The 57,671-nt window shown below is 42.1% G+C and carries 55 protein-coding genes (1 of these 55 only partly in view); 32 read left to right on the top strand and 23 right to left on the bottom strand.

Annotated elements, in window-relative coordinates:
- Positions 1-40 precede the first annotated feature (40 nt).
- The gene (locus V7K46_RS03585) at positions 41-583 is read left to right on the top strand and encodes a Uma2 family endonuclease (RefSeq protein WP_335111110.1); all 543 of its coding nucleotides are present in this window, start codon (positions 41-43) and stop codon (positions 581-583) included.
- Between the two features lie 55 nt (positions 584-638).
- Here the strand turns inward: V7K46_RS03585 and V7K46_RS03590 are convergent, their stop codons facing one another.
- On the bottom strand, positions 639-1,442 hold the full coding sequence (locus tag V7K46_RS03590) for a class I SAM-dependent methyltransferase (RefSeq protein WP_335111112.1): 804 nt from the start codon (positions 1,440-1,442) through the stop codon (positions 639-641).
- Positions 1,443-1,652: 210 nt separating this feature from the next.
- On the opposite strand from V7K46_RS03590, the gene V7K46_RS03595 reads away from it, so the two are divergent.
- The 3 genes from V7K46_RS03595 (at position 1,653) to V7K46_RS03605 (ending at position 2,974) form a co-directional block, all read left to right on the top strand.
- Positions 1,653-1,946, top strand: a complete 294-nt coding sequence (locus tag V7K46_RS03595) for a 4-Cys prefix domain-containing protein (RefSeq protein ID WP_335111114.1) — start codon at positions 1,653-1,655, stop codon at positions 1,944-1,946.
- A gap of 10 nt (positions 1,947-1,956) precedes the next feature.
- Positions 1,957-2,160, top strand: coding sequence for a WD40 repeat domain-containing protein (locus V7K46_RS03600; RefSeq protein WP_335111317.1), 204 nt, complete (start codon positions 1,957-1,959; stop codon positions 2,158-2,160).
- 70 nt (positions 2,161-2,230) lie between these two features.
- Entirely contained in the window at positions 2,231-2,974 is a 744-nt protein-coding gene (locus V7K46_RS03605) for a DUF561 domain-containing protein (protein WP_335111116.1), read from the top strand.
- A 106-nt stretch (positions 2,975-3,080) separates the two neighbouring features.
- Here the strand turns inward: V7K46_RS03605 and V7K46_RS03610 are convergent, their stop codons facing one another.
- Complete coding sequence (locus V7K46_RS03610) at positions 3,081-4,229, bottom strand: DegT/DnrJ/EryC1/StrS family aminotransferase (RefSeq protein WP_335111118.1); 1,149 nt, start codon at positions 4,227-4,229, stop codon at positions 3,081-3,083.
- A 327-nt stretch (positions 4,230-4,556) separates the two neighbouring features.
- On the opposite strand from V7K46_RS03610, the gene V7K46_RS03615 reads away from it, so the two are divergent.
- Entirely contained in the window at positions 4,557-5,333 is a 777-nt protein-coding gene (locus V7K46_RS03615; RefSeq protein WP_335111120.1) for an ABC transporter permease, read from the top strand.
- 373 nt (positions 5,334-5,706) lie between these two features.
- On the opposite strand, the gene V7K46_RS03620 is transcribed toward V7K46_RS03615, so the two are convergent.
- Positions 5,707-7,479, bottom strand: a complete 1,773-nt coding sequence (locus tag V7K46_RS03620; protein WP_335111122.1) for a hypothetical protein — start codon at positions 7,477-7,479, stop codon at positions 5,707-5,709.
- A gap of 646 nt (positions 7,480-8,125) precedes the next feature.
- Between V7K46_RS03620 and V7K46_RS03625 the strand changes: the two genes are divergently transcribed.
- The 3 genes from V7K46_RS03625 to V7K46_RS03635 all read left to right on the top strand — a co-directional run bounded on the left by V7K46_RS03625 (position 8,126) and on the right by V7K46_RS03635 (position 11,621).
- Positions 8,126-9,352: a succinate--CoA ligase subunit beta gene (locus V7K46_RS03625; RefSeq protein ID WP_335111124.1), complete on the top strand. Its 1,227-nt coding sequence runs from the start codon at positions 8,126-8,128 to the stop codon at positions 9,350-9,352.
- Between the two features lie 297 nt (positions 9,353-9,649).
- A complete protein-coding gene (locus V7K46_RS03630; protein ID WP_298907553.1) occupies positions 9,650-10,531 on the top strand; it encodes a succinate--CoA ligase subunit alpha in 882 nt (293 codons plus the stop codon).
- A 406-nt stretch (positions 10,532-10,937) separates the two neighbouring features.
- Positions 10,938-11,621: a RibD family protein gene (locus V7K46_RS03635; protein WP_335111126.1), complete on the top strand. Its 684-nt coding sequence runs from the start codon at positions 10,938-10,940 to the stop codon at positions 11,619-11,621.
- A 95-nt stretch (positions 11,622-11,716) separates the two neighbouring features.
- Here the strand turns inward: V7K46_RS03635 and psbA are convergent, their stop codons facing one another.
- The 4 genes from psbA to V7K46_RS03655 form a co-directional block, all read right to left on the bottom strand.
- Positions 11,717-12,799, bottom strand: a complete 1,083-nt coding sequence (gene psbA / locus V7K46_RS03640; protein ID WP_335111128.1) for a photosystem II q(b) protein — start codon at positions 12,797-12,799, stop codon at positions 11,717-11,719.
- Between the two features lie 221 nt (positions 12,800-13,020).
- The gene (locus V7K46_RS03645) at positions 13,021-13,692 is read right to left on the bottom strand and encodes a DUF2834 domain-containing protein (RefSeq protein ID WP_335111130.1); all 672 of its coding nucleotides are present in this window, start codon (positions 13,690-13,692) and stop codon (positions 13,021-13,023) included.
- Positions 13,693-13,805: 113 nt separating this feature from the next.
- The gene (gene hrcA, locus V7K46_RS03650) at positions 13,806-14,960 is read right to left on the bottom strand and encodes a heat-inducible transcriptional repressor HrcA (protein WP_335111132.1); all 1,155 of its coding nucleotides are present in this window, start codon (positions 14,958-14,960) and stop codon (positions 13,806-13,808) included.
- A gap of 437 nt (positions 14,961-15,397) precedes the next feature.
- A complete protein-coding gene (locus V7K46_RS03655) occupies positions 15,398-15,730 on the bottom strand; it encodes a rhodanese-like domain-containing protein (protein ID WP_335111134.1) in 333 nt (110 codons plus the stop codon).
- A 157-nt stretch (positions 15,731-15,887) separates the two neighbouring features.
- Here V7K46_RS03655 and V7K46_RS03660 point away from each other — a divergent pair, with 157 nt between their 5' ends.
- The 3 genes from V7K46_RS03660 (at position 15,888) to cysE (ending at position 19,502) form a co-directional block, all read left to right on the top strand.
- The gene (locus V7K46_RS03660) at positions 15,888-17,546 is read left to right on the top strand and encodes a DUF3352 domain-containing protein (RefSeq protein ID WP_335111136.1); all 1,659 of its coding nucleotides are present in this window, start codon (positions 15,888-15,890) and stop codon (positions 17,544-17,546) included.
- A 362-nt stretch (positions 17,547-17,908) separates the two neighbouring features.
- On the top strand, positions 17,909-18,397 hold the full coding sequence (locus tag V7K46_RS03665) for a hypothetical protein (protein WP_335111138.1): 489 nt from the start codon (positions 17,909-17,911) through the stop codon (positions 18,395-18,397).
- 340 nt (positions 18,398-18,737) lie between these two features.
- A complete protein-coding gene (gene cysE / locus V7K46_RS03670; RefSeq protein ID WP_335111140.1) occupies positions 18,738-19,502 on the top strand; it encodes a serine O-acetyltransferase in 765 nt (254 codons plus the stop codon).
- Between the two features lie 266 nt (positions 19,503-19,768).
- On the opposite strand, the gene V7K46_RS03680 is transcribed toward cysE, so the two are convergent.
- Positions 19,769-20,353 carry an Npun_F5749 family FMN-dependent PPOX-type flavoprotein gene (locus V7K46_RS03680; RefSeq protein ID WP_335111142.1) on the bottom strand — a complete coding sequence of 195 codons (585 nt, stop codon included), beginning with the start codon at positions 20,351-20,353 and terminating at the stop codon, positions 19,769-19,771.
- A gap of 149 nt (positions 20,354-20,502) precedes the next feature.
- Here V7K46_RS03680 and V7K46_RS03685 point away from each other — a divergent pair, with 149 nt between their 5' ends.
- Positions 20,503-21,045 carry an ATP-binding protein gene (locus V7K46_RS03685; RefSeq protein ID WP_335111144.1) on the top strand — a complete coding sequence of 181 codons (543 nt, stop codon included), beginning with the start codon at positions 20,503-20,505 and terminating at the stop codon, positions 21,043-21,045.
- A gap of 285 nt (positions 21,046-21,330) precedes the next feature.
- Positions 21,331-22,584, top strand: coding sequence for a tetratricopeptide repeat protein (locus V7K46_RS03690; protein WP_335111147.1), 1,254 nt, complete (start codon positions 21,331-21,333; stop codon positions 22,582-22,584).
- A gap of 369 nt (positions 22,585-22,953) precedes the next feature.
- Here the strand turns inward: V7K46_RS03690 and V7K46_RS03695 are convergent, their stop codons facing one another.
- Positions 22,954-23,610, bottom strand: coding sequence for a Uma2 family endonuclease (locus V7K46_RS03695; RefSeq protein ID WP_335111149.1), 657 nt, complete (start codon positions 23,608-23,610; stop codon positions 22,954-22,956).
- A gap of 126 nt (positions 23,611-23,736) precedes the next feature.
- On the opposite strand from V7K46_RS03695, the gene V7K46_RS03700 reads away from it, so the two are divergent.
- The 5 genes from V7K46_RS03700 to urtD all read left to right on the top strand — a co-directional run bounded on the left by V7K46_RS03700 (position 23,737) and on the right by urtD (position 29,598).
- The gene (locus V7K46_RS03700; protein WP_335111150.1) at positions 23,737-24,882 is read left to right on the top strand and encodes an NAD(P)/FAD-dependent oxidoreductase; all 1,146 of its coding nucleotides are present in this window, start codon (positions 23,737-23,739) and stop codon (positions 24,880-24,882) included.
- A gap of 193 nt (positions 24,883-25,075) precedes the next feature.
- Positions 25,076-26,392 carry an urea ABC transporter substrate-binding protein gene (gene urtA, locus V7K46_RS03705; protein WP_335111152.1) on the top strand — a complete coding sequence of 439 codons (1,317 nt, stop codon included), beginning with the start codon at positions 25,076-25,078 and terminating at the stop codon, positions 26,390-26,392.
- Positions 26,393-26,570: 178 nt separating this feature from the next.
- Positions 26,571-27,731: an ABC transporter permease subunit gene (locus V7K46_RS03710; RefSeq protein ID WP_335111154.1), complete on the top strand. Its 1,161-nt coding sequence runs from the start codon at positions 26,571-26,573 to the stop codon at positions 27,729-27,731.
- 27 nt (positions 27,732-27,758) lie between these two features.
- On the top strand, positions 27,759-28,877 hold the full coding sequence (urtC, locus tag V7K46_RS03715) for an urea ABC transporter permease subunit UrtC (RefSeq protein ID WP_335111156.1): 1,119 nt from the start codon (positions 27,759-27,761) through the stop codon (positions 28,875-28,877).
- Complete coding sequence (gene urtD / locus V7K46_RS03720) at positions 28,852-29,598, top strand: urea ABC transporter ATP-binding protein UrtD (protein ID WP_335111158.1); 747 nt, start codon at positions 28,852-28,854, stop codon at positions 29,596-29,598. Before urtC ends, urtD begins: the two co-directional genes overlap by 26 nt.
- A gap of 33 nt (positions 29,599-29,631) precedes the next feature.
- On the opposite strand, the gene V7K46_RS03725 is transcribed toward urtD, so the two are convergent.
- Positions 29,632-30,225 (bottom strand): Uma2 family endonuclease, encoded by a 594-nt coding sequence (locus V7K46_RS03725; protein ID WP_335111160.1) that lies wholly within the window; start codon positions 30,223-30,225, stop codon positions 29,632-29,634.
- 355 nt (positions 30,226-30,580) lie between these two features.
- On the opposite strand from V7K46_RS03725, the gene V7K46_RS03730 reads away from it, so the two are divergent.
- The 4 genes from V7K46_RS03730 (at position 30,581) to urtE (ending at position 32,975) form a co-directional block, all read left to right on the top strand.
- On the top strand, positions 30,581-30,835 hold the full coding sequence (locus V7K46_RS03730) for a hypothetical protein (RefSeq protein ID WP_335111162.1): 255 nt from the start codon (positions 30,581-30,583) through the stop codon (positions 30,833-30,835).
- Positions 30,836-31,091: 256 nt separating this feature from the next.
- The gene (locus V7K46_RS03735; RefSeq protein ID WP_335111164.1) at positions 31,092-31,373 is read left to right on the top strand and encodes a hypothetical protein; all 282 of its coding nucleotides are present in this window, start codon (positions 31,092-31,094) and stop codon (positions 31,371-31,373) included.
- A 17-nt stretch (positions 31,374-31,390) separates the two neighbouring features.
- The gene (locus tag V7K46_RS03740; protein WP_335111166.1) at positions 31,391-31,795 is read left to right on the top strand and encodes a type II toxin-antitoxin system VapC family toxin; all 405 of its coding nucleotides are present in this window, start codon (positions 31,391-31,393) and stop codon (positions 31,793-31,795) included.
- A 481-nt stretch (positions 31,796-32,276) separates the two neighbouring features.
- Positions 32,277-32,975: an urea ABC transporter ATP-binding subunit UrtE gene (urtE, locus tag V7K46_RS03745; protein ID WP_335111167.1), complete on the top strand. Its 699-nt coding sequence runs from the start codon at positions 32,277-32,279 to the stop codon at positions 32,973-32,975.
- Here urtE and V7K46_RS03750 read toward each other — a convergent pair.
- Both V7K46_RS03750 and V7K46_RS03755 read right to left on the bottom strand, forming a co-directional pair.
- Positions 32,938-33,675: a hypothetical protein gene (locus V7K46_RS03750; protein ID WP_335111169.1), complete on the bottom strand. Its 738-nt coding sequence runs from the start codon at positions 33,673-33,675 to the stop codon at positions 32,938-32,940. The two genes, urtE and V7K46_RS03750, sit on opposite strands and share 38 nt — an antisense overlap.
- A 74-nt stretch (positions 33,676-33,749) precedes the next feature.
- Entirely contained in the window at positions 33,750-34,532 is a 783-nt protein-coding gene (locus tag V7K46_RS03755; RefSeq protein WP_335111171.1) for an ABC transporter permease, read from the bottom strand.
- Between the two features lie 149 nt (positions 34,533-34,681).
- On the opposite strand from V7K46_RS03755, the gene V7K46_RS03760 reads away from it, so the two are divergent.
- On the top strand, positions 34,682-35,287 hold the full coding sequence (locus V7K46_RS03760; RefSeq protein WP_335111173.1) for a DedA family protein: 606 nt from the start codon (positions 34,682-34,684) through the stop codon (positions 35,285-35,287).
- A 187-nt stretch (positions 35,288-35,474) separates the two neighbouring features.
- Positions 35,475-36,917 (top strand): FAD-dependent oxidoreductase, encoded by a 1,443-nt coding sequence (locus tag V7K46_RS03765; protein WP_335111175.1) that lies wholly within the window; start codon positions 35,475-35,477, stop codon positions 36,915-36,917.
- Positions 36,918-37,070: 153 nt separating this feature from the next.
- On the opposite strand, the gene V7K46_RS03770 is transcribed toward V7K46_RS03765, so the two are convergent.
- Entirely contained in the window at positions 37,071-37,628 is a 558-nt protein-coding gene (locus V7K46_RS03770) for a hypothetical protein (protein WP_335111177.1), read from the bottom strand.
- 131 nt (positions 37,629-37,759) lie between these two features.
- Here V7K46_RS03770 and V7K46_RS03775 point away from each other — a divergent pair, with 131 nt between their 5' ends.
- Positions 37,760-38,350, top strand: a complete 591-nt coding sequence (locus V7K46_RS03775) for a thioredoxin family protein (RefSeq protein ID WP_335111179.1) — start codon at positions 37,760-37,762, stop codon at positions 38,348-38,350.
- 23 nt (positions 38,351-38,373) lie between these two features.
- Positions 38,374-38,628, top strand: a complete 255-nt coding sequence (locus V7K46_RS03780; RefSeq protein ID WP_335111181.1) for a hypothetical protein — start codon at positions 38,374-38,376, stop codon at positions 38,626-38,628.
- Here the strand turns inward: V7K46_RS03780 and V7K46_RS03785 are convergent.
- The 4 genes from V7K46_RS03785 to V7K46_RS03800 form a co-directional block, all read right to left on the bottom strand.
- On the bottom strand, positions 38,622-39,743 hold the full coding sequence (locus V7K46_RS03785; protein WP_335111183.1) for a sensor domain-containing diguanylate cyclase: 1,122 nt from the start codon (positions 39,741-39,743) through the stop codon (positions 38,622-38,624). The genes V7K46_RS03780 and V7K46_RS03785 overlap by 7 nt on opposite strands.
- 496 nt (positions 39,744-40,239) lie before the next feature.
- Entirely contained in the window at positions 40,240-40,470 is a 231-nt protein-coding gene (locus V7K46_RS03790) for a DUF6737 family protein (RefSeq protein WP_335111185.1), read from the bottom strand.
- Between the two features lie 445 nt (positions 40,471-40,915).
- Positions 40,916-42,952 (bottom strand): NAD-dependent DNA ligase LigA, encoded by a 2,037-nt coding sequence (gene ligA, locus V7K46_RS03795; RefSeq protein WP_335111187.1) that lies wholly within the window; start codon positions 42,950-42,952, stop codon positions 40,916-40,918.
- Between the two features lie 86 nt (positions 42,953-43,038).
- Positions 43,039-44,103, bottom strand: coding sequence for a vWA domain-containing protein (locus V7K46_RS03800; RefSeq protein ID WP_335111189.1), 1,065 nt, complete (start codon positions 44,101-44,103; stop codon positions 43,039-43,041).
- A gap of 68 nt (positions 44,104-44,171) precedes the next feature.
- On the opposite strand from V7K46_RS03800, the gene V7K46_RS03805 reads away from it, so the two are divergent.
- On the top strand, positions 44,172-45,194 hold the full coding sequence (locus V7K46_RS03805) for a glycerophosphodiester phosphodiesterase (protein WP_335111191.1): 1,023 nt from the start codon (positions 44,172-44,174) through the stop codon (positions 45,192-45,194).
- 77 nt (positions 45,195-45,271) lie between these two features.
- Positions 45,272-46,366 (top strand): DUF3466 family protein, encoded by a 1,095-nt coding sequence (locus V7K46_RS03810; RefSeq protein ID WP_335111193.1) that lies wholly within the window; start codon positions 45,272-45,274, stop codon positions 46,364-46,366.
- Positions 46,367-46,954: 588 nt separating this feature from the next.
- Here V7K46_RS03810 and V7K46_RS03815 read toward each other — a convergent pair.
- The 5 genes from V7K46_RS03815 to V7K46_RS03835 all read right to left on the bottom strand — a co-directional run bounded on the left by V7K46_RS03815 (position 46,955) and on the right by V7K46_RS03835 (position 52,529).
- Positions 46,955-47,650, bottom strand: coding sequence for an SAM-dependent methyltransferase (locus tag V7K46_RS03815; RefSeq protein ID WP_335111195.1), 696 nt, complete (start codon positions 47,648-47,650; stop codon positions 46,955-46,957).
- Between the two features lie 221 nt (positions 47,651-47,871).
- Positions 47,872-48,978, bottom strand: coding sequence for an iron-containing redox enzyme family protein (locus V7K46_RS03820; protein WP_335111197.1), 1,107 nt, complete (start codon positions 48,976-48,978; stop codon positions 47,872-47,874).
- Between the two features lie 494 nt (positions 48,979-49,472).
- On the bottom strand, positions 49,473-51,311 hold the full coding sequence (locus V7K46_RS03825; RefSeq protein ID WP_335111199.1) for a peptidoglycan D,D-transpeptidase FtsI family protein: 1,839 nt from the start codon (positions 51,309-51,311) through the stop codon (positions 49,473-49,475).
- 97 nt (positions 51,312-51,408) lie between these two features.
- Complete coding sequence (locus tag V7K46_RS03830; protein WP_335111201.1) at positions 51,409-51,603, bottom strand: hypothetical protein; 195 nt, start codon at positions 51,601-51,603, stop codon at positions 51,409-51,411.
- Positions 51,604-51,830: 227 nt separating this feature from the next.
- Positions 51,831-52,529, bottom strand: coding sequence for a hypothetical protein (locus V7K46_RS03835; RefSeq protein WP_335111203.1), 699 nt, complete (start codon positions 52,527-52,529; stop codon positions 51,831-51,833).
- 496 nt (positions 52,530-53,025) lie between these two features.
- Here V7K46_RS03835 and V7K46_RS03840 point away from each other — a divergent pair, with 496 nt between their 5' ends.
- The 4 genes from V7K46_RS03840 to glgB all read left to right on the top strand — a co-directional run bounded on the left by V7K46_RS03840 (position 53,026) and on the right by glgB (position 57,247).
- Positions 53,026-53,268: a hypothetical protein gene (locus V7K46_RS03840; RefSeq protein WP_335111205.1), complete on the top strand. Its 243-nt coding sequence runs from the start codon at positions 53,026-53,028 to the stop codon at positions 53,266-53,268.
- Positions 53,269-53,987: 719 nt separating this feature from the next.
- Positions 53,988-54,203 (top strand): hypothetical protein, encoded by a 216-nt coding sequence (locus V7K46_RS03845; RefSeq protein WP_335111207.1) that lies wholly within the window; start codon positions 53,988-53,990, stop codon positions 54,201-54,203.
- A gap of 129 nt (positions 54,204-54,332) precedes the next feature.
- Positions 54,333-54,665, top strand: coding sequence for a hypothetical protein (locus V7K46_RS03850; RefSeq protein ID WP_335111209.1), 333 nt, complete (start codon positions 54,333-54,335; stop codon positions 54,663-54,665).
- 290 nt (positions 54,666-54,955) lie between these two features.
- Positions 54,956-57,247 (top strand): 1,4-alpha-glucan branching enzyme, encoded by a 2,292-nt coding sequence (gene glgB / locus V7K46_RS03855; protein WP_335111211.1) that lies wholly within the window; start codon positions 54,956-54,958, stop codon positions 57,245-57,247.
- Between the two features lie 141 nt (positions 57,248-57,388).
- Here the strand turns inward: glgB and V7K46_RS03860 are convergent, their stop codons facing one another.
- Positions 57,389-57,671: the 3' portion of a hypothetical protein gene (locus V7K46_RS03860; protein ID WP_335111213.1), read on the bottom strand. Its footprint extends 65 nt past the window's final position; 283 of the gene's 348 nt are visible here — the last part of the coding sequence; its start codon lies beyond the right edge, outside the window; it ends in the stop codon at positions 57,389-57,391.

Here is a 57,671-nt window from a genome sequence, read left to right on the forward strand (position 1 = left end):
CCATAATATAAATACACGGCGTGTGATAATTAGAGGTTTTATGTCCCTAACGCTTGAAGACTTGGAAAAAATGCAGCAACAGCATCCTGACTATCGCATGGAACTAGTTAAGGGTAATATTATTGTCATGAGTCCATCAGGATACGAATCAGATGAAGTTGCCGCTGAAATGGTAGCCCAGTTACGTAACTGGGTTAGACCGCGCAAACTGGGACGTACAGCAGCTTCTAGCGCTGGTTTCAGATTGCCAAATTCAGATTTACGCGCACCTGATGCCTCATTTGTTTTAGCCGAACGCTTGCGTCGCAGTCCGAAGTCTTTTGCTCAATTGGCTCCCGATTTGACTGTAGAGGTGAAGTCCCCTAGTGATAATTTAGAGGATCTGAGAGTCAAGATTCAAGAATTTCTAAGTTTGGGAACTAAGGTAGGAATTTTGCTCAATCCAGATGAGCGAATTGTTGAAGTTTACAACTTTGGACAAGAGGTAATAATACTTCGTGATGGCGATATTTTAACAGTTCCCGAACTGCTTCCAGGATGGGAAGTACCAATTGCAGATTTGTGGCCTCCAGAGTTTGACTAGGATAGTGGTAAAAGACCCTACAGACTTAGATGGATGGAACTAGAAGTTTATCGGGTTAGCTATTATATAATCTTTTAACCTTCAGGAGTTTAAAAACTACCGAATAGGGACGTGTTTTGGAATTTAAAAGCTTGCGGTCGTTTTCTGCAAGATGATATCGCTCTGGGGTAAGTCTTGGTTCTTCAAATTCGTCCACAGAAAAACCTGCTGCCTTGAAGGCTTTCCAGTAGTCGGAAAGAGGACGGTGAAACCAGATAAATGGTGTTGTAAAATGGTTCCAAGGTTCGTCGTTGCGTTGTGTCCTTTCAAAGTAAGAAGAAGCCCAACCATAACAAACTGTCCCATACTCATTTACAGTCGTCGAGCTACCTTGGGGAAAGCAAGGATGTGAGAATACAAGGATTGCAATACCACTAGGCTTAAGAACACGATTGAATGCCCTTATTGCTCCTTCGAGATCAAGCAAATCCATGAGAACGTAATTCGAGATGATAATATCAAATTGCTCATCTGGAAGCGACTTGAGTTCAGTGCATGAATCCAAATAAAAATCTATATCTAGATTCTTTTGGCTAGCTCTGAATTGGGCAATTTCTATCATCTGAGGTGAAAAATCTATAGCAGTTACACAGGCCCCTTTAAGGCAAAGCTGGCGTGCCAGATATCCTGTGCCACAACCAGCATCAAGGACAGACAATCCTGCAACATTACCAGCAAAACTCCATAGTACCGGATCTGAATTTAGAATTCGATTGCTGTCGCCATCCTCGCCAACTTGAATATCCCAGTCTGTAGCTCTATTATCCCAAAGTTCAAGTATTTCTTTCTCGTCAAACTTTGCCGTTATTTCTTCAGTCATGTGTTCCTCCTGAAAGGCATAACTTAATTATTTTCGTATAGGCATTTACTGAACTTTATGAGGTATAGTGGCGCTATGCTGCATTTAATACCTAGCTGAATTAGGATAATAAGCTCCAAAAGCAAAATTTTACAACATAGCGATCAGAAATACTAAGGGATGCACAGGAAGTATTTATCATAGATTACAACGGGTGATAGATGCCTAACTATGAGCTACTGCCTCAATCTCAGTTGCATGAAGCCCCTCAACCCTAATGGCATAAATTTTTGTCAAAGTTGCGGGACAAGATTACTACCACGGCTACGAAACCGCTACTACATTATTCAACCACTGGGAGGCGGCGGATTTGGCAGAACTTTTTTGGCAGAGGATGAAGACAAGCTCAAAGAGCATTGTGTAGTTAAACAGCTAGCACCCCAAGTCCAAGGAAGTACTGCTTTGCATAAGGCAACAGAATTATTTCAAGAAGAAGCACGGCACCATTCCAGGGCATTTAGCTGATGTAAATGCGATCGCCTTCAGCCCAAATGGGGAATATATTGCTAGTGGTAGTGATGACAAGACTGTAAAAGTCTGGCAACTGAACACGGGAGAGTTAATACACACCTTTAATGGACATTCAGCCGAAGTTTATGCGATCGCTTTCAGTGCGGATGGTAAAACTTTGGTTAGTGGCGGTAAGGATAAAACTATCAAGATTTGGCAACTGCCATAGTAATTTAGGCTCTCGATCAACTGAGGGACGGTAGAATATACCTAATTTTCATAGCTTCAAAAGCCCAACCATGACGATGCATTCTCCACTCCAACGTGCATTTAATAACCGCCGCGTTCTGAAAGTGATCAGCGGCTTAAATAACTTCGACGCCGCTAGCGTCGCTGCGACTGTCAAAGCTGCTGAATTTGGCGGTGCTACTTTTGTCGATATTGCCGCCGATCCAGCCTTAGTCCAATTAGCTAAAAGTTTGACAAAATTACCAATTTGTGTTTCTACAGTAGAACCAGAGAAATTTGTGCAAGCTGTGGCAGCTGGTGCTGATTTAATTGAAATCGGGAATTTCGATTCCTTCTATGCTCAAGGACGCCGCTTTGAGGCTCCAGAAGTGCTAGCGCTGACTAAGCAAACCCGCGCTCTTTTCCCGGAAATCACCCTATCTGTTACCGTTCCCCACATTTTGGAACTAGATCAACAGGTACAGTTAGCAGAAGAACTGGTGAAAGCTGGAGCGGACATTATCCAAACCGAAGGCGGTACTAGCAGTAACCCAGTTCACCCTGGAACTTTAGGATTAATTGAAAAAGCTGCTCCCACCTTGGCAGCAGCTTTTGAGATTTCCCGTGTGGTGTCAGTGCCAGTATTGTGTGCTTCAGGCATTTCTAACGTTACTGCACCATTAGCGATCGCTGCTGGTGCTGCTGGTGTTGGTGTTGGTTCCGCCATCAACCAACTTAATAGCGAAGTCGCCATGATTGCCGCTGTGCGTGGCTTAGTAGAAGCCTTAGCGACTGCAAATGTAGTAATGAAATGAGTTAGGAGTGATGAGTTGAAGAAACTTATTCATTCAAAACTCCTGCACAGACGCGATTAATCGCGTCTCTACTCCTGTACAGACGCGATTAATCGCGTCTGTACTCCTAACTCATAACTTCTTTCAACGCATAAATCACCTGGTCTTGCTGCTGTTCTGTCAGTTCTGGGAACATAGGCAAGGATATGACTTCATGACAAGCTTGCTCTGCTATTGGTAAGTCGCCAATTTGATAGTCTAGACTTTGATAAACTGGCTGCAAATGTAAAGGGTGGGGATAGTAAATCATTGAACTCACGCCCTGCTCTTGCAATTGACTACGCACCCAATCTCGATATTTGGCACTAGAACCATTTCGTCCTTGACCTGATATGCGAACAGTGTATTGATTCCATACCCCAATACCCCCAGGTAATTCTTGGGGCGGGACGATCCCCGGAACTTGACTAAGGAACTGATAGTAATAATTGGCGATATCTCGGCGGCGATCATTCCAAATATCTAAATAACGCAGCTTAATTTGCAATATAGCTGCTTGGAGAGCATCTAAACGGCTATTTACACCTATTTCCTCGTGTAAATATCGAATTTTACTACCATGATCCCGTAATATTCGCAGTTTAGTAGCGATCGCTGGGTCATTAGTCGTTATTGCCCCGCCATCGCCGCAACCACCAAGATTTTTGGTAGGGTAGAAACTAAAGCAACCAATATGTCCAATACTTCCTACTTTTTGATCAGCCCAAATTGCGCCTGTAGACTGAGCGCAATCTTCAATTATTGACAAATTGTGAGACTGAGCAAGAGCCATCAATGATGTCATATCCACAGGTTGGCCAAATAGGTGAACCGGGATAATCGCTTTAGTTTTGGGTGTAATCGCCGCCGCTACTTGTTCTACATCCAAATTAAACGTAGTAGCGTCAATATCAATGAAAACAGGCTTTGCACCCACGGCGCTAATCACTTCAGATGTCGCAATAAAGGTGAAAGGCGTTGTAATCACTTCATCGCCTGCACCAATTTCCAAGACTCGTAATGCTAAGTAGAGCGCATCAGTACCAGAATTACAAGCCACACATTCAGTAACAGTATTATAAGTAGCAAACTGTTGCTCAAAGCCTTCGACTAGGGGGCCGCCAATATAGCGACCAGAAGCCAGAACCTCTAATACAGCTGCACTTACTTCTGCTTCGATGGTGGTGTATTGCTGCTTAATATCAAAGGCAGGGATGGGATTTACACTTTGGATCATGAGTTCTCATTTTATCGGGAGATACAAAGGATGCACTTCGACAGTCAATTTTTGCTGATTGAATTATTAATCAAAGGGGAGCTATTAAAAGACTATCGCCCAAGATACGCATCTATTAGGGTTTTTACTTAAATTCTGGGGCGGTAAACTACCGCACATTTAATTTACAGATAGTAGATATACTAGGTGTTTGCCATGTTTTGGTCGTACCATTTTGAATTTTGAATTGATGAAAGTGATATATATCAACCAAGATCCAACACATCGGATCAAAGTTCCAGGCATGTGGACTGCTTTGAAAAGAAAATACCAGGAGATAGAGAACCTATGCAGGATCTGATCAAGCTGGATTTCGTGGATTTAGCTATTGCTGTGGGATTGATGGCGATCGCCATTGGTTTATCTGCGTGGGAAAAATTAGGATTAGAGTTTAACTTAGCCCTTGCTACTGGAAGAACCATCTTACAACTACTTGTATTGGGATACATTTTAGATTTCATCTTGGCTTTAGACAATGCTTGGGCAGTTTTGGCGCTATTAGCAATAATGCTGACAATTACGGCGATTGTCGCACGAAATCGCATTACTCCAAAAATTCCTTATGTGTTGCCTTTGGTGTGGGGTGCAATTTTAATTAGTACCGCCCTGACAGTGCTTTACACCAACTTCTTGATCATTCAACCAGAAAGATGGTATGAACCACAGTATATAATTCCCCTAGCAGGGATAGTCTTAGGTAATGCTACCAATGCAGCTGCGTTAGCAGGCGATCGCCTTGTCAGCACCATTAATTCCAGCCATCTCGAAATAGAAACCTATTTGAGCTTAGGCGCAACTCCAGAGCAAGCAGTTAGCCAGTACCGCAAAGACGCCATCAGAGCCGGATTGATTCCCACTCTCAATCAAATGATCCTCATAGGTATGGTCGCAATACCAGGAATTACCACCGGACAGTTATTAGCTGGTGTAAAACCTCTGGACGCAGTATCTTACGAAATTTTGATTATGTTCATGGTTGCTTTCGCTAACTTGTTGACAACAGTTTTAGTCACGAAGGGGTTGTGTCGTCAATTTTTCAATTCCGCCGCGCAGTTAATAAGGTGAGGGAATTAATCTACATCCAAGAGTATTTTATCATCTTGCCCTGGCAGATCAAGAGCAATCAATAGCGCTCGGTTCAGTTGAGCGATCGCTTCTTCAGAAAGCCTTCCCCACAAACGCAATCAGCGCGATTTTGAGAGTACCCGAATCTGATCTGTGATTGCGATCAGAAGATGAAATTTCGTATTTAAGCACAATTGAACAGACAAGCTAAAAGTGAAAATTTACAAAAATGGTTCAGGGTGCGAAAAGTAATGGTTGTGGGGAGTGGGGCACGAGCAAAGAAACTTTGCTAAGTTAAATGTGGAACAGCTTAATATCCTTTTAGGGACTTCCAATTAAAAAACTTCTAACTCCTAACTCCTAACTTTTCTACTTACCCACCCAAAGTCCGCGTATAAATTACCTGACCTTGAGAATCGTAGAGGAAAAGGGACAAGTTTGCATTGTCACTAATTACAGCTAAAGCTTCCCGTAAGATTTGCAAGTGATTGGTAACATCAACAGCAGTATTAGAATTTTCAGAATAAGGATTAGCCAAATTATTTTGCCTTATTTGGTCATACTCAGGCGTTAACCGAACAATAATTCTTGTTTTGTCTATGCTAAATGTGCAAATCCGAATTCCATTAATACAGGTTTTATCCAAATCAGTGCGGGTTTGTTGCAAACTACTAACAACTTGTAGTTTGTCTTGTGCTTGTTTGAGGGCTGTTGAATAGGGTTCGATGAGAGACTGAGCCTGAGTGTAGTACAAGCTATCTTGGGAAACTTTTTTAGCAGTTTGCAAAGCCTGATCCCAGTATGTCGCCGCTGCTTGCCATTGGTTTTGTTGCTGATAAACTTTGGCTTGTTTGGCGGTGCTAACGGCTTGTTGGTAGGTTCTAGCAGCTAATTGTTCTTTAGTAGCGCGATCGCGTGCCGCTACTAGTTTAGGTTTATAATCTACCAACAGCTTTTCGGCTTCTTGGTATCCTGGGCTAGTTAAGGGAATGCTATTCAAGGCATTAATGGCTACCAGCCAAGTAGACTGAATCTTTTGCCAGTCATTCAAAGATTTAGCAGTAGCTTCCCGATTCTTGGCTGCATTAGCTACAGCTTTTGCTGCTGTTATTTTTTTCAGCCATTTTTCCTCAGTAAATATCTGCTGATTTACAGCCTGCAAACGCAGACGATAATCAAATAATTTCCCTTGCACTAGCCCATAAAGTTCATTATCGGAACTTATAGCTTCTAGTGGTGTTATAACCTGTTGCCATAAATGTTGCCTACTTTGTAATTCCTTTAGGCTATTTGCAGGAGTTTGAACTTTTTGTGTCGCTAAAGATGCAGTCTGTAAAGCCTTGACCACCTGGTTGATTTTTTCTGACTGTCCAGACAAACTTGCTTTTAGTTCTTCTGACACCTGGAAACGGGACGACCAACTAGGAATTGCATTCAGGGCTGCATTGGCTGTTGTAAGCTGCTGTTGTACAGCTACTAATTCTTTTTCAGACTTAGCGCGGCGCATCAGTTGCGGGGATCTTGTTTTTAATTGTTCGGCATTTTGTATTTCTTTACACTCAGACATTACACAAGGGCGAGTCAAAAAGTAAGTACCACCGCCTAAGACTACAATTCCTACCAAAGCTGCACCCAGTAAGATAGGTTTGATTTGAGATGCTGGCTTTAAAATCGGCAAATTCGGCGCATCTGCAAACGGGTCAAACGGTTTCTTTTCCTCAATCTCATCGAGTGATGAAGAATAGGTCAGAGATGATGAAATGGCAGAAAAGTATTGCCCCCCTGGTTCCCCTGGTTCCCCATCTCCCCCATCTCCCCCATCTTCCTCATCTCCCCATCCCTCCCTCTGCTTCAGGGGTAGAAAACATTTGGCATAAGGGAGTTGTTCACCAAAAACTCTGAGGAAACATTGCACTCGCTGCTCTGTGTTGGGTGCTATAGACTGAAGTCCTTGAGAAAGGACTGCAAAGATTATCTGAGCGTCAACTATTACATCTGATTCATGTTGCGTTAAAATCATTAGCCCGTCTTTATTGACAGCACACTTAACCTCGAAGACTTCAGCCGTTGAGACTTCTACAAGTAATTGTTCCTGCAAAGTTTTGGCTAAAAGCTGTAAATCTTCCTGCTGGACTGCTACTTTCATAGAGCTTTCCCGCTGAACTTCTATATTGTTTTGATTATCTTTAAGGAGATGAAATGAACTTTTTAGGTTTGTTGAATGCAAATGCACAGTTTAACCAACCACAGCCTGAAAATCTGAACGACCAACTTTCTAACATAAATTTTAACTTTTCACCAAAAATTCAAAGAGCAGTAATTGTTCATGTCGCTACATTTTCACAGTACTAGATGCAAAATTAAATAATCTGTCTTTAGATATAAATTGCAAATAAAAAATGGGAATAATAGAGTTTTTGAGTATTTTAACTGTATTATTTCGTGACAATTAAACTCACAGGAGCTACTGCTGTGCAAAATTCCAGTTGCACAGTTGTGACAAAATTATCCAAGGGTTAAGAAAACGATGCTATGTCAGAGGGTTTTGACAGAAATGGTAGTTATCTTCTATGCTGGAAAACTTACTGAGGAGATTAATTACGTGTTGTGGCTCTGGCACAAACAGGTTGGCTATCAAAATTAATGTACCTCATTTGCTGAATTCGATAAAATTGATCCGTGAAAAATAAATTTTTATAGCTAACAAAAGCTTAATTATGCAATAAAGGTGCTGCCAAATATTAAGACAGCACTAAATAAAGGCTTGGAAAGTGTCAATACAAGGTGTATCAATGGATTTATTAGAATATCAAGTTAAAGAATGGTTTGGGAAAATAGGCATTCCTGTATTGCCTTCGCAACGAATTGACCATCCTACAGATTTGAAACGTTTAAAAATTCGCTTTCCGATTGTACTGAAATCTCAAGTACATGGAGCAGAACGGGCAAAAGCAGGTGGAGTCAGGTTTGCCGAAACGACTATCGATGCGATCGCCGCTGCTCAAAATATCTTTAGTCTACCAATATGGGGCGAATTGCCAGAAGTTGTGCTAGCAGAATCTCAATACGACGCCAACCAGGAATTTTATCTAGCGGTGGTTTTAGACACTGCTGTTTGCCGACCGGTACTTTTAGGTTGCAAAGAAGCAAACATCGATTGGGAATCCGCTGGGGAAAAAATGCACTATGTTGTCGTGGAACAAGAATTCTCGCCATTTTATGCCCGACGATTGGCTTTGAAAATGGGTTTACAGGGGACGCTGATGCAGTCGGTAAGCAGCGTTGTAGAGAAAATGTACCAGTTATTTGTGCAAAAAGACCTGGATTTAGTCGAAATTAATCCCTTGGCAGTCAGTGCTACTAGTCAAGTTATGGCTCTTAATGGTAAAGTCAGGGTCAACGAACGGGCGATCAAGCGTCATCCCGATCTTGCCGAGATGGCGGCAAAAATTATCAGCCGTCATACCAGTACTGAAATCAATGGTATTTTGGGTGACTGGGATGGTGTGAAAATGCATGGAAAAATCGGTATTTTAGGTAATGGTACTGGTTCAGTGATGGCAACTTTGGATTTAGTCGCTAATGCTGGTGGTAATCCCGGTGTTTGTTTAAATCTACGTCATGTTTTCCTGACAGATACGACACCAACTACCTTCTGCGATCGCCTAGAGATGGGTCTGAAAATCCTGGAGGCTGACAAAAGCATTCAAGTAATACTAATTAACTTTCTGGGTAGCATTCCTCTAACTGAGGAAGTGGCTGAAGTTATAGCCAGAGTTGTGCAGCAAGACAACAGCGCACTTCAATCACAGGTTGTACATTCTAATGGTAGTAAAAGTCGGCGAGAGCGGAATTTTTCACCCTTAGTTGTTCGTCTTGCTGGTTCTGAATTCAATGCTGCTAGACAATATTTAGCAACACTAAAAACCCACAACGACGCGCTCCTTGTGGTAGAAAATTTAGATGAGGCAGTGGCGGCAGCAGTTCGTCTTGCTAAACCAACAGCTCATAGGAAATAGTGAGTGTCATTTTGTGACAATTCAAAAATCAGAAATTATTAATTTTTACCGCTGGGCATAAATTTTTGAATTTGATGCTGAAAACAAGTACAGCTTTGCTTCCTGGGACTAAATTATATAGTACATTCAAACTGAATATTCCTAGCTAGAGGCGGGTTTTCCGATTTTTTGAACACTTAGCCTCAAAACTAGTTTTTGTAATTTCAGTAAAAATTGAATCAATACGACACTGTAAACGTGTCGTTTTTATGCCCAGTAATTCAAGGCACTGGGTTGCCAAACTTAGAGTAATTTTTTATGAACCTAACGCCAGATAGCAAAGTGTTAATTCAAGGCTTTTGTGAATTTATATCAGGCACTCATGTTGCTCAAATGCAAGCTTATGGCACGAATTTAGTAGCAGGTGTCAATCCTGGATGTGGCGGACAGGAACTGCATGGACTGCCAGTATTTGACTTAGTAGAGGAGGTAATAGAACAATTTGGGGCAATTGACACGACAATTATCTGTGTAGATCCTTACGACGTGCTAGATGCGGCATTAGAGGCGATCGCATCTCATATTGGCCAGATCATTATTATTACCGCTGGCGTGCCGCCTTTGGATATGGTGCAATTACTCCGCAAAGCCGAGGCATGTGAAACTTTGGTAATCGGGCCCAACAGTCCTGGGATCATTGTGCCGGGAAAAATTCTTTTGGGTACTCAACCTAGCGAGTTTTATACTCCTGGAACAGTGGGGATCGTTAGTCGTAGCAGCACCCTCACCTACGAAGTTGCTTACGAATTAACAAAAGCCGGTTTGGGGCAGTCGATTAGTGTCAGTATTGGTAGTGATGCGATCGTCGGTTCTTCCTTTCTCCAATGGCTGCAAATTCTCGATGAGGATGAAACCACACAGGCGATAGTTTTAGTCGGTCAACCTGGTGGTGGTAGTGAAGAAGCAGCAGCCCGGTACATTGCTGAGGCAATTGATAAACCAGTAATTGCCTACATTGCAGGTAGACAAGCGCCACCAGGAAAGAGTTGGCGTCAAACTGGGACTTTAGCAACGGTTATCGGACGCGATCCTAATTTTGGCACAGCCCAAAGTAAATTAGCTGCTTTAAAAGAAGCGCAAGTTCCAGTAGCTGAACGTCCTTCTCAGATTCCAGAATTATTGCGAAAGGAGATTAAGTAATTACAAAAAGCGAAACAATAATCGAGCTTCGTCTGCCAGTTATAATGCATGAGTAATGGCGATCGCTCCATAAGTCCATCACCTGCTCGCCTCCATCTGTGGAAAATATCTCTTTTAGTAGTGGGTGCTGCCCGAGGGCAAGGGGGAAAGGTGAATTCAAACCGCAATCCCATTCCCTTTTTCCCCAAACCCCGAAATTAAAATTAAGACAACTACAATTGCAGATATGTGTTTGAGCATGACAGTCTCTTAGGTGTAAAAAGATTGACTCTTGCTAATCATCCAACGAGAATTCTTTTACCACCTTGAGCCATAGCTTGAAAAGTGATTTAAAGCACAATGCAACAACTATTCATGGCAAAGAATTCAAAAAGGTAAAATTATAAAGAACTGTCAGAACGTAATCATGTCAGCTATCCAAACAACTGTGGTTCTTGCCATGACCGTCGATGGAAAGATTAGCGCCGTAGATCTTAAAGCACCCCGTGATTCCGATGCCGCTGATCAAGCACACGTACAGTATCAAGTTTCCCTTGCTGATCTTATTCTGGTAGGAGCAGGAACGATTCGGGCTGAAGAAGAGGTAACTTTTACAATTTGCAATCCCGAATTGTTGACAGCACGTGAGGTTCGGGGTCAGTCTCCTCAGCCCATTATCTGCGTTGTCTCAGGTTCCCTTGACCTATCGCTGGACTTCGCTTTTTTAAGCGAGGACATTGAGCGATGGATATTTACGACACGGACTGGTTTAGAGCGCAGTTCTGATACAACAACCTTGCAAAAACTGGCTGAATTAATTGATTTGGGAGATACAGACCTAGACTGGGATCGAGCCTACAGCTTGATGGCAAAGCGGGGTATTCACAAGGTCGTTGCTTTGGGAGGCGGCTCTTTAACAGCTTCTCTAGTAAAGGCTGGGCGAATTGACGATTGGTGGTTGACAATTTGGCCCGTCATTTATGGAGGAAAGGACGCCCCTACCCCAGTAGAGGGAGAGGGTTTTCTTCCCAATGCTGCTCCTCATCTGCAACTTGTCGAAACTCGTCAAGTTGGAAGTGAGTTGTTTTTACACTACCGCACGCTCAACTAAGAATGCGCTGCCAGAATTAAGCGCTATTATCGTTGATACTAAAAAGCGCCCTCCCAATTTGGGAGAGCGCTTTTTTATTTAGCTAATCTTCAGAATTAACCGTTGATAGCAGGAGCGGTAAGAGCTACAGGAGCAAAATCACCTGCTGCCAAATCTAAGGGGAAGTTGTGAGCGTTGCGCTCGTGCATTACTTCCATACCCAGGTTAGCCCGGTTGATTACATCTGCCCAAGTCGCAATCACACGACCTTCAGAATCAATGATTGATTGGTTGAAGTTGAAACCGTTCAAGTTGAACGCCATTGTGCTTACACCCAAGGCGGTGAACCAGATGCCGATTACAGGCCATGCTGCTAGGAAGAAGTGCAGTGAACGGCTGTTGTTGAAAGAAGCGTATTGGAAAATTAGACGACCGAAGTAGCCGTGGGCTGCAACGATGTTGTAGGTTTCTTCTTCTTGACCGAACTTGTAACCGTAGTTCTGTGATTCGGTTTCGGTGGTTTCACGAACCAAAGAAGATGTTACCAAACTTCCGTGCATTGCAGAGAACAAGCTTCCACCGAATACACCTGCTACACCTAATTGGTGGAAGGGGTGCATCAAGATATTGTGTTCTGCTTGGAAGACAATCATGAAGTTGAATGTTCCACTTATACCCAAGGGCATACCATCAGAGAAGGAACCTTGTCCGATTGGGTATACCAAGAATACTGCACTTGCTGCTGCTACTGGAGCAGAATAGGCTATAGCAATCCAAGGACGCATTCCTAAGCGGTAGGATAGTTCCCATTCACGTCCCATGTAGCAGAATATGCCAATCAGGAAGTGGAAAACTACTAGTTGGTAAGGACCGCCGTTGTACAACCACTCATCTAAGGATGCTGCTTCCCAAATTGGGTAGAAGTGCAAACCGATGGCGTTGGAGGAAGGTACTACTGCACCAGAGATGATGTTGTTTCCGTAGATTAATGAACCTGCCACGGGTTCACGGATACCATCGATGTCTACTGGAGGTGCGGCGATGAAGGCGATTACGAAGCAAGCGGTGGCGGCTAGCAGGGTGGGGATCATGACTACGCCGAACCAACCGATGTAGATCCGGTTGTTGGTGCTGGTGATCCACTCACAGAATCGATCCCATACGTTGGCGCTTTCGCGACGTTGAATGGTTGTTGTCATTGTTTTATAAATGCGATTATTTGCGAATGAATTAGGTAGGTTTGACTACCTGTTACACATATTAAAGGATTTATTGCGTTTTGTAAAGTACTTTTAAAAAAAATTTTCTCTTGGGATTTACGCACCCGCAACAGAAAATCCCCGATCTACTGAAAAAGGGGATTTTGGGTAATACCATTCTGGATTTTAGATTTTGGATTGTGAAAAACGCACTTTATTCTTCAATTCGCTGCTGGCTGCTTGGATATTGACTCTACACCCACTTCTTGTAAAGGTGGACGCACAGATAAATAAATTAATGGGCCGAATAGCGGTATCAACGTTATTAACCAGAAAAACTGGGGATTCCAACTGCGACGCGCCATATCATCCCCTAGTAATGCAGGAAATAATAGGCAAAGTAGGCAGAAATCTAAACTCATTACATTGATGAAGCGGTTTGTTTGCCACTGTTGCACAAAATTACCCCAATCTCCTCCTGTTAAACCATAGGCAATTAGAATAACCGTGGCTACTGTCAAAACAACCCCAGTAACACGAGAATCTAGCAGCTTGAGCAAGGCATTCTTTTTACCGACAAACTTGTTATTTGGTTCCCTAAGGGCTAAGTAGGGTAATAAGGCAAATATCCCGACTGCGAAAGAGGCAGTAGCAAATAGCCAAGCAGGTATTTTTTGCCCTCTACCGTCAATAAACACTACTGCACTGTAGATGAGAGGCCAGATACCCATGAGGTTGAATAGTGCTATGACTAACGGGTTAACGCCTTGCCACTGACCACTAGAAAGGTTTTTAATTAACTCTAATGTACCGGGTTGCTCAGGAGGAGCGAGGAAAAAAGCATAGACAATGAATCCCAGCCACAGCACGCCAAAGGCAATTTTTCTTACCATGAAAGATTTAAGTAGGATTAATTATTGATTGTGCCGCTACAAATTGGGCTATCTGCCTGCAATGGTATTGTTCACTTGCCTATACCCGTAGCGGCTTGTCACTAAACATCACCTTAAGGATTGAAATAACTGAAAGCTTCTGAGAGGTAATCAGCAGCAGATGCCACGACTGCGATCGCACTTTCATAATCTAGACGCGTTGGTCCCAAAACCCCCACACTTCCTACTGGTACCGAACCTCGGCGATAGTTGGAAGAAATTAAGGTACAGGTACGTATCGGTTCTAGAGGATTTTCTGCGCCAATGCGAACCGTTACCTTTGGTTTACCACCATCCTCAGGCTCTGGTTCCTCAAATATTAATCGCCATAGTTGGTCTTGTTCTTCTTCCAGCAGGTGGATAATCGTTTGTACCTGCTGTAACTGGGAAAATTCCGGCTGGCGCAAAACTTCTGACACACCCCGAACCATAATTTGTGTTGCAGTTGGCGCAAGAGTGCGACGAGTCAATTCTGCAACTGAATTTTTCAAGAATTCCCCGTAGCGTTGGAACTCCTGATCTAGTTCGCTCCAGTTGAGGTTGGCTAATTCCAACAGACTTCGCCCCCGCAAGTGGCTATTCAAAAAGTTAGAAACAATCTGCAACTCGCGATCAATTACCTCTGAATCCCGTTGTGTTTCCTCTGCTATTGGCGACAAATCCATCAACTTGGAATGTGTTTCATAACCTTCGGTCACTACAATTAACATGATCCGTCCGGCTTCAATTTGCACTAATTGCAGATGTCGCAATAGCGCTGTAGTTGTTTGCGGCATCGTAATCAAGCTAATGCAACCACTTAAGGTTGCTAAAATTTGTGCGGCTCCTTGCAGTAGGGTTTCTAAACTCCAATCTTCCCACTGGAGGCGCTTTTGTAGTGCCACTTCTACTTCTCGTCCTAAAGTTTCCGTTCGCGTAGCGCGATGCCCTGAGCTTGCCGTTCGCGGAGCGTCTCTAAGAGTTGGGTCTCGCAGCGAAGGTGTAATTAGCTGGTCAACATAAATGCGATAGCCTGAGTCTGAAGGTATTCGTCCGGCAGAGGCATGTGGTTGGTAGAGTAATCCAGACTTTTCTAAAACGCCCATCACATTGCGAATTGTGGCTGAACTTACACCCAGGTCGTACTCTTCGACCAAAGCCTTTGAACCAACAGGCTCTGCTGTAGCAATGTAGTGACGTACCGTTGCCCAAAGTATATGCTGTTGTCGATTTGTTAACTGGACTTCCATAGGGTATGTTTTGCTAGAGGCAAATTTTAATCAAACTCTGGAAAAATTCGTTGATTTGATCGAAAACAAAGAATATTAATAATTAATTAAGATCATAAATTATACAATTATCTTGTGATAATTAATTTTAAGGTTTACATACAGCACTCTTTCAAAGTGCGCTCGAAACAGAATTTAGGCTTTTGCAGCAAAAGCTGAAAGTTTGAATTTACAGCATCCTTTCTCGACTTATATTTGCATAATTATACAGTGACAAAAGTATTATTAGATACGTATTTTTGCGGCGATCGCCGTGAAGATTGGGGTCGAAAAGTTCCGTAAATATGTACAAATTCCCGAAAGTGGCAAGCCTCTAAACTTATCTACTGCTGTTTTCACAATAGTAAAAGCCAGATGGAAGAGTAAGTTCCATCTGAGTAATGCACCCTAAACACAAACTAATACTGAGGAATTGAATGGTCTACTAACAGAGAGTAAGCATCAATACCACCCGAAATATTTTGCACATTTGTAAAACCTTGAGCAATCAACCACTGGCACATCTGGGCAGAGCGGATGCCGTGGTGGCATAACACAAGGGTTTCAGCTTGGGGATTGAAGAGGTTAGGGACTTGATCTCCCCATTCGGCAAATTGACTCAGGGGTAGGTTGATAAAGCCCTCAATGCTGGCGATCGCCAATTCTTGTGGTTCTCGTACATCTACTAGCTGAATATTTGCATCATCAGAAGAAAGACGTTGTGCCAGTTCTTCTACACTAATCTGGTTCATGGGTTGACTAAAAGAATTCCCTATAAAGAGTCCTAATACTATTTATGGTTACAGAAAATCTCTGCCTTTGCATGAGTATCCATTCTCAAGAAGGCTGATATATCCTGGTAAGCTTTCTGCTTAAATGGCTGTAAACCGTCTTTATTAAAGGTTTAATGTGAATAGGCAACGTTCATTTATTGGTTTTATCGTCGCAGGTGCGATCGCACTGCTAGTGATTGCGATCGCTGGCTTTTACTGGTTTTTCGCCAAAAGTCCAGCTAACCTGATTGGTTCTACCTCCCAGCCTGGTGCAGCTATATTCGTGTCAAAACTTTCCCCCGTAATGGTTTCATTACTGGCGAATCCTGACCGGTTGCAGGCGTTGGAGCAAGAAGAGGAACTATCTAAACTCAAAACCAGTTTATTCGCCAAGAGTGGCATAGATTACAAACAAGACATTCAACCCTGGTTAGGGAACGAAATTACATTAGCTATCACCACCTTAGATATTGATCGCGATCTAGAAAATGGACAGCAACCAGGGTATCTGTTAGCACTCTCAACCCAGCAACCGGAGAAAAGCCGCGAGTTTGTGGAGTTATTGTTTTCCAAACGGGCGTTAGCTGGAGCAAATTTAGCTGTTGAACAATACAAAGGCGTAAAGCTGATTTCTGACAATTCTCAACCAGAGCAGGACTTGCTTGCTGGTGCTGTTGTTGGTGAAGACTTTGTGTTGTTTGCCAACGATCTGAAAGTGTTGCGAAACGCGATTAATAACGTCCAAGCGCCCGATCTGAATTTGACTAGCTCCCCCGAATACGAAAAAGCTACAAAACAACTTCCCAAAGGGGGTTTAGCTGTAGCTTTCTTGAATCTTCCCATTGTGGCAAAATGGCAAGGGTTAGAACTGCCAGAACAACTTTATAACAGCCAAATTATTTCCTTGGCGTTGAACCCCAAAGGATTGCTAGCAGAAACTACCTTTCTGACTTCATCGGAAATTGTCCCTCCATCCCCACCGCTATCTAAACCTGTGGGAGCATTGCAGTATATTCCAGCGTCCGCAGGTTTGGCAATTTCTGGCTCGAATTTAAGTAATTTGGGTGATAGTGATGTAGCCAAACTTTGGAGACAAGCAACAGCAACTATATATGGTTCTAAGGAAGATGTGGTTTCTCGGTTAGCAAAACCTTTGGCGGATGTTCAAAAACGCTGGGGGATAAACTTCCCAGAGGATATTTTCAGTTGGGTACAGGGAGAATATGCCATAGCATTGTTACCAGAAGAGCAAACAACCCCTCATTGGATTTTTGTGGTGGAAAAATCCGAGGCTGTAGAACAAGGTGTTACTCGATTAGATGCGATCGCCTCATCTAACGGACTCAGCATTAATCTCCTGACTATAGACAAGCAAAAAATCTCCGCTTGGACAGAGTTAACTACGGCTACAAAAAAAAGTGATGTTAAAAAGGGAGCATCCTTCAGCATTGAAACAAAAGTGCAGGGATTACATACAACTTTAGGAAATTACGAAATTTTCACCTCTGACTTAGAGACGATGGATGAAATTCTCACAATTAAGGATAATTCCATAATTGACAATCCCAATTTCAAAGATAGTATCGCTGCGATTCCCTTACCAAACCAAGGCTATATATATCTTGACTGGACAAAGAGCCAGAATTTGTTAGAGCGTCAAGTACCGATTCTGAAGTTAGTGGAAGTCTTAGGTAAACCATTTTTTAACAATTTGCGATCGCTCACAGTCAGTAGTTATGGAACTGACACGCGATCGCTCAAAGGTGGCGTTTTCTTCAAACTCAATAATTCGTGAGATTTTCATAGAAGTTTAAAATGCAGAAGGTTAAAAATTTTTTAAACTTCTGCACTTTCTTATTCCATTATATTTACGTATATTTTCTTTAGTATTTGAGATACTCAATGGTTTTTATTATCACCGTAAGTGGTTACGCAACTTTTTGATTGCTTTTTCTATCAACGGCAAAGGTGGGGGTAAACTCAGAAAACACACAATCCATCAGAACTAGAAATATTGAAAGAGTTAAGCTGTCTGCTTTCAAAACCCTTTATTGTGGCACATTTTAATGTGTCACAAGCAACTGAAATTTCACTAGAATTTTTTCAGTAGAATATGTATATATCACTACTAATTTAAAAGCCTGTTGGAGGGCTACTATGAAATACTGTCGCCCCCGACTTCAGTTTCACGGCGGCTGGCTGTTGGCTATACTTACCGCCATCACAGCTACCCCTGTAATAGCAGAGACAGCAAATTTTGGTACTTTCAATTTATCAACAAACTTTGATCCAGCACAAGGAAGAGTGCAGGGGTTTACAGGTGGTTCTTACTCATTGTCTGCCATAAGTAACCGCGATCGCGATCAAAAAGCCTGTATTGGCTTTGCCGATCCGACTCCAGATCATATTATGGTTTTGGAAAAGGACTTTTCCCAGCTGACAATACAAGTCGATAGCAACAACAACGACACGACTTTACTGATTCAAGGTCCAGATAAAACGACAATTCGTTGCGGTGATGACACTGGCAAAAGTAAAGATGCTAGCGTTAGCGATCGCAACTGGAAAAGTGGTACCTATCGGATTTGGGTGGGTACATTTAATCCTGGGGTGAAGCGTGATTATACTCTGACAGTGGAGCAGTAGTGATGGGGAGTGTTGAGTTAGGAGTTAGGAGTAGAGACGCGATTAATCGCGTCTGTACAGGAGTTAGGAGTCAAGTGATTAATGCCCAATGCCCCATTCACAATTTTTAGGTGTAAGGGATTTCCAAGAAATAAATTATCCAAATAAACGAACCACAGAGACAAGGCAGCGCGGTCTTGGGGGTTTCCCCCATGAGCGACTGCCGCGCAGAGAACACAGAGAAGAGAAATAAAGAGGATTTTTGCGTCAGTTTTGGAATATTTTTTTATTTGGAAGTCCCTAATACCTGAGAGGATAATATGGGAGAGTCGCTTGTTGTGCTTTCCGAGGGTGCTATCTCGTGCTATCTATACTACGTGCTGACTTTCGTATCATCTTTGAACGTGACCCAGCTGCCCGTAACTGGTTGGAAGTTTTATTTTGTTACCCTGGTTTGCAAGCCTTGCTATTCCATAGGCTGGCTCACTGGCTTTATACTGTTGGTCTTCCCCTTATTCCTCGCCTGATTTCTCACTTGGCTCGGTTTTTGACTGGAATTGAAATCCATCCTGGTGCAGCAATTGGGCAAAGTGTGTTTATTGACCACGGGATGGGTGTAGTAATTGGTGAAACTGCGATCGTGGGAAACTATGCTCTAATTTATCAGGGTGTCACTCTTGGAGGTACTGGTAAAGAATGTGGCAAGCGCCATCCCACTGTGGGTGAAAATGTCGTAGTAGGAGCTGGAGCGAAGGTACTGGGCAATATCCAAATTGGCAACAATGTCCGTATTGGCGCTGGGTCTGTTGTTCTCAGGGATGTCCCTTCTGACTGTACTGTTGTGGGCGTGCCTGGACGGATTATATATCGTTCTGGAGTCCGGGTTGCACCTCTTGAACACAGTAACTTACCAGATTCGGAAGCTGAAGTAATTCGTGCTTTAGTAGACCGGATTGAGGCGCTGGAAGAACAAATACAAACTCTTGGGCGCACCAACTCTTCTGGAAAAACTCTTGTCTTGACAGGTTGTGTGGCTTCTAACCAAGCTGATTTCTCACAAGATGCTCTTGTGTGTAACCTTAGAGATAAGGCAATACAGCAGTTTCTAGATGGTGCGGGTATTTAAAGAAAGTTAGGAGTTAAGAGTCAGGAGTGAAGAATAAAAATTATAAATGCTAACTTTGCAGATTCCAAATAGACTTGAAAACAACCTATCCGGCCGCACAGGAATGTTTACCTACTTTGGTGATTACAACTTCATCACCCGGTAGCAAATATACCTCGTTCTCATGAAACAAATGCTTGCGGAAAAATAGCCAGAATAAGGTTGCTCAAGGGATGATGTTGTGAAAGAAAACCGAACTGTATTTTCCCCATTCCCCTTTCAAAAAATTAAGGATTAATTTCTTCACAAAACCATTCTTGATTTTCATCGCGGCGATAAAAGTTTCTATTTTGTGGTTCGCCCTGCAATTTTAAGTGGTCTACCTGCACCGGGTCGAGTAGCAGTAGGCAAAAATTAGGCAATGGTTGCATGGGGTCGGGTGCTGGTGGTGCAAAAGCTTCTGGGGTTTCAACTCTGGGTTTACCAGGATGGGGCCAAGCAAACTGTAAACGTGCAGCATCACTCAGTTCTTGCCAAATGGAGATGCGGGCTGGTTGTAAATTCTGGTGAGAATCATCATTTCCTACCAGAGTTAAACAGCCAGTAATACGGAATTGTTCTCGTGTATTGGGGAAGTACCAGCAAACTTCTGCCCAAGGTTGTTGCTGTATCTGGTCGCCTTTAGCGCTACGGCTATCGATGATAAATTTTAGCTGGTTTGTATCTTCCAAAAAGCCGCGAAAGACTAGGGTACGATTAGCGGGGCGACCGTTCGGCTGCACCGTTGCTAGTTGCAGGTAACGGGCATAAACAAGGCTGCGGTTGCGATCAAGTGCATCAGCGATCGCACCTCGCCAAGGAGCAAGAGACATTATACAATTCTGTTGGTAATCTAACGCCAAGTATTCCTGAATATACTACCATTTAGCGCCAGTAATTCCTAAAAGTTCTCTAACGCCAAGAAGCTTTAAGATTCCACTGCTGTAATATATATGTAAATTCTTAATATAAATAACACCTGATGAGTTCCTTACCCACTAATCGTGCTAATACCCTCAAAGCTGCGTTTCGTGTTTGTGATGTAGCTCCTTTGGTAACTAATAGAGATATTGAACGTTATTATGTTAATTTATCAAAAGTTCGCAAGACCGAAGCAATTAATACTATTAAAACTCGCTTAAGTTTTCTTGAACCCGCAGAATTTTGCAGCCTTCTATTTACTGGACATCGGGGATGCGGTAAAAGTACAGAGTTAAGGAAGATTCAGCAAGAATGGGAATCTCAATATAAAGTTATTTATATAGAAGCAGACGCTGAACTAGATATATTAGACGCAGAATACACAGATTTATATTTGGTAATTATTAAAAAAATTGCTGATGTTTTATACACATCGGAATTAAATTTTGATGCACAACTTTTAAAGAATTTTGAGTCTTGGTTTAAAGAAATTACTCAAGAAACGGAACAAACAGTTGAAAGGTCAGTAAGTATCGGTGCTGAGGCAGAAGCAGGAATAAAAATTCCCTTTCTTTCAAAGCTATTGGGTAAAATCCAAGCTTAAATTAAAGGTGCTGACAAACAAAGAAAGACGGTTCGGCAGAATTTACAAAAAGATATTGGCCGTTTATAAGCAGATATAAATTTGTTGTTAGGGGATGCTTTTGTCAAGCTTAAATCAAAATACTCAGAATATCAAAAAGGATTTTTAATTATTTTTGATAATTTAGACAGGGTTCCTCCCAATGTAGCTAAACATTTATTTTGTGATTACGCATTTCAATTACAAAGTCTACATTGTACGATTGTCTATACAGCGCCAATTTCTATCGTCTATTCTGAAAATAACTTGAGTAATTCCTTCGACACGCCCAATATTGTGCCGATGGTCAATATGGCAAAATATGCCCCAGATTTTTGGGCATGGAGAAAAGGAGTATTTTATTTTCAAACAGTCCAGTCTACTCAAGAATTGGCTATTGAAAAAACTATTCAGTCTGAGAGAATATTTGGAAGTTTAGATTTACCAGAAAGGCAAGAGCGGATTGATTTACTTGAACGCTTGCTAATGGAAGAATCAACAGATATAAGCACCCGCCTTACTATTTTGCAGGAATTAGGGGCAGCTTATAGGAGTATTGCTGAGGCAGAAAAAGCAGAATATTTTTTGCTAAAAGCTTTGAAGTTGACTGAAGAAGATGAAAATTTAGCAGGAATCAAAGCCAGTGTTCTCCACGAACTGGGTGACACATATCATGATTTGGGAGAATGGGACAAAGCGATCGCACTCTACAATCAGTCTTTGGAAATAACTGAACACATTGGTGATGTCCAAGGCAAAACGGTGACGTTGTACGAACTAGCAGGTATCTACGCCAACAAAGGCGATGTGGATAAAGCGATCGCACTCTACAATCAGTCTTTAGAAATAACACAACGCATTGGTGATGTCCAAACCAAAGCAGCGACGTTACACGGCCTAGCTGGTATCTACGCCGACAAAGGGGATGTGGATGAAGCGATCGCACTCTACAATCAGTCTTTGGAAATAAATGAACGCATTGGTGATGTCCAAACCAAAGCGGCGATGTTGAGCAATCTGGGAATTCTTTACGCCAACAAAGGGGAAGTGGATGAAGCGATCGCACTCTACAATCAGTCTTTGGAAATAAATGAACGCATTGGTAATGTCCAAGGCAAAACAACGACGTTGAGCAATCTGGGAGTTCTTTACGCTAACAAAGGGGAAGTGGATGAAGCGATCACACTTTTCAATCAGTCTTTGGAAATAACGCAATGCATTGGAAATTTCCAAGGTGAAGCGGCGACGTTGCACAATCTAGCAGGTATCTACGCCAACAAAGGGGATGTGGATGAAGCGATCGCACTCTACAATCAGTCTTTGGAAATAAAAGAACGCATTGGAAATGTCCAAGGCAAAGCAATGACTCTGTGGTGTTTAGGAGATTTGGCAGAACAGCAGGGTGAATACACTAAAGCGATATCTTATTTGCAACCAGCTTTAGAGATTTTGCAGCGATTGAAGTCACCGGATGCTGAAAGTGTGAGTGCAAGCCTCAATTGGGTAATTCGTAATTCGTAATTCGTAATTACAGAACGGAAAGATTTTTGTATCACGCAAAGGCGCAGAGGCGCAGAGAATAACGCGAGAGTATTTTATAAATAAATGAAAACTCCTGTAATGAGTCTTTGATACTCGTGGACGAGTCTTTTATACTCGCGGATGAGTCTTTTATACTCATGAACGAGTCTTTTATACTCGCGGATGAGTCTTTTATACTCGTGAACGAGTCTTTGATACTCGCGGACGAGTCTTTGATACTCGCGGACGAGTCTTTGATACTCGCGGACGAGTCTTTTATACTCATGGACGAGTCTTTTATACTCATGGACGAGTCTTTGATACTCGTGAATGAGTCTTTGATACTCGCGGATGATTCTTTACAGCAATTTAGGTGAGAGAATCAGGATCTACACCGAGCGATCTTAATCTTTTTGCTAGTAAATTGGCACGTTCTTCTGATGTTAAAAAGCGTTTTCCTTCCGCCTTATACCAATACAACCACTCACGTGTAATGCCTAAATAGGCTCCTCGTTCTATACCAATTCCTAAACCAATTTCTGGCAGCCAAACGGGATTACCATCATCTAATTCATAAGTATTATTAACTAATTTGTAAACTTCTAAACGTGGCTTACGACGACGAAATGGGTTGTAGACTACATAATACAAAAACCCTAATCTTGCATACTCTGCTTTTTTGGTCGAATACTCACCGCGATATGTCTGAGATACCACTTCCAACGCTAATATCGGTAGTTTCTTCTCTTCCCAAAGCACATAACTGGGACGGAGGTTTTCATCATAAAATCGCTCTACTCCCAAACTCAAAAATCCATCTGGCACGATTGGCGGTAAATCTGGGTCATAATAAATCCCCATATCTACGCCAAAAAACCAATCCATTCTTTCTGGCCATGCCATTGCGAGTATTGCTTTGAGTAAACCGGGAATTAAATCTTGTAATTCATTATCCACAGGGGTATCATCAGAGTCTGGTAGTTCCTCAGATGAGGGCAAACAAGCTAATGGATCGTAATTTAGCATAATGGGTTTACTGTTTTTCGGTGATTAGTGCATCTTTGTTTTATTAATGAATCTCGATAGCAATTTCAATGAGAGAATCTGGATCTACACCAAGCGATTAACTTTTTAGTAATTCGTAATTCATATATGAAAACCTATGACTGGATTGTGGTTGGCGGTGGAATTGCGGGTGCTGCACTCGCTTATGAATTAGTCAAAACAGGTTTTGCTGTACTTTTGTTGGAGCAATACCAAACACCACAGAATGCAACTCGTTATAGTTATGGTGGGCTTGCTTATTGGTCGGGGAATACGCGACTAACTCGGCAATTGTGCGAAGATGCGATCGCCCGTTACCATATCCTATCTCAAGAGTTAGACGCTGATATCGAATTTCGGGAATTAGATTTATTACTAACTATTTCAGCCGCTAGTGACCCAGAGGCAACTGCTGCATCATATAATCATTTTGCTATTCCACCCCGTTTACTGAGTGTCCAAGAAGCTTGTGAGTTGGAACCACTGCTAAATCGAGAGGCGATATGTGGTGCAATAACAGTCAAACACGGTCATATTCACCCAGAGAAAACAGCACAAGCTTACATCCAAGCCTTTCTGCGGGCTGGAGGTGAAATGCAGATTACGCAAGTATTGCAAGTATTGCAAGATGGTGTAAAAACAACTACTGCAACTTTCCACAGTGCTAACGTTGTCATTTGTGCCGGTGGACTTAGCCGCCAGCTGCTAAAATCTGCTGGTATTCCCATTAAGCTGTATTTTACTCACGCAGAAATAATTGAAACCCCACCTGTGGATGTACAGTTACGCACCTTAGTTATGCCAGCTAATCTGCAACGGTTTCAACTAGAAGCTGAATCTACTCAAGTTGATGAATTGTGGGATGAAGCAGGTAATGAACCAGTCCCGCCAATTTTAGATGCAAGTGCGATTCAGATGCAAGATGGTAGCTTCCGCATCGGTCAAATTAGCCGCGTTCTCACAGATCCTCATGCCAAGGTAGACTCAGAGGCGAGTGAAAAGTGGCTGCGAAAAAGTGTCGGTGAAGTTTTGCCAGTTTTGGAGAATTTACCAGGAACTTGGCATCATTGCTTGGTGGCATTTAGTAGCGATCGCTTGCCCTTGATTGGTACTATCCCAGGATTTGAGAGCGTTCATCTATTCTCTGGGTTTAGCAATCCTTTAGTGATTATACCACCTTTGGCAAAGCGCTTTGCTAACTTTGCTTCTGGCAAGGAAGATGAAATTATTACCCAGCTATCTCTTCACTGCTAACAATAATTTCATAGTATTAAGCTTAACAAAGATTAATATTACGAATTTATTTTTTTATTACAAAAACAAACATTTTGTATAATAAGTAACTTTTTTCTAGTAAAATATCGCACTATTATCACACTTTAAAGGTTTGATATTGTCAGCTTTCTATTAAGTTAGTTGATTCATCAAAAGGAAAATTCATAAAGATATGAGAAGACAATTTAACCGACGCAAGTTTTTAATCTATGGTTCTCTAACTTTTGGAAGCAGCTTTTTTCTAAAAGCTTGCGCGAATAATTCTCCAACTGCTACAGAGAGTCCAGTCGCACCTCCAGCTGCATCTCCAGCTGCTGCTACTGCTGGTGACACCATCAAAGTAGGTATTTTGCACTCCCTTAGTGGTACGATGGCTATTAGTGAAAAAAGCGTCGTCGATGCTGAAAAACTAGCAATCAAAGAAATTAACGCTGGCGGTGGTATCTTAGGTAAACAAATTGAAGCAATTACTGAAGATGGTGCTTCTAACTGGGATACTTTTAGAGAAAAGGCAACCAAGCTAATAGATCAAGATAAAGTCGCTGTAGTTTTTGGTTGTTGGACTTCTGCTAGCCGTAAGAATGTGAAGCCAGTATTTGAGAGCAAAAATCACATGCTCTGGTATCCTGTGCAGTACGAAGGTCAAGAGTGTTCTAAAAATATTTTCTACACTGGTGCTGCGCCAAATCAACAAATCGAACCATCTGTTGATTGGCTGTTAAAAAATAAGGGCAAAGAATTTTTCTTAGTTGGCTCAGACTACGTTTTTCCCCGGACTGCTAACACAATTATTAAAGCTCAACTAGAAGCTTTAGGTGGTAAAACAGTTGGCGAAGATTATTTACCGCTAGGTAACGCAGAAGTTACACCGATTATCACTAAAATTAAGCAAGCTTTGCCTAATGGAGGTGTAATTTACAATACTCTCAATGGTGATAGCAACGTTGCTTTCTTCAAACAATTGAAAGGTGCTGGATTGACACCAGAAAGATATCCTTCCATGTCTGTCAGTATTGCCGAAGAAGAAGTTAAAGCAATTGGTGTAGAGTATCTCAAAGGTCACTACGCTGCTTGGAATTACTTCCAAACAGTAGATACACCTGCTAATAAGAAGTTTGTCGCAGCTTTTAAGAAAGAGTACGGTGAAAATCGGGTAACAAATGACCCAATGGAAGCAGCATATATTGCAGTTTATTTGTGGAAGCAAGCAGTAGAAAAAGCTGGTACTACAGACATAGCTAAAGTGAGTGCTGCGGCGTATGGTCAAACCATAGATGCACCTGAAGGTAAAGTGACAATGGATGCTAATCATCACATATCCAAAATTGTGCGAATTGGTCAAGTAAGGCTAGATGGTTTGTTTGATATTGTCTATGCTACTCCGACAGCAGTTGAGCCGGTTCCTTGGAATCAATTTGTAAAAGAGACTAAGGGATTTGCTTGTGATTGGACTGACCCTGCTAAGGGTGGTAAATACAAGAAAATCTAAATTTGTGAAAGAAATTCTCGTTTCTCGTTTCCAGGTAGAACCTGGAAATGCACTTCATTACGGCTCTGCCGCGAGTTAGGAGGCGGAGCCTCTCAATAGGCATTCCCAGTTTGAGACTGGGAACGAGACAACTAATGGCTTGACTAATTAGTAGCTGATAGCTGTTGGGGAGAAATAAGTGTTAACAGGTTTTTTAGAAGCTGTATTTAATGGTATTAGTATTGGCGCTGTCTTATTAATTGCTGCGTTGGGACTGGCGATTATATTTGGATTGATGGGCGTCATCAATATGGCGCATGGTGAATTGATGATGTTTGGCGCTTATACAACATTTGTTGTCCAAAATGGCTGTAAACAATTGGGCGGGGTGTGGTTTGAAGTTTATATATTTTTGGCTTTGATTATTGCTTTTATGTTTACGGCTGCTGTGGGATTAATTTTAGAAAGAGGCGTGATTCGTTATCTTTATGGACGCCCTTTAGAAACTTTACTAGCAACTTGGGGAGTAAGTTTAATTTTTCAGCAGTTGGTTCGCAGCGTAAATTGGGTATTGATAATTGGCATAGTCCTATTTTCTCTATTGTTTTTTGGAGGTTTATGGATTTTAAATTCTCGCACTGATTTGGGAAGAGTTCGTAACTGGATTGTAGCAGTGATATTTTTACTATCGCTGGGGGTGACAATCACAATGGGCAATTTATTAAGTCAAACTTATCAGTTAGGAGTGACTCAACCTTGGTTTGGCGCTCAAAATGTGGATGTAACTGCGCCTACTTGGTTACAAGCGGGGATATCTTTGGCTGGTATGCAATTGCCCTTTGCCAGGTTATTTATTATTGCTTTAACAATAATCTGTGTGGCAGGAATTTATTTATTTTTACAACGTTCTAGCTGGGGTTTAAGGATTCGGGCTGTGACACAAAACCGGAGTATGAGTGCTTGTTTGGGTATCCCAACTCAAAAGGTTGACGCGATTACTTTTGCACTGGGTTCTGGTTTAGCTGGTGTGGCTGGATGTGCGATTAGTTTGCTGGGTTCTGTAGGGCCAAATACTGGGCAAAACTATATTATTGATACTTTTATGGTTGTTGTCGTTGGGGGTGTAGGCAATTTAGTCGGTACGATTGTGGCTGCTTTGGCTATTGGTACGGCTAATTTTTTAATTGGTTCTGGGACTTTAGCTGTGTTGTTGACTCCTGTGAAGCCTTTGGCTGATTTGTTTACTTTTTTTGCGACGACGAGTATGGCTAAGGTGATGGTATTTGCACTAATTATTGTGTTTTTACAGTGGAAGCCTGGGGGAATTTTTCCGCAGAAGGGACGTACTGTTGATGTTTAAACCGCAGAGGCGCGGAGGACGCAGAGAATGAGAAGGAAGGGAGGGAGATTATTAATTGAGGTGGGGGTGGTGGTTGCGATCGCACTCTTGCTTATAATTATCATGCCAGTGATACTTTCGGAGTTTCGTCTGAATTTGTTGGGACGATTTTTGTCGCTGGCGATTGTGGCTTTGGGTATTGATTTGATTTGGGGTTATACTGGTTTACTAAGTTTGGGACATGGTATTTTCTTCGGTTTGGGTGGATATGCGATCGCAATGTACCTGAAGCTGCAAGTTCCTACTGGTGAATTGCCTGATTTCATGGGGCTTTATGGAGTTACAGAACTTCCCGCGTTTTGGAAACCTTTTTATTCTTTTCCTTTGACAATAGCTTCTGTGGTACTAATTCCAGGGTTATTGGCGGGATTGTTGGGATATTTAGTATTTCGTAATCGCCTCAAGGGAGTTTATTTTTCTATCTTGACTCAAGCCGGAACTATTGTATTTTTCAACTTCTTTAACGGTCAACAACAACTTTTCAACGGTACGAACGGACTGATAGATTTTACAACTTTGTTTGGGGCAACGGTTAGTGATGCGAAAACGCAATTTGTTTTCTACATCCTAACGGTAGTGTTTCTCGCAATCACTTACGGTATTTGTCGCTGGTTGACAACTGGACGCTTTGGGAGATTGTTAATAGCGATTCGTGATGATGAAAGTCGGGTAAGATTTTCTGGCTACGACCCTACAGATTATAAGGTATTGGTGTTTGCAGTTTCAGGTGCGATCGCAGGTATCGCAGGAGCATTTTACACCCTTCAGAGTGGTTCTGTATCACCCAGAGCAATGGATATTGCCTTTTCGATTGAAATGGTGATTTGGGTGGCTGTAGGGGGACGCGCTACTTTAATTGGGGCGATTGTGGGAACTTTGTTAGTAAATTATGCCCGCACTTTTTTAAGTGAACAATTTGCAGAAATCTGGCTATTTTTCCAAGGCGCACTATTTTTGATAGTCGTTACAGTCCTACCTGACGGCATAGTGGGATGGTTGCGTAGTCAGAATATTTCTCTTTTCAACCGTCGTCAACAAATTGCTACATATCCCACCTTGGAAGAAGACGCTGAAGTGCAACATGAACGCGAAAATATTGGAAACTGAAAACGTAACTGTTAGTTTTGACGGTTTTAAGGCGCTAAACCAGCTAAACTTTAGCATGGATGTGGGTGAATTGCGGGTAGTAATTGGCCCCAATGGTGCGGGAAAGACAACGTTTCTGGATGTGATTACCGGGAAAGTCCAACCAACCGTTGGGCGAGTTTTATTCAAAGGTAAAAACCTGCGTTCTTTACCTGAATATAAAATTGCGCGATTGGGAATTGGGCGCAAGTTTCAAACACCCCGAATTTATCTGAACTTAACGCCTCGTGAAAATCTAGAAATTACCAGTAACAATAATAAAAATGTCTTTTCTACTTTGTTTGAACGTTCTAATACTGCTGAAAAGAATAATATTAAAGGATTATTAGAAACTATTGGTTTAACTCCTAAAGCCGATATCAAAGCAGCTTTACTTTCCCACGGAGAAAAGCAACGTTTAGAAATTGGCATGTTAGTAGCACAGTCCCCTGACTTATTACTTGTTGATGAACCCGTAGCTGGTTTAACAGATGAAGAAACCTACAACATTGGCGAACTACTTTTAGCACTAGCGCAAAGTCATTCAATTTTAGTCATTGAACATGATATGGAATTTGTGCGTCAAATTGCCCGAAAGGTGACAGTGCTACATGAAGGTTCGGTGCTGTGCGAAGGGAATTTTGAACAAGTCCAAAATGACTCCCGCGTTATTGAAGTATATTTGGGGCAACAGCAAGAATGAAAAACTTAATCGTACTTTGTATTCACCTGGTAATTATGGTCGGTTTGCGCTGTTAAACACCTGCTCTACTGTTAACGCCCAATCAGCAATTACCACTGATTCCATGCAAGTCGCACCTGTAAATACCTTATCCTCATACTGTCCCTCCACCCACTGACAAATTGTAATTTGTTGCATCTGTGGGTCAACAATCCAATACTCCAATATTTCCCTAGCGGCATACTCCGTCCGCTTGTAGCGATAATCACGAACGCGGTTCGCCGTTCCCGGAGAAACAATTTCAATCACTAGCGCAGGCGGCAGCATATCACGGGTGAGGGTGGCACGAGGCGCATCAAGAAGGGCGACATAAGATTCTTCTGTGTGAACCATTAAGTCAGGTAAACGACATCTCGCCCGTCGCCCCGCCACCTCAATTTCTGTATCCTTGTGAGCAACTAAATAAAAGGGGAAATGTTTTAGTAGTTCAACGAATAGAAATCTTGCCAGATTGCTATTTTCCTGACTTTCTGGTGGCATCTCGACTAGTTCTCCATCCACCAACTCATAGCGCGTGTCTGTACCATCATCATAGGTAAGATACTCCTCAAAGGTCAGCAGTTTTTGGGTTTTCGTCGTTTGGGTCATTTGCTTTGCCTTCTTACCCTACACAGACTACCACTGAATATTATTGCCATTCTAATCGAATAGGTTCAATTAAGGAAAATCGCAGGTTGAGGAGCCACTGCCCTATTTCAGTTGTGAAAAATATTAGTGGTGGCTGTTATTTGACTACACTTGACAGTCAACAGTCACTGGTAAACCTTATGCTACATTAATATTACAATTTATCATCTATTGAGTGTTCAGTATTTTTCATCTCCCAACAATATCTACCAGTATTTCCATGATGAACTCGCAGTTTTAATGGTAATTTACTATCCAATTGATGCAATGACAGCTCGTTTAATCCAAGAGATTGATAAAAAACAATAAGAAAAATTTGAAACTTGACCAGGTAAGTTTAGAAGAGTACCTAAACTTATTTTTAAGCTTTTTCCTAGATTTAGGCAAAGTTGCTAGTACTTCTGTAGACATGACCAAAGCTCGTTCTAAGCTTATCGAGTATGGCTTCGCTAACCTAGCTCATCAGCACATTGGAAGATTGTATACTGATCCAGATGTTGAATCTCTCATGACACTTGCTTTTGAGCGCACTCTAAAAGACTTTCATGCTGAAGTGCTTAGTGCAGAATAACACACCAGTACAGCGCACGGAAGGAAGATTTTGGTGTTTAGTTATAGGCTACTTGCCACTACTAAACTCTGCCGTCATCACATATGTGATTTTATTTACCATATTTTTTGCCATCCTTGCGGTTATCAGTTGATGCACACCTTGGACATTGCATAGGCAACGCTCGAATTCATCTGTGAATCAGCCGAACCGCTTCAGAATATTTATGGAGAAAAGCTATAATTGCCCTAAACTTTAATTGAAATCGTTTATTCCTATGAGCCAACTGCTAACACTGGAATTAAGTGATGATGTCTATGCAGCTTTGCAGCAGCAAGCTGATGCCGTCGGGCTTTCGGTAGCAGAATTGATTGTGACATCTCTTGATGAGCAGCATGGTCTTCTCACTGGTACAAAGCTACAACCAGAAGTTCAGCCAGAAGAAGCACATCAACGGTTACTTAGTTATGCAGGTGCAATTAGCTTGGGTTATGCTACAGGTATAGATAACGAAAGCATTGATGCTGACTTGGCAAAAGCTTACGCCAATGACTTTTAAGCATTGGAATCTAGATTATGCTGCTTGATACGTCAGGATTGCTCTGCTTTCTTCATAAAGATGAGCCACAACATGAAAGGGCAGTTGAACTGATTGCTACTACAAGCAGAACTCGGCTTACGCACAACTATGTTTTAGCAGAATTAGTGGCTCTAGCATTAGTTCGAGGGTTTTCCCGTTCAATTGTACTGTCATACAGCCTTGAACTGATCAACAATTCAAGCGTTCAAATTGTATGGGTTGATGAGCCGCTACATCGAGAAGCAATAGATTTATTGTTAGCAAGACAGGATAAAACCTATTCGTTATGTGATGCTGTAAGTTTTGTGTTGATGCGTAGGCAAGGAATTATGGAGGCATTAACAACTGATAAACACTTTGAGCAAGAAGGTTTTACTCGTTTGTTGCGGTCAGTAGGCTAACATTGCTCTGCTACTTTTACCTGTGAGCCTATTACGCATCCTAAACTTGAGGTAATTGACCTAGCAAACTTTGGTTTTAAACTTGTAAATTAAGTTTTTGAACTCGAAAACTTAGTTTTGAACTCGAAAACTTAGTTTTGAACTTGAAAACTTAGTTTTGAACTCGAAAACTTAGTTTTGAACTTGAAAACTTAGTTTTGAACTTGGAAACTCAGTTTTGAACTTGGAAACTTAGTTTTGAACTTGAAAACTTAGTTTTGAACTCTAAAACTTAGTTTTGAACTCGGAAATTAGCTTCAAAACTCCTAGACCTGTTTTTTTGAACAAATTTCAGCAAATATACTTGCATTCCTCTTATTTGCTCATAGAAATGCCATATTTTGATATGATTTATCACGAAAAACACGATCAAAATGCCTAACCCAACGGCAGTTAAAATCTAAGGAAGCCTAAGTTCATCCTGTCTCCTCTCCCTTTCCCTATGCTAAAAATTTCTAACCTTAACGTTTACTACGGTGAAAGCCATATTCTCCGCAATGTAGATTTGAGCGTACCATCTGGGCAAATGATCTGCCTAATTGGACGCAATGGCGTAGGTAAATCTACATTACTCAAAACAATCATGGGTTTACTCAAACCCCGCAGCGGTACAATTAACTTAGCTGGAGAATTAATCAATTCTAAATCTCCCGACCAAAGGGCAAAGTTGGGAATTGGTTATGTCCCCCAAGGACGAGAAATTATCCCCCGTTTGACAGTCAAAGAAAATCTGCTGCTGGGGTTGGAAGCTAGACGTAAACCAGTAAAAAAAGCAGAAATTCCAGAGGAAGTTTTTAGCTTATTCCCGGTGTTAAAAATCATGCTTTCGCGGATGGGTGGTGATTTGAGTGGAGGACAGCAGCAACAATTAGCGATCGCCCGTGCTTTAATGGGGGAACCTCAATTACTCGTCTTAGATGAACCTACCGAAGGTATTCAACCTTCAATCATCTTAGAAATTGAAGCCGCAGTCCGTCGCATCGTCGAAACTACAGGCATTTCAGTTTTATTGGTAGAGCAACATTTGCACTTTGTCCGTCAGGCTGATTACTATTACGCCATGCAAAAAGGTGGTATTGTCGCCTCCGGTTCTACAGCCGAACTCAGCCAAGATGTGATTCAGCGCTTTTTAGCGGTTTAATTTTTGATATTTCCATATCAATTGTGTCAGCAGCAATCAAGTCTGCTGCTTCTTGTAAAAGCTCATTTTGTTCTTTTTGAATTGCTTCTAAGCGATTAGAAATTTCTGCTAATCGTTGTTGTTTATTTAGTTGAAAACTTTCAGGTAGTAAAGCTGGCATCTCAGTTGTTTTAGTAGTTGTGATTCGTTGAACACCAAAACTACCAACTTTAACTAAGGATAAAAAGCTAACTTTAATTAAAGCCTGAAGTAATTTTATCGGTACTCGGAGTATTGACCAACTAGCTGTTTCAATCAAACGGACAATTGCTTTAATAATGCTCCAAAGTAGAGCAAGTACAAACAGCAAAATCACTATACTAATAATTGGATGATTAGCCGCCCAACCGAGTATTTGAACTAACCGAAAAACTACAGGGTGTTGTGTCAGCCAATCACTTGCAGAAGATGCCAATGCTGTTTTTACTGCTCCAGATGTTGTACTCTTAAATTGCTCGGCTGTTTGCCAACTTTGCCCTAATGTTGTCGTAACTGTATCAATAGCCTTATCGGTCGTTGTAGTGGCTGTTGCCTTCAAAGACTCCCGAACTTGTTCTGCTGAATTAGTCAGAGAGTTAACACTTTCATTTACAAAATCTTTCACATTTTGCAAGCGTTGTAAAACTCCATTAGGCAAAGGTACGTCTATTTGAGATGCCATAACTTTTCATATGTTAATCTTTATGTTGCTCCAATAACTCTGGACAAGGCGCTGCTTTGTCTACCCTTCTCTCTCTAACTCGAAGCACTAGTATAAAACCGCAACGCAAATCGCCAAAACCAAGTGGAAACCAAAAACAGCACTACTGCTAATATTGCCGCACCTATCAACCAGCTAATTTCACTCCGACCCAACAGCGCTTGGGCTGGTACAGTAGTTAAAAAAGCTACTGGCATCACAAAGGTGAAGAAAAAGCGGTAAGCAGTGGGATATGCGGCGATGGGATATCGTCCAGCATCCAACAAACCACGCAATACTTCGGTAACGTTGTATACTTTGACGAACCAAATACTCGTCGCTCCCAGCATAAACCACAGGCTGTACAGAATCACCAAGCTGAACAATAACGGCAGCACACCAAGTAGATAGTTGTCTATTCCTACACCGAGACGTTTACCTGCGTAGCCAATAATAATACTACCAAAAATTAGATCCGGGAGTCCCCAAGGTGAAAGGGTATGGGTGGAAAGCCAAAACTGACTGCGGATAGGTTTTAATAATATAAAGTCCAAAGTACCTACCTGTACATAGTGGACAATGCGATTCAAGTTTGACGCCAGAAAAGTAGCAGAAAATCCTTGTAGTAAGGTAAAAATTCCCAGAACTACTAAAGCTGCTTCCCATGACCAACCACTAAAAGTGTAGCCAGTGCGGTAAAACAAGAATAGTCCAAAGAGGCTACCTGCAAGATTTCCCAAGCTGCTGATGGTAGCTATGAAAAAGTTAATCCGATACTCTAATTCTGATGCGATCGCAGCAGTCCAAAATAGTCTTAATACTTTCAAATATCTTTGCATTTTGCACCTTTAACATAAAATATGCTATCTGTAATTACATTTCCCAAGATTACACAATAACTTTACGTAAATTTAATATTACTTTTTATTCAGGAAAATTGCTAAACGTTAAGATGTGGTGGATCTATTGTTGAAAGGTAAGAAATTCTATGCATCTAGATTTACCACAACTGGTTAAATCAATTGGCTATCTTGGGGTATGGGCGATTATCTTTGCTGAATCTGGCTTGTTAATTGGTTTTTTTCTGCCTGGAGATAGTTTATTGTTCACTGCTGGATTTGTTGCATCTCAGAATTTACTGAACATTTGGGTTCTGATTTTTGGTGCTTTTATCTGTGCAGTCTTAGGTGACAATGTTGGCTATTTTACTGGGCATAAATTTGGCAGAAGACTATTTTCAAAAGAAGATTCATGGTTGTTTCATAAAAAACATCTTGTTAAAACCCAAAACTTTTATGAACAGCATGGTAAAAAAACGATTGTTTTAGCACGTTTTTTACCCATTGTACGGACTTTCGCGCCGATTGTGGCTGGGATTGGTGCTATGCATTATCGCACATTTATGTCTTACAACTTAGTCGGTGGCTTTATTTGGACATTCGGCATCACCATGTTAGGGTTTTTCTTAGGGAAATCTCTGCCACCTGAACAAGTAGATAAGTATTTGTTACCGATTATTGGATTAATTATAGTTATTTCTTTAGTGCCATCAATTATTCATGTAATACAAGAAAATAGAGCAAACAAAAGTTGAAATATTTTATGTAGTTCCTTAGTAAAGGCTAGTACCGCAAGGCGGAAGTCAAAAGTCAAAATAAATACAGCGTAAACGTTTCGTTAATTTGAAATGGGTTGTTTATTTCCCCCGCGCTGTACTAGTTAAATTTTAGAAAATTGTTTAGCCTAGTAATATACCACAGAACTTTTTTGCAAGAGGTCTAATGAATCATTCTTACAAGAAAAATGTTGTCATTATGGGAGGAGGCCCGGCGGGATTAGGCACAGCTTTAATGTTAGCGAAAAGAGGTTGGAAAGATATTACAGTTATTGAAAAAAGACCATCAGCAGATTATTACGAACCAGATAAATCCTTTAGTTATCAAATTGATGGTAGAGGGCAAAAATTAACTGATTTGTTAGAAATAACTGCCAAACTAGCTGATTTGAGTGTCGCTAATACTGAATTTTATTTGACTCTCATTCAAAAAGACGGCACACGCAAAACAACGAAACTGCCCATTACTGATTCTAAACGCAAGACTGCCTATTGGCTGCCAAGAGCATCTTTTGTGGAGTTACTTTACCAAGAAATTCATCAACATTGGCAAGATTCGATTCAGGTCTTATTTAATACTGAAGGTGTAGAAATTAAACAACATGTAGAGCATTTAGAAATTATTACCCAATCTCAATCTCAGGAAAAATTGAGCTTTATTCCTACTCTGATAGTAGGTTGTGATGGCTTAAACTCCATCGTGCGTGAAACTCTTCATCAAATGGAAGGTCAATCACATTCCTTTGAAATGCAAAAATTTCCTTCTCCCAGTTCAGGTTTAAAATACAAAATTCTCACTTTACCTCCTCAATTTCCCTTATCAGAATCAGAAGGAGATTTAGCACAAACTACAATGGCTTACGCCATTAGGTCTACTTTTAAAGGGCGTAAAAAAGCAATTTCTTTGGGGTTATTACCCTTTAAAAATCCTCATAAACCTAGAACTGCGAATATTATTACCTACCCAGATCATCAAATCTGGCAATTAGAAACAAAAGAAGAAGTTAAACAATTCCTGACAGAAGCATTTCCTCAGCTTCCCCTAGAAAAGATTATTTCTCCTGAAGAAATAGCTAGATTTACATCTAGTGATGGGGGTAAATTTCCGATTCCTCAATATTGTTCAGGCTTGTATCAAATTTGGGGAAAACCTGAAGATAATCAAGGAACAGCGGTAATTTTATTGGGAGATGCAACTCATTGTTTTCCTCCCGACATTGGACAAGGCGTTAATTCTGCCTTAGAAGATATCTATCAAATCCATGAAATTTTGGCAGCAACTCAAGATAATCTCTCTCAAGCACTTCCTCGCTATCAAAGCTTACGTCAACCAGATATTAAAGCCTTAATCCGTTTAGCACAAATTAGTTATCCTTGGCAATATAATCAAGACCTTCTACAGAAGCGATTATGGAGTATTAACTTCTTTATGCGCTTACTTTTGAATCGTTTATTTCCTTTCTTATTTAGTCCTCACTCCTTTTTACTGATTCAGAATCATGAACTATCTTACTCAGAAATTCTCGCTAAAAGTAATAGAACTACTCAAGTTTTAGCTATTTTAGGAGGATTGGCAATATTGACTTTAATCGTGAGTTTGATGACTTAGAAATAAAAACTTTTTGAGTTCTAAAAGCGAGTTGCAGTGAGTCCGATGTTTATTAATTTTTGAATTGGTGCTGTAGATTGTTAACTACGCTATAAATCTATCTCAATTGCCACGGCTGTTTCACTCTTAAGTAAAATCAAACTCTGACGTTAGCTAGGGATTAATCGCCGAATTAGCCATTTTTATCAAAGAAGTGCGATCGCCTGCTTTGACACCAATAACATACTGTACACCCTTTTGCCGCCAAGTCAAGGTAGCATCTGAGCAACCAGCACCACAAGTAAAATCTACAAAATAGCCAGTGATGCCCTTAGCTAAGGATACACGTTTCCCTGTCAGGCTGGGTGTTTTGCGGGTTACAGCTTCAGCAGAAACAATGCCCAAACGACAGGCAGAGGCACCATTACAATCGGGAGTGAAACCCAATAAAATCTCGTACTTTTTTTGTGTAGCAGCTTCTATAATTGCATAAATTGGATTTTCCCCATCTGACTCAGGAATAAACTTCGGCAATAAAATCTTAATTTGAGTCTTTTGTTTTAATTTGGGCAGAATAGATTTAAAAACTGGGTGTGGCTGGGTTTGACTTTGCTGTGCTATCAGTTGGGACTGGTTGTTTATAGTGGCGATCGCTGACTTGTGAAAGCTACTAACGCTGACTAATAAAAATACAGCACACACAGCACTGTTATTTCTGAAGCTTAAAATCATCTTTTAAAACCTATATCATCTAAAGTACTTATTTGTAATACCCATTTTGAGGATCAAATTACGTATTAAAGAGTGCTTGGAGTCAGCTAGACTGAAGAAGAAATTGCTTAATAAGTTTTTATAATTCTGTTATGAGTACTGATTCATCTGTTAATTCCCCCGATAAATCTGAATCCACATTCGGGAAGCGTTTGAGAAACTTCTTGATTGTAATGGTAGCGATCGCTCTGGGCGTTGCCCTGATCTTAGGATTGCGAACTGAAACAACCTCGGTTTCCCTTACCAAGTTAAGCGATTCGTCCACACCGCTAGAAGTAGCAATCAGCAACGGCAAACCATCTTTAGTAGAGTTTTATGCAGATTGGTGTACTGTCTGTCAAAAAATGGCACCAGATATCGCTCAACTAGAAACAGAGTATGCTAACAAGATGAATTTTGTCATGCTGAATGTGGATAATACGAAGTGGCTACCAGAGATGTTGAAATATCGGGTGGATGGGATTCCCCATTTTGTATTTCTGAGTCAGCAAGGGGAAACCATAGCCCAAGCGATCGGTGATCAACCCCGGACGATTATGGCTAGCAACTTAGAAGCTTTGGTTACTGGTTCGTCTCTCCCCTATGCTGAAGCTAGCGGGAAAGTTTCTAAATTTTCAGCCCCAGTAGCACCAGCGGCTAGTCAAGATGATCCCCGCAGTCATGGCAGCCAGGTGGTAAATTAGCAAAAACAACAGGATCTTGAAGTTTGGGCGATAAAAAGGAAATCCAAAGCAGGCAGACTTCCTTAATGCGATCGCCCCAAAACTTCACTTTTAATGTCTGTCAAAAGCTCGCTTGTCCGGCCACCAAGTATGCGATCGCATCAAGCCATTTTGAAAGCAACTTAGGATTTGTGAGCGGAAGTTGGGAATGCATCAGTATGGAAGCGATCGCAGCCCGTGCTGGGGTAGGTAAACCTTATTTTATTATCCAAAATCCAAAATTGATTCACCTTCACTGAATAGATTTCCGCTTAAGACGCTTATGAGCGTACATTAATTTGTCAGACCTGGCGATTAGTTCTTCTAGTGACATATTGCTTTCTGGTAAGTAACGCTCTATGCCCATACTCATCGAAAGTTCATAGCTACGGTTTTGCTTTTGATTAAAGTTGGCGATATTTGCTTGCAGACGCGTTCGGATGCTATTAGCGTCCTTAAAGTAGCTGGAGATGAAAATAATGAACTCATCTCCACCCAAGCGGGCAACAATATCCGAGTTCCGAAAACTTTGCTTGAGTAATTCAGCAGCATCAACAATCAAGGCATCTCCCATGTCGTGACCAAGGGTGTCGTTAATCTGTTTTAGCCCATCTAAATCAATGAAGATAACCCAGCACAAAACTTTCATGCGGTGAGCAAATTTTAACCGTTGTTCAGCCATCACGAAGAAGCCACGTCGGTTATACAAACCTGTTAGTTCATCGGTCAGCGATAATTGCCTTCCTTCCATCTCTGCTTGTTTGCGGTTGTGAACCTCCTGAATGAGTTCCATCTGAGCGATGACCTGCCGAGTTAGGCGGCGCAGTGCATCCAACTGCTGGTAACTTAGTACACGAGGAACGGTATCGAGCACACACAACGTTCCGACGGGAAAACCATTGGCCGTAACTAGTGAAGCGCCAGCATAAAAACGAATTTTGGGATTATTTTTGACTAAAGGATTGTTAGCAAAGCGATCATCCTTGATGGCGTTGGGAACCACTAATATATCCTTTGATTGAAGAATGGCATGGGAGCAAAAACCCCACTCTCTGGGTGTTTCTGTAGCTTTTAATCCAAAATTAGATTTAAACCATTCGCGATCGGCATCAACTAAGCTAATTAAAGCAATTGGCGTCTTACAAACGTAGGCAGCAAGAGCAGTTAGGTCATCAAATGCTTGTTCAGGTAGGGTATCCAGAATATTGTAGTCCGCCAATGCTTTGAGCCTTTCTGTTTCATTTTCAGTTAAAGAAACAGCTTGCGTTTTCACAGATGAGTGTCTGAGCCTTAACCAGGAAAGTCTGGGACGGTGGAAATTTTGCAACAACCGCAGGGTTACCTCTCCAGTATCAAGGTTACGTAATCTAAACATCTGTGCAACAAAAATCAATATTCGGTTAAATATACAGAAATATTGTATTACATGATCATCTTCATACCTTTAGTTTACTCTGTTGTTCATGTCACCTAACTTTAACTATGCAAATTCCCTGAGTATGCAGATGCTTACAAGGTCTTGTACCCAAAGCTAGGTTGAAAATTATCAATGTAGGTTAAAAATTATCAAAACTTAATTAAGATGTAAGAGTTCTTCCTCAATACTTAATATTTTTGATACTTTTAATTTTTATAGATGCATATAAGTACCGAGGTACGGCTTCCAACCCTCGGTACTTATCCTTATGGTCTATTCTTTACCAGAGGCTGCGCCGAGCTTGCTTCTCCGTAGAAGTACGGAAGCAGCGAGGCAGGAAAAATCTTTTCTCTAAAATTCGCAGTTAAGAGACATCAAGAAATAGACAACCAACCAGAACGGTAAAATAATTTTCTCTCCCTAGAGCAATTTCCAGTAACACATCAAGCTCAAATTAGTCTTTATACGACTCCAAAATACCACTGCGAATCATTAGTTGTGGCCAAAACAATACGAAAAATCCCATCCACGTCACTACAGGAATAGAGACGATAACTGTTAGCCAGATAGTTTTAAATAGTAACCAGCTACCACCAATCAGTGTTACACCTGTGAGAACTATAGACCAGGGTTGACACCACCAAGGTTTGTAATTCCAGGGACTTACGGGCTTTTGTTCAGACATTGGTTTTATTTAATAAAACTCCAAATTTTCCTTTAACAATTTTTAGGATAAATGCAGATAAATTCAATGGTATTACTATAGCGCTTCTCGTTTATATTCAATACACTTTGACCTCACTCCTTTTAGGAGAGAGGCTTTGAATTTTACCTCCTAACGCTACCTGACTTTTCACGGTATCTGGAAAACCTCACTTCTATTTCTCTCTCCTAAAAGGAGGAGCCACTGCGCCTTTGCGCTCTGCCGACTTGAAGCACGTGGCGTTAGAGACTTTGAATTTTCCCCCTTAGAGTGTCGGGAAGGGGGTTAGGGGGTTAGGTTTTTCGTGGGCTTTTCCACATGATCTGAATTGTCAGCTAACGCTACAAGAGTTAGAGGGAGAGGTGTAAGTCCTGTCCTTAACCCAAGCGTATTGTGATCTGAGCGTGACGGGTTTGCCAGATATACATCAATCCTCAAGTATCTCCAATAACTGCACCTCACTTAACTGCGTAATTCCCAAGGAAAGCGCTTTTTCTAATTTAGAACCTGCATCTTCTCCTACCACCAAATAATCTGTTTTTTTACTCACTGAATCAGTCACTTTTCCACCAGCTTTTTGAATCAAAGCCTTTGCATCATCTCGCTTTAAGGTTGGCAATGTACCCGTAACTACAAAAGTTTTACCTGCAAATTTTTGATTACCATCACCAACTGTTTTTGTTGACTCTGTGGCAGTTAATTGCAATCCTTCTGCTTGTAAGCGTTCTATCAACTTTTGGTTGGCATCAATCCGAAACCACTGGTACACAGATTGGGCAATTTCAGCACCAATACCGTAAATTCCTTCAATATCTGATTGCTTTGCTGTCGCTAACTGGTCTACAGTGAAATATTTCTGAGTCAACAATTGGGCATTTACACTGCCAACGTGACGGATGCCTAAACCATACAATACCCTTGACCAAGGTTGGTTTTTCGATTGAGCGATCGCATCTACCAACTTTTCTGCTGACTTTTGCCCCATCCTTTCCAATGCACACAATTTCTCTGCTGTCAACTCATATAAATCGGCGACGGAATGCACCAAAACTTTATCAACGAGTTGATATACCAACTTTTCCCCCAAGCCTTTAATATCCAAGGCATCACGACTTACCCAATGTTCAATGGAACCTTTGAGAATCGCTGCACAGGAAGCATTAACGCACCGAGTTACCGCCTCACCTGATTCTCGCACCACTGGTTGACCACAGACTGGGCAATCAGTGGGCATAATAAAGGGTTCAGTGTCAGCAGGGCGAAGTTCTTTGATTACCCTCACCACTTCTGGGATGATTTCCCCAGCTTTGCGGACAATGACAGTATCGCCAATGCGGATGTCCAATTGAGTAATGCGATCGCTATTATGTAAAGTCGCGCGGGAAACTGTTGTTCCCGCCAGTTGCACAGGGCGCATCTCGGCTAATGGGGTCAACGCCCCCGTTCGTCCCACATTCACAGCAATATTTTCCACACGGGTGGGTGCTTCTTCAGCTGGGTACTTCAAAGCGATCGCCCAGCGAGGGAATTTCTGCGTAAACCCTAGCTGTTCTTGAAGTTTAAAAGAATTCAGCTTCACTACTACCCCATCAGTCATGTAGGGTAAATTCAGCCGTTCCGTATCCCAGTATTCATAATATTTTGCCACTTCTGCGATCGAGCCACACAGTTTGTGGTTAGGGTTGACTCGAAAACCCATCTTTTTTAACAACTCCAACGCTTCCCATTGGGTATTGGCAATACTGGTGTCATCTCTACCAGGAATGTGCAAGGTGTAACCAAAAAAATCTAACCGCCGTTTAGCGACAATGCGGGAATCTAGTTGTCTGAGTGTACCAGCTGCGGCATTACGGGGATTGGCAAATAATTGCTCACCTGCTTTTTGCCTTTGCGAGTTAATTTGTTTAAATACTTCCAACGGCAAAAACGCCTCGCCGCGCACTTCCACCTTTTCCAGAATTTCTAATCCTTCAAAATTCAAACGCAAGGGAATTGAGCGAATTGTCCGCACATTTTGGGTGATATCTTCACCCGTCACCCCATCACCTCTAGTTGCACCCCTAACTAGAATGCCATTTTGATAGGTAAGAGCCAAAGCAGAACCATCAATTTTGAGTTCACTGACATATTCCACTGAGTCTATTTTAGATACTTGTCGCCGCCAACGCTGATCCCAAGCTTGCAACTCATCAATATTGAATGCATTCTCCAAACTGTACAAGGGGATATTATGCCGCACCGAAGTAAACTGAGTATGCCTAAGCTCACCTACGCGCACAGTCGGACTATCGGGAGTCGCCAATTCTGGATACTGAATTTCAAGTTGTTGCAATTCTCGATATAACTGGTCATAAACTGCATCCTCCATGATTGGAGCATCTAAAACGTAATAAGCATAACTGGCTTGTTGCAATAACTGGCGCAATTCTTCTGTGCGCTTTACTTCCGGCTTAATCTGGGTCATTAGACTTATTACAAAATACCTAGCGAATAGAATAGCCTGCATAAGCAGGCTTTGTTTGGGTAGCTGCGACTTGTAGTCGTTGGGATTTAGCGATCCCAGTCTTCGACTTCATATAAAAATCGAGTTTTGCCAATCAATTTACGATTAGCAGAGGTACTTTGGACAAACACAACATACTTTTCTAGGTTACTCGGTTTAATCCTAATCGTTGCATCCATCGGTAGACCTAACATTTCTCGTGCCGCACCTCCTTCAAATAAATCACCCGTTCCCCGATCCATTAAAATAATTTCTTTTTGAGCCTGGATAGTTTCTGTTTTTGTGAATTCGTAGAAACCCCGCCCAACTTGAAAACTCAAACCATTTTCCAATACAAAGGCTTTAATTGAAATATCTTGTTCAATCTCTAAAATCTGGAAACGCCCTGGAGTAACTGCCCGTAAATCAGCCGATTCGTAATAGGATGTTGCTTCCCGGTTCATCATGGTGTTAAATATTTTATTTAACCCCCGGCTCATGCGTCCTTGGTCAATTACTTCTTGTTCATAAGCTTGTAGCTGTTCATTAGAAGATTGTTGGTAGCAAACTGCTAAAAACAAGTCACTAATATACGAAAACTGGTCTAAGTTGATATGAAAACCGCCAGACTTTTCGGCAAGTTCTTGATAAAAAGGAGTAGCATGAGAGCGATTGAGTGCTTGAACTCCGTAAACTGTAATTTCTGCCTCAGCTAATTTATCTAACTCTTTGCGCCAATTCAGTTTTTTAGGATTGTGTGCTGGAGGATGGGGAATATCATCGCCAATCAAAACCAATGATTTTGTTGCTGATTTTGACCAAGATAAAGATTGGGATTCATGTAATACTAACTCGTAACATTCTGGTGCATCTCCACCACCAGTAGGTGCGACATTTTGCACAAAATCACAGATAGCATCAACATCACCGGATATATTAAATGTTTTGGTGACATAAGTTGAGCCTTCATCACAGTAGTCACCATGAGCAATAATCCCAATCCGAATCAAGGGAATTTCGTCTATCAGCCTGGTAACGGTATTTTTGATTTTTCGCCGTACCTGGGTAAGACAAGGATACATACTCCCAGTTGTATCAAAACTGAAAACAATCTCAATATTATTACTAGTCATCTGCTCACCTAAATCACCTAAATTAATATTTAATTTTTAACTTACAAAATTACAAATGGCACGCAATCATGGTAAAAAATTTTACAGGTAAACCGCCAATTATCATTGCTCACCGAGGTGCTAGCGGCTATCGTCCAGAACACACTTTAGCTGCTTATGAATTAGCGATCGCACTGGGCGCTGACTATATTGAACCTGATTTAGTTTCCACTAAAGACGGTATTTTAATTGCTCGTCACGAAAATGAGATTTCGGAAACTACTGACGTTGCTATCCATGCAGAATTTGCTCAACGTCAAACCACCAAAATAATTGATGGCGAATCAAAAACAGGTTGGTTTACTGAAGATTTTAGCCTGGCAGAATTGAAAAGACTACGAGCCAAAGAGCGAATTCCTCAACTGCGATCGCAAAATACTGCCTATGATGGACTCTTAGAAATTCCCACGCTGCAAGAAATCATTGATTTAGTTAAAAGTAAAAGTGCCGAAATTAATCGGGCAATCGGCATTTACCCAGAAACTAAACACCCAACTTACTTTAAATCTATTGGGTTAGCCTTAGAAACACCCCTACTTGCAACTTTGACAGCCAACGGTTATCAGGGAGCTAATGCACCTGTTTTTATTCAGTCTTTTGAAGTGAGTAATTTACAAGATTTATCCACAAAGACTGATTTACCTCTAGTACAATTGCTGAATAACAGTGGTAAACCTAATGATTTTGTAGTGAGTGGTAATGATAACACCTATGCAGATTTAGCAACTGCATCAGGTTTAAGGGAGATTGCTAAATATGCACAAGGGGTTGGTATTCATAAAAATTTGCTGGTTCCTAGAGATAGTAGTGGTAAATTGCGTAGACGCGGAGCGGCTTGTCGCCAGACATCGCCTACATCTTTAGTCACAGATGCTCATGCGGCTGGTTTGCTGGTTCATGTCTGGACTTTCCGCAATGAAGACTGCTTTTTACCGTTGGACTTTCAAGGAAATCCCCAAGGCGAATATGAACTTTTTTTTAGCTTAGGTGTTGATGGCGTATTTAGCGACTACCCAGATACGGCAGGTTTTTACTCTACTGTCCAGTGGTAATTTAGTAGAGTAATAAAAAATCATGGAAAAGTCACATGCTTTTACTTAAGTGGAAATCCTGTATAACAGCAATAACCTTGACCGCAATCAGTCTTACTGCATCCAAGTCGGTATTGGCGGCATCTCTATACTCAGTTACTGACTTAGGCGCTCTTACCGGACAAGCTTTCAGTTATGCTATAGGCATCAATGACTCAGGTGAGGTAGCCATTAATTCTTTAACGAGTCCTTTTTTTTACAGCAATGGTTTACTTAAAAAAATTAGTCCCCTGCCTGGCGATAATCAACTTGGAGTAGCTAGTATCAATAACTTGGGGCAAGTAGTTGGTAATTCGAGTAGTAGCAATAACTTTACTAGAAATAACCCTTTCCTATACAGCAATGGCATCACCCAACCCCTCTCTATCCAAAACGCTATTCCTTATGCGATTAATGATCGCACCCAAATAGTAGGGGGAGCAAGCGAACTTGGGCCTTTTTTATACAGTGATGGGATAGCAACCAGCATAGGAACTCCTGGTAATGTTGCCTACAGTTTAAATAACTTAGGACAAGTAGTAGGTATTCTCAGTTCAAACACAGCTTTTCTGTACGAAAACGGCCAAACTACTAATTTGGGAACTTTGCCAGATGACGCGTACAGCGTAGCAAATGATATTAATGACTCAGGACAAGTGGTAGGTGGTTCGGGACTCATTGGAGTAGATGATGGTCGTGCTTTTCTGTACAGTTCCAGCACGGGACTTCAAGACCTCGGTACGTTACGTCCTACAGATTTGTTCAGTCTTGCTGTGGGGATCAATAATTTAGGTCAAGTAGTCGGGTTTTCTGGCACTAACAATGACTTTTATACAACAGATGGCAATGGTTTGCGGGCTTTTCTTTATAGTGATAACACTCTGTACGACCTGAATGACCTGATTGCTCCTGGTTCAGACCCTAGCTTTACTTTGACAGCAGCATCTGCCATTAATAATAATGGACAAATTGTTGGTCGTGGTGCAGTTAATGGTGAATTACACGCATTCCTCTTGACACCAACCTCATCTGTCTCTATAGCTGAACCAACTTCAAGCGTTCCTATTTTATCGTTCGGTGCTATTGTAACTTTATTTGCGGCACTCAAGCACAAACGTCACTCTAGTAGTGCAGCCATAGAACAAACAAGTTAATGCAATAACTTCAGGTAAACAAAGTGATTATTTGAGAATATGGATTTATTTAATATCGCGTAATTCCTCTTCCTGCAAAACGTTAAGAGGTTGTTTGAAAAGTGGTTGGCTGTGATTTTAGGCACTAACTGATCCCCCCTAGCCCACGCCAGTTGCTCCACTTAGGGAAACCCCTACAGCCCTTCCCTAACGGGACGCCTTGCGGCGAACGGGCATCCTACGGCAGGCGCTAGCCTCTCACGAATGGGAGAAGACCGCGCTGGCTGCCCTTAAAAGGGGGGAACCGGAATCAAAGTCTCCCTTTGTAAGGGGGATTTAGGGGGATCTAGAACGTATTGTTACCGAGAAAACTTTTCAAACATCCTCTAAGGAGAACTACGCGATCCTTACTGCAAAATACGTTTACGCACTGGCTCTAAAACCAAAAGTGAAAAGCGATGTCTACGACCGGCTATTTGGCGTCGCACCTATGCAAATTTAGTGACTGAATCATGTTGAAAAGATATTGCTAAATATATACATAGGCGGTTGACATTTAGAAAAATTCACTATTTCCTAGAGACAAGATTGGGAAGTTGTTCTCAATTTTCACAAACTAGTTATCACCTGAGCTAATTGATTAGATAAATCAACTACAGAATCTTGGCATTTTTTAAATAAAACACCAGCTAAAAAATAATAATCGCCAGAATAAAAGGCCATTTTATTTTTTCGGAGTTCTTCTATGTGGTTCTTTACCTTAGGATCAGAGCTATAGTAGCCAAACTCCAAAGGTAACACCATGAACTTTTGAACACGATATCCATTTTCTTTTGCTAGGTTCAGCGTACTTATAGGATTAGAAAAGCTAGATATTAAAACCAACACATTTTCATAACCTAACGACAAAAGCTCATTGGTAATTGTGGCTCCATCTACGCCCCCAAATAAGAGTGGCATATAAATATCATTATCTGGTGCAGGGAGATATGGTGGATTCGCTACAAGATACTCTGCATCGGGTTGAGAAGAATTAAACAAAGATGAATTATGGATTATGTATTTATTAGTGAGATTAAATTCATCGATAGTTGAATTGGCGACTTTCCATGCAGAAGTATTTAATTCAAATCCCTGAATTACACCATTAAACTTGTTTCTTAGTAAGGAATTAATTACAGGACTACCATCTCCTGAACCAAACTCCACAATAGATTCGGAATTTTTACAATTTCTGATCACAAAGCTTTCTAAACAGTTGGAGTAGAAATTAGATTCTTCAGGACAAAAAAAGATATCTTTCATTTGACTACAATTCAATGTGTAAGGTATAATCAATGTGATTGAAGGTTATTTCCTACCTTAATTTGAAGGCAACAAATAACCGTTCCTTTAGTAAAGAATTCTCACTAAAGAAATTGGGTTGTAGGTGGATTTGCAATAGAATGATTTAGAAATGTGAAATGAAAAATACCAGAAATAATCTGCCATTTTAAATTCCTAATTTTTTAGATTACTCACATGAGTCAGGCGGCTTGTTCTGTTTCGCGAATTGATCGCACAACAGCAGCAGCGGCGCGATCGCCCATTAGTTTCTCCTGGTCATACCCAAGCACTAATTCCCATGCATCATTGGGATATCGTTCTGCCAAAGGCAAAGCCACATCATCCAACATCCAACGGCCGTGGCGTTCATCTTCTTTGATGTGCAGTTCCCAATAACCCATCGCCGCCTCTGAGAGTCCCAGTCGTTGCGCCGCCGCCAGATAGTTTCTGTAAGCCGCAGGCCCAGCCACCTCAAAATATGTCAACCCACCGTTATAACGCAGGAAATAGCGTTTGCGATCAGTGGTCAGAAAGCTATGATTAGCGCAAGCTAGAACTTCCCAAGGTACTAAATCGAAATATCCTTCTGGTTCGGTGTTCATCCCAAACTCAGCCAGCATTTGAGCAAAAAATGTCGAGTGCTTGCGAGATAAACGACCATTACCGTATTCTTCTAGTAATACTCGCACCAGCGTACATTGCATTTCATTAGCAGCACCACCCAATACGTAGCAAAGACGACTACCTTCTACCAAACCATCAAAGGAGCCGATCGCTAGCAAGTGACGATAGCCAACTTCAGTCATTTCCTCACGAATGTAGCGACTACTCTCCGATAAAGCCGGATTTAAATCGGCAGATGCACGCTCAATTAAAGCTTGTTTTACATCTAATTTTTGCAGTGCAGCCACATCGATTTGTGCCAGTTCCCACTTTTGCCAAGCAGCTTCAATTTGGTCACGACATGAGTACAAGTAAGGCGATCGCTCATTGGTATAGTGCCGCAAATCGTCGTACCAAAACAGCTTTAGCCGATTAATTCGATAAAGTATCCGCTGAACAAAACGGTGAGCCTGTTCATCAGAGCGATCGTTTTTATAGGCGGCGTGAATTGCTATAGAGAGCGTCTGTTCAAACTCACTGGCTCTTGCAGGTTTTAGATCCAGTTGATTGTCCAAATCCTCCATTGCTAGCAGTTCTATAAATTGTTCCTCAGCACGTTGGTACTTGGTAATTGTCCTTTGTTCTGTTTGCGTGCTATTTTTTGCAGCCTCAGCGTTAGGAAATATAACTAAATTGCTTTGCATGGAATCTTCGGTAGCTTTGCAAAAGTGAGAAATTAATTTCACCTCTAATACTTAGGTTTTCACATAAGTAGCTTTCTGTACCTCTTTCCCTGGTTATAAAGAAAAATTAAGTTTAGAAAAACACAGGGCATTGGGCATTGGGCACTTGTACTCTTGCTCTCGGCTTGCAAGGGTGGAGCCGGCGTCGTAAAGCCTGCGGCATAGGGCATAGCTACGCTTAGGGCGCAGCCTCTCCAAGAGTTGTATTGGGCATGGGAAATGAGTCTTTAATACTCGCCGACGAGTCTTTAATACTCGTGAATGAGTCTTTAATACTGGCTGACGAGTCTTTGATACTCGTGAATGAGTCTTTGATACTCGTGAATGAGTCTTTGAACTCCGTTAATGAGTTTTTGATACTCGTGAATGAGTCTTTGAACTCCGTTAATGAGTTTTTAATACTCGTGAATAAGTCTTTGAACTCCACTCCTCTGCTTCCTGCCCCCTGTCCCTGCCTACGGCGCTTTCGTCTGTTGCTCAATCTCCTTACTTGGCGGAATCTCCTCAAGAGGAATCAGGGCTTCAATCACCGACTTCACAATTGGGGCGGCGACAGTAGAACCATAGGCACTTTCTCCTTTTGGCTCATCCACCACTGCAAACACTACATAGCGAGGAGATTCCACTGGTAAAATAGCCACGAAGCTGGTCATTCTAGCACCCTTGATGTAGCCGCCATTAGGACTAGCTTTTTGGGCTGTACCCGTTTTACCAGCAATCCGATATCCCGGAATTTGTGCCGCCTTCCCACTGCCTTCAGTAACAACAGTTTCCATCATTTGCACAACCTTTTGGGTTGTTGCAGCTGAGAAAATTTGGCGGGGGATGGTGCGAGGGGGTGAATCATGCATCTGCCCTTTGCTATCAATCAGCCCCCGAACTACATGGGGTGTGACCAATTTACCGCCATTGGCTAAAGCACCGTGCATTTGCACTAGCTGTAACGGTGTCATGGAAAAGCCTTGCCCAAAGGAAGTAGTAGCTGGTTCAATTGGCGAAGCGATAAATTCTTCTTGACTTTTGAGCCGACCGCCAACTTCAAAAGGTAAATCTGTATCAACTTTTTGTCCTAGCCCCAGGCGTTCTAGCCAGTTGTAGTAGATTGAAGGCTTTAAGCGTTGGATAATTTGCACCATGCCAATATTGCTGGAATATTGCAAAATCTGAGCGATACTGATTCGCCCATTAGCATTACTCATCGCATTTTTGATGGTGTAATTAGCGACTCGAATAGAACCGGAGTCATTAAACATATCATCTGGTTTGATGACACCATTTTCCAGAGCGATCGCCACATTCAAAGGCTTGAAAGTCGATCCTGGTTCATAAAGATCCGCCACCGTCCAGTTTTTAAATAGCGAGATATTAGCTTTAGAGTATTCATTAGGGTTATAGTTAGGCTGAGAAACCAGGGCCAGTAAGGAACCATCCAACGCATCCATCACAATTACCGCTCCCCGTTTGGCGTTAAACTTCTCCATCTGTTGTTTGAGCGCAACGCGAGCAATTCGTTGTAGACGGCTATCGATAGTGAGTTGCAGTTGCAAATCATCAAAATGTAGAAAACCTTCGGGCGCATGATCCGGCATCAAGTCCCCATTACCCGACCGACTGAGCCGCACCGTTTGCACAGGACGTTCTAGCAACTTCTCTTGAGAGTATTCCACACCTGCTTGACCACGACGGTCAAGATTCACATAGCCCACTACATCAGCAACCAAATCATCTGGCGGGTAATATCGGGAGTATTTTTGAATCCACTCCAAGCCATTTAAGCGCAAAGAGATGACGCGATCGATCATTTCTTCCGGTAAGTCTGGGGCAAGTATAATTCCGCTTCTTTTGCTTTGAAAAGTTTTCACTAATTCAGCAGTATCCTTTGCCAATATTGGGGCAAGTCGCTCTGCCATATCTTCATTAGACTTATCAAACAGCTTGGGATGAGCGTATAAAGTATATACAGGACGGTCAATCGCCAACAAATTACTATTGCGATCAACTACCGGGCGACGGGGCATAAAAGGTCGCAAATTCACCATTTGCTGGTTTCGCGCCTGTTCTGTTAACTTTGGTCCTCGGACAATTTGCAGGTTATACAAGTTGACACCCAACCCCAACCCTGCTGCCATTAATGCGCCCCAGACTATAAACAGTCGAGACTTGGTATTGGATGTTTGGTCTTGGATATTAGAGGCAAGTGTCCCCAACAACCCTCGTTTAGAACCCTTCTGTCGCCTTGTGAATGCTGGATTCCGAAACTTTCTGAATTTTATTTTGCTTGGTGATTTTTGCATTGCCCTACTCAGTAGCAAATTGCTTTTCGGAATTAAGAGTCAAGGGTCAAAGTTAGTTACTCTCAACTTTAAGCTTTGACTCCTAACAGTGGCAATTTTAGATTTTGAATTTTGGTGAAGCAGCACGGTCTTCTCCCTTGGCGTTAGCTCTCCCAATGTGAGAAGGGGAGAGGCTAGCGCCTGCCGTAGGATGCCCATTCGCCGCAAGGCGTCCCGTTAGGGAAGGGCTGTAGGGGGTTTTCCCGCCACTTGCTTTATGCCGGGGAACCCGTCCACCGCAGTGACTCCCCATCAGTGACTGCTGTTAGCGCAGCGTTAGCGATAGCGTAGCGTTAGCGTTGGCGTTAGCGCAGTGTTAGCGATAGCGTAGCGTTAGTGATAGCGTAGCGTTAGCGAGGAACGAGCGTCGGAACGAGCCTCACCCGTTCGCGCAGCGTCTCCGACAGGAGAAGGGATTGAAAGAAAAATTTAAAATCTAAAATCTAAAATCTAAAATCTAAAATTGAATGACTCCTAACCTTAATACCCCAGTGGCGAGAGTGTTTGCTGTTGTGTTTCAGAATTTGGCATTGTGTTAGACGATGCCGGCTTCGGACGATGAGATGCTGGAGGCAAGAAAATCATCCCTTGAGGAGTCGGCGATACCAATCCTGCTGCTGGTTGTTCTGCTTCATCAGCCATTTTATTTGTCAGCGTCGCGTTAGTAGTCGTTAGCAGCCGCTCATGACGTTGGAGGTTTTGCAGTCTGCGATATGACTGACTCCAAAGCTCTTGAGAATATACTGTCCAGCCATAAACAGCAAGTGTCGATGCTACTAACAACAATGCCAAAGCTGACGAATAACGATCAAAGGTGTGCAAGCGCAGCAACCATAACGGTGCTGCTCCAGAATTAGGCATTATGGGAAGGCGAAGAAAACCTACCCTCGGAGTCTTCTGGTTCGCACTCGACTGCTGATTGAGATTTGGCGGTTGTTGTTTACCCAACTCTTTCACCGATTTGGGCAAAACTGCCTCATTTGTGGGAGAAACCGCGAAACTTTTCGAGGAACGCTGTTGTCTTTGAGAATATACTGGTGCAGCTTGAGCAGCGGGTGTAGAAGCGCTCCGTGCTGCTGACTCCAGACGCAAAGAACGTCGCCTCCCTAAAGAAAGGATAGAATCTCGCCGGAACCAAGTACCTCTTGTAGAAACAGCAGATTTACGAGCAACTACCATAAATTTTTTTAGATGGGAAATATTGTACTTTAGATTGATTGTCTGTTTTTGCTGAGGTTAAAATCGCCTTCTGTGCAACAAGCACACATAACACACTACACCCTTTTAACTGTTCTGATAGGTAGCTATACCAATGTTTGTATCCTCTAGATATTGCAATGTTTGCAATCAGCGATTAGCAACTGGACAGCTTGCCCTTTAAATATCGCACCTAAAGTATGGCAACGCAGGGCAGCAAAATGCAATACTCCATGAAAAAAAATAAAATTTTTTGCTATCCTAGCTCGGTTTGCTAGAAAATTTGGGAATTTCCGTTTTGCTCCTGAGTTAAGAGAAACTAATCAGATGGCTGTATGATACCTATTCTGAAAAAAATCCCCCAAAAGATTGTTTTTTTTAGTATGTAATCTCACAGCATTTAAAAAAAAGCAATAAATACGGTATCGTATTCAACAGGTGAAAAATTGTTCTAGCCACAATTGGTGAAAGAGGAGTTATGAAAACAAAAATCTTTGGTTTGGCTGTAATGTTAAGTCTGGCGACAATTCTCGGAGCCTGTGAAGGCGGTGGTGATGGTGGTGGTACTACTACTAGTACTCCAGCTGCTACAGGTGAACCAACTGATGCACCTGCTGCTGGGTCTAGCCCTACCGTTACTCCCCTAACTACTCCCGGAGCTACTTCCGGAGCTACTCCCGGAGCTACTTCCACTACTAAGCCCACTGCTAGTCCTAAATAAGGCACCCTAAGCTTTAGTCGGACTTACGCACACTCTACGAATTCTTCTCTTCTCTACGAGAGGCTGTGCCAACGAGACCCTCCGCGTTGGCGTTGGCGGAGCCTCTCGTAGAGAAGGCGCTCTTAGCGTCAACTCTTGGAGAGGCTACACGTTCCCCTAGCGTCTGGTAGAGAAGGCGGTAGCCTGCGGCAAGCCACTAGGTGTCTACGATAAATTAAGCTTTTTAGCAATTTTTGCGTAAGTCCTGTTTAATTTAAATTATGCCAAAAACAGCTTAGTAATAACGCTCATCACCACATAGCTTGAATTAATTAGGTTCACGTAAAAGCCTGCATGTTTTCTATTGGTGTATCAGAGCTTAGAGTTTGCTCAAATATCAGCTAAGTAGGGCAGCCAGTAAAGGATATTGTTGATGTGGGTTACCTCCTCAACGAAATGTCTCTCTGAAATTATCGCCTGACCGAACCTTGTTCCAAATCCAAGGGAGTTGAGTTCTGTAAATCTAAGCGAACTTGTGGGCAAGGTACTTGCCTCATTTGGTGTTTGGAATGGCTTAGACTCCTGAGTTTTGAGAAGACAAAACAATTCATTGCGATCGCTGGCAATTACTCAAGAGCATTCACTGTAGTCTATTCCGTATCAGGAGAGACCTGGTAATGTCCCTTGATCTTGCCAGATTTTTATTGGAAAAATTCTAATGTCTAGTTTTAAAATTGGGCATGGGGGAGCCACTGCGTTGTCCAGGTTTTCCGGCTTGTACTCCTACGGGGATCTTCGCTAGCAAGAGCGTCTCACGCCACTTGACGCCAGTCCGCTCAAGTCGGGATACCCGCCCACACGGCTGGCTCCTCTACTTGGGGAAACCCCTTGGCGCTAGCCTCTCACGAATGGGAAAAGACCGCAGTGGCTCCCCTTCTCCCATTGCCAGAGGCTAGCGCCTGCCGTAGGATGCCCGAACGCAAGAGCGTCTCCTGTCTTGAGAAGGGCTGTAGGGAGAAGCAAGTGGCGTCATGGGGCATGGGAAAAACAGATTTTCATCCTGCGTTGTGAACGCAGTTTAGGAGATGGGGAGAGTTAAAGCGAGAAAGTCGATAAAATTACTAAGTGTAATTGTAATTAGTGCAATGCTGGTTGGATTAAGTAGCCATTGGGGATCAGCGGTAATAGCATTACCGCCACCAGAGGATACACCAGAAGAAATATTACGGACAAAGATTATCATAGAAGCGCGATCGCCTATTGATGGAAAATTCCTAACAGCTGCCGAATACGTCCAATTGCAAGCGCAGCTGCAAGAAGCCCCGCCACCAAAACTAGACCCCAAAATTCGGGAACAGGTTTTCTTGCTTCGCCTACGTAAAACATTATTGCAGTTTTTCCCATTTTTAAATTTTTGATAAATTACTCAAGGGTCAAAAGTCAAGAGCTTTCCCCCATCCCTTGTTTGGCCAATACAACTCTTGGAGAGGCTGCGCCCTAAGCGTAGCTATGCCGCAGGCTTTACGACGCCGCTCAGTACAAGTGCCCCATGCCCTGTTTGGCCCATGCCCCAAAAAGATTGATGACTCATTCTGAGGTACGATAACGGTGGCGACAAAATTGCAAATAAATGTAAAGAATATATAAATATATATAGATGTGAAAAAAGTAGATTTAGTCAATCACGTTATTTCATTTAGGTAGCCTCATGTCCATGACCACGATCGCCTCTGAACAGGTTAACCGTATCGTTTGGAATCAGCATAACGATCCCTTTGAAATACTAGGTTCTCATCCCATAGAACAAGATGGCAAAACTGTCTGGGCTGTGCGGGCCTACCTACCAAATGCAAGTGCAGCATGGGTTGTTCTTCCTGAAGAACGCAAGGAATACCCAATGCAAACAGTGCATCATCCCCATTTTTTTGAATGCACGATTGACACTCCAGAACTGGCAAACTACCAGTTACGCATTAAAGAAGGGGAAAATGAGCGTGTCACCTATGACCCTTATGCTTTCCGTTCTCCCAACTTGACAGACTTTGACTTGCATTTATTTAGTGAAGGCAACCATCACCGGATTTACGAGAAACTGGGAGCGCACCCCACGGAAATAGGCGGCGTTAAGGGCGTTTATTTTGCTGTTTGGGCACCTAACGCCCGTAATGTTTCATTGCTGGGAGATTTCAACCTCTGGGATGGGCGCAAACACCAGATGCGTAAAGGCCCCACGGGAATTTGGGAATTGTTTATTCCTGAAATCGGTGTGGGAGAGCATTACAAATATGAAATCAAAAATTTTGAAGGGCACATTTACGAAAAATCCGATCCCTACGGTTTCCAGCAGGAAGTCCGCCCGAAAACTGCATCCATTGTCACTGATTTAAATGCTTATAGTTGGGATGACGAAGACTGGATGGAAAAGCGGCGTCGCATTGACCCCCTTACCCAGCCAGTTTCCGTCTACGAAGTGCATTTAGGCTCTTGGTTACACGGTTCGAGTGCCGAACCTGCTAAACTGCCAAATGGTGAAACCGAACCTGTAGTTGTCGTTTCTGGACTGAAGCCGGGCGCACGTTTCCTTACCTACCGGGAACTGGCAGAGAAACTCATTCCCTATGCCAAAGATTTGGGATACACCCATATAGAATTGCTACCCATTGCGGAGCATCCCTTTGATGGTTCTTGGGGTTATCAAGTAACTGGGTACTATGCCCCCACCTCCCGTTTTGGCAGCCCCGAAGATTTCATGTATTTTATTGACAAATGTCACCAAAATGATATAGGGGTAATTGTAGATTGGGTTCCTGGTCACTTTCCCAAAGATGGACATGGTTTAGCTTTCTTTGATGGTAGCCACCTATACGAACACGCTGACCCCCGCAAAGGTGAACATAAAGGATGGGGTACTTTGGTGTTCAATTACGGTCGCCATGAAGTTTGTAATTTCCTAGCAGCAAATGCTCTCTTCTGGTTTGACAAGTACCACATTGACGGGGTTCGTGTCGATGCTGTTGCCTCGATGCTCTATAACGACTATTGCCGCGAACCAGGAGAATGGCTGCCCAACCAGTATGGTGGCAGAGAAAACCTAGAAGCAGCTGATTTTCTGCGTCAGGTAAATCACATAATCTTCAGCTATTTTCCCGGTGCTCTCTCAATTGCTGAAGAATCGACTTCCTGGCCAATGGTATCTTGGCCCACGTACACAGGCGGACTGGGCTTTAACTTGAAGTGGGATATGGGCTGGATGCACGATATGCTGGATTACTTCAGCATGGATCCTTGGTTCCGTCAGTTCCACCAAAACAATATCACCTTTAGTATGTGGTACAACCACAGCGAGAACTTCATGCTGGCCCTGTCTCACGATGAAGTGGTGCATGGTAAGAGCAATATCATCGGTAAAATGCCGGGGGATACATGGCAGAAGTTAGCAAATGTGCGTTGTTTATTTGCCTACATGTTTGCTCACCCAGGCAAGAAAACCATGTTTATGAGCATGGAGTTTGGGCAGTGGAGTGAGTGGAATGATTGGACTGATTTGCAATGGTATTTATTGCAGCAGGAGCCCCACCAACAGTTAAAAACGTTTTTCCAGGAATTGAACCATCTCTACCGTTCTGAACCAGTTTTGTACACGCAGGATTTTGCCCAACCGGGGTTTGAGTGGATTGACTGTAGCGATAACCGCCATAGTGTAGTTGCCTTCATGCGTCGTGACAAGGATTCTGATGATTTTGTGATCGCGATTTGCAATTTTACACCGCAACCCCATTCTCACTACCGTATCGGTGTACCGCAAAAGGGATTTTATACCGAGTTGTTCAATAGTGATGCGCGTAAATATGGTGGCAGCAATATGGGCAACTTAGGTGGTAAGTGGACGGATGATTGGTCTTTGCACAGTCATCCCTATTCGCTGGATTTGTGTTTGCCACCTTTGGGTGTACTGATTCTCAAGTTGGATAAGGAGAAGACTGCTGAGGTAATTGGATAACAATTTGGGGTGGGCATTGCCCACCCAGCTATAATCAAAACTTTACAGCAGTTTTCATTTATTTCAACCACATCTATCGTAGGGGCACAGCAATGCTGTGCCCCTACTTTGCGAGTCTATTACTGAATCAAAGTGTGATACTCATTCGTGCAGCGTCTTTTTCTCAACTAGCGATCGCTCTGCATTTACCAGTGGATTATACTTAGTACTCACCGGAAGCGCACTACGGAAGGCTGAGAGTCGCTGTTTGCTAAGTAATAATAAATCCATCTGTCGAATGAGTATCAAAGGTGGATGAACGCAGCTAAAAGACTCATTCACGAGTATCAAAGGTGGATGAACGCAGCTAAAAGACTCGTTCACGAGTATCAAAGGTAGATGAACGCAGCTAAAAGACTCGTTCACGAGTATCAAAGGTGGATGA

This window comes from Nostoc sp. (genome assembly GCF_036917395.1).
In the GTDB taxonomy this organism is placed as follows: domain Bacteria; phylum Cyanobacteriota; class Cyanobacteriia; order Cyanobacteriales; family Nostocaceae; genus Nostoc.

Excerpts from the sequence above, each read along its gene's own strand:
- V7K46_RS03585 (WP_335111110.1), top strand. The coding sequence starts at position 41 with ATGTCCCTAACGCTTGAAGACTTGGAAAAAATGCAGCAACAGCATCCT.
- V7K46_RS03590 (WP_335111112.1), bottom strand. The coding sequence starts at position 1,442 with ATGACTGAAGAAATAACGGCAAAGTTTGACGAGAAAGAAATACTTGAA.
- V7K46_RS03595 (WP_335111114.1), top strand. The coding sequence starts at position 1,653 with ATGAGCTACTGCCTCAATCTCAGTTGCATGAAGCCCCTCAACCCTAAT.
- V7K46_RS03605 (WP_335111116.1), top strand. The coding sequence starts at position 2,231 with ATGACGATGCATTCTCCACTCCAACGTGCATTTAATAACCGCCGCGTT.
- V7K46_RS03610 (WP_335111118.1), bottom strand. The coding sequence starts at position 4,229 with ATGATCCAAAGTGTAAATCCCATCCCTGCCTTTGATATTAAGCAGCAA.
- V7K46_RS03615 (WP_335111120.1), top strand. The coding sequence starts at position 4,557 with ATGCAGGATCTGATCAAGCTGGATTTCGTGGATTTAGCTATTGCTGTG.
- V7K46_RS03620 (WP_335111122.1), bottom strand. The coding sequence starts at position 7,479 with ATGAAAGTAGCAGTCCAGCAGGAAGATTTACAGCTTTTAGCCAAAACT.
- V7K46_RS03625 (WP_335111124.1), top strand. The coding sequence starts at position 8,126 with ATGGATTTATTAGAATATCAAGTTAAAGAATGGTTTGGGAAAATAGGC.
- V7K46_RS03630 (WP_298907553.1), top strand. The coding sequence starts at position 9,650 with ATGAACCTAACGCCAGATAGCAAAGTGTTAATTCAAGGCTTTTGTGAA.
- V7K46_RS03635 (WP_335111126.1), top strand. The coding sequence starts at position 10,938 with ATGTCAGCTATCCAAACAACTGTGGTTCTTGCCATGACCGTCGATGGA.
- psbA (WP_335111128.1), bottom strand. The coding sequence starts at position 12,799 with ATGACAACAACCATTCAACGTCGCGAAAGCGCCAACGTATGGGATCGA.
- V7K46_RS03645 (WP_335111130.1), bottom strand. The coding sequence starts at position 13,692 with ATGGTAAGAAAAATTGCCTTTGGCGTGCTGTGGCTGGGATTCATTGTC.
- hrcA (WP_335111132.1), bottom strand. The coding sequence starts at position 14,960 with ATGGAAGTCCAGTTAACAAATCGACAACAGCATATACTTTGGGCAACG.
- V7K46_RS03655 (WP_335111134.1), bottom strand. The coding sequence starts at position 15,730 with ATGAACCAGATTAGTGTAGAAGAACTGGCACAACGTCTTTCTTCTGAT.
- V7K46_RS03665 (WP_335111138.1), top strand. The coding sequence starts at position 17,909 with ATGAAATACTGTCGCCCCCGACTTCAGTTTCACGGCGGCTGGCTGTTG.
- V7K46_RS03680 (WP_335111142.1), bottom strand. The coding sequence starts at position 20,353 with ATGTCTCTTGCTCCTTGGCGAGGTGCGATCGCTGATGCACTTGATCGC.
- V7K46_RS03685 (WP_335111144.1), top strand. The coding sequence starts at position 20,503 with ATGAGTTCCTTACCCACTAATCGTGCTAATACCCTCAAAGCTGCGTTT.
- V7K46_RS03695 (WP_335111149.1), bottom strand. The coding sequence starts at position 23,610 with ATGCTAAATTACGATCCATTAGCTTGTTTGCCCTCATCTGAGGAACTA.
- V7K46_RS03700 (WP_335111150.1), top strand. The coding sequence starts at position 23,737 with ATGAAAACCTATGACTGGATTGTGGTTGGCGGTGGAATTGCGGGTGCT.
- urtA (WP_335111152.1), top strand. The coding sequence starts at position 25,076 with ATGAGAAGACAATTTAACCGACGCAAGTTTTTAATCTATGGTTCTCTA.
- urtC (WP_335111156.1), top strand. The coding sequence starts at position 27,759 with ATGAGAAGGAAGGGAGGGAGATTATTAATTGAGGTGGGGGTGGTGGTT.
- urtD (WP_335111158.1), top strand. The coding sequence starts at position 28,852 with ATGAACGCGAAAATATTGGAAACTGAAAACGTAACTGTTAGTTTTGAC.
- V7K46_RS03725 (WP_335111160.1), bottom strand. The coding sequence starts at position 30,225 with ATGACCCAAACGACGAAAACCCAAAAACTGCTGACCTTTGAGGAGTAT.
- V7K46_RS03735 (WP_335111164.1), top strand. The coding sequence starts at position 31,092 with ATGAGCCAACTGCTAACACTGGAATTAAGTGATGATGTCTATGCAGCT.
- V7K46_RS03740 (WP_335111166.1), top strand. The coding sequence starts at position 31,391 with ATGCTGCTTGATACGTCAGGATTGCTCTGCTTTCTTCATAAAGATGAG.
- urtE (WP_335111167.1), top strand. The coding sequence starts at position 32,277 with ATGCTAAAAATTTCTAACCTTAACGTTTACTACGGTGAAAGCCATATT.
- V7K46_RS03750 (WP_335111169.1), bottom strand. The coding sequence starts at position 33,675 with ATGGCATCTCAAATAGACGTACCTTTGCCTAATGGAGTTTTACAACGC.
- V7K46_RS03755 (WP_335111171.1), bottom strand. The coding sequence starts at position 34,532 with ATGCAAAGATATTTGAAAGTATTAAGACTATTTTGGACTGCTGCGATC.
- V7K46_RS03760 (WP_335111173.1), top strand. The coding sequence starts at position 34,682 with ATGCATCTAGATTTACCACAACTGGTTAAATCAATTGGCTATCTTGGG.
- V7K46_RS03765 (WP_335111175.1), top strand. The coding sequence starts at position 35,475 with ATGAATCATTCTTACAAGAAAAATGTTGTCATTATGGGAGGAGGCCCG.
- V7K46_RS03770 (WP_335111177.1), bottom strand. The coding sequence starts at position 37,628 with ATGATTTTAAGCTTCAGAAATAACAGTGCTGTGTGTGCTGTATTTTTA.
- V7K46_RS03775 (WP_335111179.1), top strand. The coding sequence starts at position 37,760 with ATGAGTACTGATTCATCTGTTAATTCCCCCGATAAATCTGAATCCACA.
- V7K46_RS03785 (WP_335111183.1), bottom strand. The coding sequence starts at position 39,743 with ATGTTTAGATTACGTAACCTTGATACTGGAGAGGTAACCCTGCGGTTG.
- V7K46_RS03790 (WP_335111185.1), bottom strand. The coding sequence starts at position 40,470 with ATGTCTGAACAAAAGCCCGTAAGTCCCTGGAATTACAAACCTTGGTGG.
- ligA (WP_335111187.1), bottom strand. The coding sequence starts at position 42,952 with ATGACCCAGATTAAGCCGGAAGTAAAGCGCACAGAAGAATTGCGCCAG.
- V7K46_RS03800 (WP_335111189.1), bottom strand. The coding sequence starts at position 44,103 with ATGACTAGTAATAATATTGAGATTGTTTTCAGTTTTGATACAACTGGG.
- V7K46_RS03805 (WP_335111191.1), top strand. The coding sequence starts at position 44,172 with ATGGTAAAAAATTTTACAGGTAAACCGCCAATTATCATTGCTCACCGA.
- V7K46_RS03815 (WP_335111195.1), bottom strand. The coding sequence starts at position 47,650 with ATGAAAGATATCTTTTTTTGTCCTGAAGAATCTAATTTCTACTCCAAC.
- V7K46_RS03820 (WP_335111197.1), bottom strand. The coding sequence starts at position 48,978 with ATGCAAAGCAATTTAGTTATATTTCCTAACGCTGAGGCTGCAAAAAAT.
- V7K46_RS03825 (WP_335111199.1), bottom strand. The coding sequence starts at position 51,311 with ATGCAAAAATCACCAAGCAAAATAAAATTCAGAAAGTTTCGGAATCCA.
- V7K46_RS03830 (WP_335111201.1), bottom strand. The coding sequence starts at position 51,603 with ATGGGGAGTCACTGCGGTGGACGGGTTCCCCGGCATAAAGCAAGTGGC.
- V7K46_RS03835 (WP_335111203.1), bottom strand. The coding sequence starts at position 52,529 with ATGGTAGTTGCTCGTAAATCTGCTGTTTCTACAAGAGGTACTTGGTTC.
- V7K46_RS03840 (WP_335111205.1), top strand. The coding sequence starts at position 53,026 with ATGAAAACAAAAATCTTTGGTTTGGCTGTAATGTTAAGTCTGGCGACA.
- V7K46_RS03845 (WP_335111207.1), top strand. The coding sequence starts at position 53,988 with ATGGGGGAGCCACTGCGTTGTCCAGGTTTTCCGGCTTGTACTCCTACG.
- V7K46_RS03850 (WP_335111209.1), top strand. The coding sequence starts at position 54,333 with ATGGGGAGAGTTAAAGCGAGAAAGTCGATAAAATTACTAAGTGTAATT.
- glgB (WP_335111211.1), top strand. The coding sequence starts at position 54,956 with ATGTCCATGACCACGATCGCCTCTGAACAGGTTAACCGTATCGTTTGG.